At 44.5% G+C, this 47,373-nt stretch carries 35 protein-coding genes and 1 pseudogene; 21 read left to right on the forward strand and 15 right to left on the reverse strand.

Annotated features, from left to right (window positions below; all coding sequences use genetic code 11):
• The 4 genes and pseudogenes from DW033_RS25025 to DW033_RS18275 all read right to left on the reverse strand — a co-directional run.
• Window positions 1-104, reverse strand: a pseudogene (locus DW033_RS25025) (flavin reductase family protein); the annotation flags it as partial.
• 130 nt (window positions 105-234) lie between these two features.
• Window positions 235-2,562 carry a carboxypeptidase-like regulatory domain-containing protein gene (locus DW033_RS18265; RefSeq protein WP_005863908.1) on the reverse strand — a complete coding sequence of 776 codons (2,328 nt, stop codon included), beginning with the start codon at window positions 2,560-2,562 and terminating at the stop codon, window positions 235-237.
• 347 nt (window positions 2,563-2,909) lie between these two features.
• Entirely contained in the window at window positions 2,910-3,416 is a 507-nt protein-coding gene (locus tag DW033_RS18270) for a flavin reductase family protein (protein WP_008778658.1), read from the reverse strand.
• A gap of 39 nt (window positions 3,417-3,455) precedes the next feature.
• Window positions 3,456-5,783, reverse strand: coding sequence for a TonB-dependent receptor (locus DW033_RS18275; protein ID WP_122383017.1), 2,328 nt, complete (start codon window positions 5,781-5,783; stop codon window positions 3,456-3,458).
• 175 nt (window positions 5,784-5,958) lie between these two features.
• Here DW033_RS18275 and DW033_RS18280 point away from each other — a divergent pair, with 175 nt between their 5' ends.
• Both DW033_RS18280 and DW033_RS18285 read left to right on the forward strand, forming a co-directional pair.
• The gene (locus DW033_RS18280) at window positions 5,959-7,359 is read left to right on the forward strand and encodes a sodium:alanine symporter family protein (RefSeq protein WP_005863901.1); all 1,401 of its coding nucleotides are present in this window, start codon (window positions 5,959-5,961) and stop codon (window positions 7,357-7,359) included.
• Between the two features lie 20 nt (window positions 7,360-7,379).
• Window positions 7,380-8,591, forward strand: coding sequence for an acyloxyacyl hydrolase (locus DW033_RS18285; RefSeq protein WP_122383010.1), 1,212 nt, complete (start codon window positions 7,380-7,382; stop codon window positions 8,589-8,591).
• A 50-nt stretch (window positions 8,592-8,641) separates the two neighbouring features.
• Here the strand turns inward: DW033_RS18285 and DW033_RS18290 are convergent, their stop codons facing one another.
• The 6 genes from DW033_RS18290 to DW033_RS18310 form a co-directional block, all read right to left on the reverse strand.
• A complete protein-coding gene (locus tag DW033_RS18290) occupies window positions 8,642-9,124 on the reverse strand; it encodes a hypothetical protein (protein WP_034526594.1) in 483 nt (160 codons plus the stop codon).
• A 21-nt stretch (window positions 9,125-9,145) separates the two neighbouring features.
• Entirely contained in the window at window positions 9,146-11,350 is a 2,205-nt protein-coding gene (locus tag DW033_RS18295; protein WP_008778874.1) for a peptidase domain-containing ABC transporter, read from the reverse strand.
• A 12-nt stretch (window positions 11,351-11,362) separates the two neighbouring features.
• Window positions 11,363-13,687: an outer membrane beta-barrel family protein gene (locus DW033_RS18300; protein WP_158556954.1), complete on the reverse strand. Its 2,325-nt coding sequence runs from the start codon at window positions 13,685-13,687 to the stop codon at window positions 11,363-11,365.
• A gap of 29 nt (window positions 13,688-13,716) precedes the next feature.
• Window positions 13,717-15,039 (reverse strand): radical SAM/SPASM domain-containing protein, encoded by a 1,323-nt coding sequence (locus DW033_RS18305; RefSeq protein WP_122383011.1) that lies wholly within the window; start codon window positions 15,037-15,039, stop codon window positions 13,717-13,719.
• A gap of 110 nt (window positions 15,040-15,149) precedes the next feature.
• Complete coding sequence (locus tag DW033_RS24400; RefSeq protein WP_129984287.1) at window positions 15,150-15,329, reverse strand: hypothetical protein; 180 nt, start codon at window positions 15,327-15,329, stop codon at window positions 15,150-15,152.
• Window positions 15,330-15,429: 100 nt separating this feature from the next.
• Entirely contained in the window at window positions 15,430-15,591 is a 162-nt protein-coding gene (locus DW033_RS18310) for a bacteriocin (protein ID WP_008778879.1), read from the reverse strand.
• A gap of 237 nt (window positions 15,592-15,828) precedes the next feature.
• Here DW033_RS18310 and DW033_RS18315 point away from each other — a divergent pair, with 237 nt between their 5' ends.
• The 3 genes from DW033_RS18315 to DW033_RS18325 all read left to right on the forward strand — a co-directional run bounded on the left by DW033_RS18315 (window position 15,829) and on the right by DW033_RS18325 (window position 18,959).
• Window positions 15,829-17,088 (forward strand): sensor histidine kinase KdpD, encoded by a 1,260-nt coding sequence (locus tag DW033_RS18315; protein WP_229040573.1) that lies wholly within the window; start codon window positions 15,829-15,831, stop codon window positions 17,086-17,088.
• A gap of 20 nt (window positions 17,089-17,108) precedes the next feature.
• A complete protein-coding gene (locus DW033_RS18320) occupies window positions 17,109-17,795 on the forward strand; it encodes a response regulator transcription factor (protein WP_048926895.1) in 687 nt (228 codons plus the stop codon).
• A 186-nt stretch (window positions 17,796-17,981) separates the two neighbouring features.
• The gene (locus DW033_RS18325; RefSeq protein ID WP_121961345.1) at window positions 17,982-18,959 is read left to right on the forward strand and encodes an ATP-binding protein; all 978 of its coding nucleotides are present in this window, start codon (window positions 17,982-17,984) and stop codon (window positions 18,957-18,959) included.
• On the opposite strand, the gene DW033_RS18330 is transcribed toward DW033_RS18325, so the two are convergent.
• Window positions 18,956-20,176 carry a pitrilysin family protein gene (locus DW033_RS18330; RefSeq protein ID WP_048926896.1) on the reverse strand — a complete coding sequence of 407 codons (1,221 nt, stop codon included), beginning with the start codon at window positions 20,174-20,176 and terminating at the stop codon, window positions 18,956-18,958. The genes DW033_RS18325 and DW033_RS18330 overlap by 4 nt on opposite strands.
• Before the next feature lie 174 nt (window positions 20,177-20,350).
• Between DW033_RS18330 and DW033_RS18335 the strand changes: the two genes are divergently transcribed.
• The 9 genes from DW033_RS18335 (at window position 20,351) to DW033_RS18375 (ending at window position 32,290) form a co-directional block, all read left to right on the forward strand.
• Complete coding sequence (locus tag DW033_RS18335) at window positions 20,351-21,919, forward strand: ATP-binding protein (protein WP_122383012.1); 1,569 nt, start codon at window positions 20,351-20,353, stop codon at window positions 21,917-21,919.
• 4 nt (window positions 21,920-21,923) lie between these two features.
• Complete coding sequence (locus tag DW033_RS18340; protein ID WP_122383013.1) at window positions 21,924-23,570, forward strand: M20/M25/M40 family metallo-hydrolase; 1,647 nt, start codon at window positions 21,924-21,926, stop codon at window positions 23,568-23,570.
• Between the two features lie 94 nt (window positions 23,571-23,664).
• A complete protein-coding gene (locus DW033_RS18345) occupies window positions 23,665-24,276 on the forward strand; it encodes an SIS domain-containing protein (protein WP_005860581.1) in 612 nt (203 codons plus the stop codon).
• Window positions 24,277-24,293: 17 nt separating this feature from the next.
• Window positions 24,294-25,223 (forward strand): carbohydrate kinase, encoded by a 930-nt coding sequence (locus tag DW033_RS18350; protein ID WP_122383014.1) that lies wholly within the window; start codon window positions 24,294-24,296, stop codon window positions 25,221-25,223.
• 73 nt (window positions 25,224-25,296) lie between these two features.
• Window positions 25,297-26,352: a tyrosine-protein phosphatase gene (locus DW033_RS18355; RefSeq protein WP_008773268.1), complete on the forward strand. Its 1,056-nt coding sequence runs from the start codon at window positions 25,297-25,299 to the stop codon at window positions 26,350-26,352.
• Between the two features lie 123 nt (window positions 26,353-26,475).
• Entirely contained in the window at window positions 26,476-28,248 is a 1,773-nt protein-coding gene (locus tag DW033_RS18360) for a DEAD/DEAH box helicase (protein ID WP_122379030.1), read from the forward strand.
• A 120-nt stretch (window positions 28,249-28,368) separates the two neighbouring features.
• Window positions 28,369-29,409, forward strand: coding sequence for a S9 family peptidase (locus DW033_RS18365; RefSeq protein WP_122380861.1), 1,041 nt, complete (start codon window positions 28,369-28,371; stop codon window positions 29,407-29,409).
• A 27-nt stretch (window positions 29,410-29,436) separates the two neighbouring features.
• Complete coding sequence (locus DW033_RS18370; protein ID WP_008773265.1) at window positions 29,437-31,047, forward strand: dipeptidase; 1,611 nt, start codon at window positions 29,437-29,439, stop codon at window positions 31,045-31,047.
• 73 nt (window positions 31,048-31,120) lie between these two features.
• A complete protein-coding gene (locus DW033_RS18375) occupies window positions 31,121-32,290 on the forward strand; it encodes an aminopeptidase C (RefSeq protein WP_048926902.1) in 1,170 nt (389 codons plus the stop codon).
• Between the two features lie 139 nt (window positions 32,291-32,429).
• Here the strand turns inward: DW033_RS18375 and DW033_RS18380 are convergent, their stop codons facing one another.
• Together DW033_RS18380 and DW033_RS18385 are read right to left on the reverse strand one after the other, a co-directional pair.
• The gene (locus tag DW033_RS18380; RefSeq protein WP_349213355.1) at window positions 32,430-34,562 is read right to left on the reverse strand and encodes a S46 family peptidase; all 2,133 of its coding nucleotides are present in this window, start codon (window positions 34,560-34,562) and stop codon (window positions 32,430-32,432) included.
• A gap of 29 nt (window positions 34,563-34,591) precedes the next feature.
• Entirely contained in the window at window positions 34,592-35,950 is a 1,359-nt protein-coding gene (locus DW033_RS18385; RefSeq protein WP_048926904.1) for a TIGR00341 family protein, read from the reverse strand.
• Window positions 35,951-36,082: 132 nt separating this feature from the next.
• On the opposite strand from DW033_RS18385, the gene DW033_RS18390 reads away from it, so the two are divergent.
• Window positions 36,083-38,170 (forward strand): sensor histidine kinase KdpD, encoded by a 2,088-nt coding sequence (locus tag DW033_RS18390; protein WP_048926905.1) that lies wholly within the window; start codon window positions 36,083-36,085, stop codon window positions 38,168-38,170.
• Here the strand turns inward: DW033_RS18390 and DW033_RS18395 are convergent.
• Window positions 38,167-39,663 (reverse strand): lipopolysaccharide biosynthesis protein, encoded by a 1,497-nt coding sequence (locus DW033_RS18395; protein WP_008778664.1) that lies wholly within the window; start codon window positions 39,661-39,663, stop codon window positions 38,167-38,169. The two genes, DW033_RS18390 and DW033_RS18395, sit on opposite strands and share 4 nt — an antisense overlap.
• An 11-nt stretch (window positions 39,664-39,674) precedes the next feature.
• Window positions 39,675-40,700, reverse strand: coding sequence for a Holliday junction branch migration DNA helicase RuvB (gene ruvB / locus DW033_RS18400; RefSeq protein ID WP_008778665.1), 1,026 nt, complete (start codon window positions 40,698-40,700; stop codon window positions 39,675-39,677).
• 128 nt (window positions 40,701-40,828) lie between these two features.
• Between ruvB and DW033_RS18405 the strand changes: the two genes are divergently transcribed.
• The 6 genes from DW033_RS18405 to DW033_RS18430 form a co-directional block, all read left to right on the forward strand.
• The gene (locus tag DW033_RS18405; RefSeq protein WP_048926906.1) at window positions 40,829-42,004 is read left to right on the forward strand and encodes a 6-bladed beta-propeller; all 1,176 of its coding nucleotides are present in this window, start codon (window positions 40,829-40,831) and stop codon (window positions 42,002-42,004) included.
• A gap of 283 nt (window positions 42,005-42,287) precedes the next feature.
• Window positions 42,288-43,856 carry an ATP-binding protein gene (locus DW033_RS18410; protein ID WP_122383015.1) on the forward strand — a complete coding sequence of 523 codons (1,569 nt, stop codon included), beginning with the start codon at window positions 42,288-42,290 and terminating at the stop codon, window positions 43,854-43,856.
• 336 nt (window positions 43,857-44,192) lie between these two features.
• Window positions 44,193-45,155 (forward strand): lipopolysaccharide assembly protein LapB, encoded by a 963-nt coding sequence (locus DW033_RS18415; RefSeq protein WP_233554247.1) that lies wholly within the window; start codon window positions 44,193-44,195, stop codon window positions 45,153-45,155.
• Window positions 45,152-46,057 (forward strand): 6-bladed beta-propeller, encoded by a 906-nt coding sequence (locus DW033_RS18420; RefSeq protein ID WP_233554249.1) that lies wholly within the window; start codon window positions 45,152-45,154, stop codon window positions 46,055-46,057. The genes DW033_RS18415 and DW033_RS18420 overlap by 4 nt, the downstream gene beginning before the upstream one ends.
• A 1-nt stretch (window position 46,058) precedes the next feature.
• Window positions 46,059-47,204, forward strand: a complete 1,146-nt coding sequence (locus DW033_RS18425) for a 6-bladed beta-propeller (protein WP_122383016.1) — start codon at window positions 46,059-46,061, stop codon at window positions 47,202-47,204.
• A 29-nt stretch (window positions 47,205-47,233) separates the two neighbouring features.
• Window positions 47,234-47,373 (forward strand): cysteine peptidase family C39 domain-containing protein (locus tag DW033_RS18430; RefSeq protein ID WP_147378177.1); only part of this gene is annotated, 140 nt, incomplete at its 3' end.

The raw sequence follows: 47,373 nt of genomic DNA on the forward strand, positions 1-47,373 counted from the left end.
ATCATATTAAACTTCTCCTTATCACCGGCGCTTACCAGCATCCACTCCTTACCGATAAGCTCGATAACGTTATCCTTGATCTGATCAGGATTAATTGCTCTCATAATTTTCCTTTTTATAAGATAAAACTGCTACCCGGTCGATATGTTCCCGAAGCGCAGGCCTGTTCATATCTTTGTTTTACGCAAAGATAATGTTTACCAATCAGACTCACCGCAATTTTGCCGGACGAATTTACTTTCCGGTACTCATTACGCCGGAATCATTATCGGCGTTATTCACCTTCTTCTGGCCGGCGCTGAACTTACGGCCGAAGGAGAAATTATATGCTAGACGAATGACGAACAAGCGGGAGCTTTCTTTCAAGTACATGCTCCTTCGGAATGAGGCATATTGCGATCTGTTCTCGGAATCTTGCCTAAACGTATTTATAAACGGATTAAAGACTCCGGCTCCTACCATCAAATCCTTATACCTGTATCCCGCATATAGGATTTGCCCCTGTTCACCGCCCGTCATGGTCTCCCCGAAAAAGCGATCCCAATTGGCATACATCTCATATCCAGCCAACCACCGTTTCCATACGACGGAGACGGAAAGATTGCTATACCAATTCGTGTATACATGCGAATAGGATCGCCCACGGCTGATAAAATGGTTTACACCGCCTTCCAAACGTACCTGCAAGAGATCCTTGACCGGCCCGATCCGTAAAGAGGCATAACTTGAGAGGCGTTGCCAACTCCGCTGATTGTTCCAAGTCTGGATAATTCGATTACCTTCCCAGAACTTCTCGTCCATAATAGCATTCGGCGCATACTCATAGGCTCCACGCAGATTACCATAGAATAAGCCTTTGCCGTATTCGTAGGTAAGATCGGCCTTATACCTCAAGTAAGGTGTCAGATCCGGATTTCCCCGTTGGATTTGCAAAGAATCCACCGCCAAGTCGACCGCATTCAAGTTTGATAAAGATGGAGAGGTATTCTCAAGGCTTCCCCTTAAGCGAATGAAAGAGCGATCGGTCAACTTATAATGTAAATTCAGCCGGGGATTGAAGGCATAATACCGATAGCCCCCATCATTCACCTCCTGACGGAAGAAAGAACGGGTAACACCAAGACCCAACGTATAATCCAGCTTCTTGAACCGCCCCCTAAACTCAGCATAAAGATACGTTTCCGCTTGGCCCATACGGGTCTTCTCTTCCCGCCCACCCCTATACGTATTATCGGAAAAAGACTGGGTATGCCTCAGCCCTCCACCTATCCGGTTCTTCCCTATCTTCCTCTCATAGATTCCCTCGCCTATAATTGAATACTTATTGCCCTTTACCCCGTTATTCACGTCGGTAAGCAACAACTCATACCTTCTCTCTTGATAGATCCGATCCGAGTGAGTCTTGTTATAAGTCCCGACCAAGTTGAAAACCAATGTTTGGTCATTCGGAAGATTTCGTTGGTAGTATACATCCAAAGCCGGGCGATATAGTTTCTCCGCCGTTTTATCGATTACCGTTACCCTATCTTCCGGGACCTCCATATTGAATAGCGTTCCTTGGTAATCCAGATGAGGCTGGTTGCTGGTATAGAGCCGGAAAGTAGCGTTGAAAAGGTACTTTTCCGGTTCTTGATAACTAAAGTTCGTTTGGAGATTCTGCCAGAATAATTCCATTCGCCCGGGTTCGCCTTTCTCTTTTCTCCGCGATACGGAACCATCCATAAACAGGAACCGCTCTTCATTATCCCGCCACATCCCGTAATAATCCTGATGACTGACGAAATAATTCACCCCGAACTCCGACTTCTTATGATTAATCTTTCCCGATAACTGATTGTTCCTCCACGCCACATGCGGACTGTTCGATAATTCAAGTCCAATAGAGCCTCCGGTATCCGGACGGCGAACGATGTAATCCAGCACGACCTCGGCATTACCATAACGCAAGCCCGGATTATCATGATATTCTATGCGGATAATCTCCGTCGGCATCAAGGCTACGATCTCCTGCACCTCCGCTTTTACGCCATTGATACGATACTGTATCTCCCCATCCCCGGAGATCCGTACCTCATTAAACAACGGATTCACCCGCAAGCCCGGAAGCATCAGTTGTTGCAATAGATTTATGCCATTTGTAGAGGCTTCCAGTTGGCGATCCGAAGGATATACGATCTTCCTATCGGAATAGCTTCGCGCATTGGACGCATCGACCGTTATATTATCCAAAGGTACGACTGCCTCGTCCAAATCTATATTCCCCAGATCGACATCCCTTTCTAAACCATTGAGGGAGACATATCTTGTCTTGTATCCCAAGCTGGATACGACCAACAGATAGTCTCCCTTCAACTCTCCCTTTAAAACGAAATATCCTTTATTGTCCGTCGTAGTACCCATCACGAAAGTAGAATCTATCGTTTGCAGTACCACGTTGGCAAACTCCAAGGTGCCGTTGGTTCTCGCCTCCTTAACACCTCCATTTATCTCTATAACCTGAGCGAATGCCCCTTCTATCATACAGCAACAAAGCAGTATGAAGGCGATTCGTGTCTTATTCATAGCCGTACTGTTTTATTGAATATCTTACATCTATAAGACAAGGCTATGAATGAATCGGTTACAGAGATCACCAAATATTTCCTTACGCATACGGAGCAAATGATGAAGGAATTGCTTAGATAACTTCAACGAACTCGCCCTAGGCAAAAAACTTAATCATTCTTACATTCACGTTAGAGAATCATGAACTTCATTTCGTCATGCCATATTATATATATGTAAAAGAAAGACAAGAGCACATTCAAGGAGGAAACCTATTAATTTAAATGATAGATGACACTACGACAAAGAAAGTAAATGGGTCCTTTCCGCGTGAAATTATAATCGGATAAATGGCTTAGGAGATGTCATTTCTCCCAAGCGTTCACGATCTCGGCGATATATACGAGATGCGCGTTACCGTTCTTCTCATCGTACCAACGAGGGAAAACGGTCGGGTCCAAGAATTTAGCCTCCTCGATCTCAAACTTATAGACCACCTTGCACTCCAATGTTAGCCGGGCTTCCTCAAAAACCGGATTACCAGCCTCCGTAAAATATGGGGTCAAGCCTGTAGCCTCTACTTTATCAATCTCCCGGCCGGATTTAGAGCCACAAATGCTATGGGCTTTCCGGTGCTCCGGTCCTAGGAAAGTAATCGTGAACTCATTTTTAGCGTCGATAAACTCACGGGTATAACGCTCCGGACGAATAAAAGCAAACACCACCGGACGGTTCCATAACACTCCCACGCCGCCCCAACTGGCAGTCATCATATTAAACTTCTCCTTATCACCGGCGCTTACCAGCATCCACTCCTTACCAATCAACTCGATAAAGTTGTCTTTGATCTCATTCGGATTAATCGCTTTCATATCTCATTTTATTTTCCCTCAAAGATATAAAATATTCCCTTATTTACCGGTACTCATTACCCCCGAGTCATTATCGGCATTATTCACTTTCTTCTGACCGGCGCTAAATTTACGACCGAAAGAGAAGTTATAGGAAATCGTCGCCACAAACAAACGGGAACTTTCCTTGATGTAATTCGAACGGTGGAAAGAGGCGTATTGGTTCCAGTTCTCGGTCTCCTGCTTATAGTTATCCGTAAACGGATTAAAGACACGCAAGCCAATCATCAAGTCTTTATGCCTATAACCGAGCTGGATTCCTTGGATATTCTCACCCCCACTCATCGTCTCGCCCTTAAACCAGTTCCAATTCGTCATCAACATATACATGAGTGACCAATTCTTCCAAGTAACGGAAACATTCGCGTCGCACCACCAGTTCGTATATCGATGCGTGTAGGTATTACCGTTACTCATATAATGGTTCATACCACCATTGACTGAAAATTGCAAGATGTCCTTGATCGGACCGACCCGCAAATTGACGGAAGCGACAACCCGTTGCCAGTTTTTCTGATTATCCCAAGTCTGGATGATCTTATTCCCTTCCAGATATTTCTCGTCCATGATAGCGTCCGGCTGATACTCATAAGCGCCCAAGGCATTCACGTAAAACAGACCTTTGCGAAACTCGTAATTCAATTCCGTATAATAACTCATATAAGACTTCAAGTTAGGATTACCCCGCTGTATTTGCAAGGAATCGATCACTTGGTCGATAGCGCTCAGCTCACCCAAAGAAGGAGTCACATTCCCCATCGTTGATTTCAAACGGATGGAAGATTCCCCGGGCAAAGCATAAAACAAGGTCAACCGGGGACTCACCGTATAACGTTCATAATCCGCATCCTCACCCCGTTGGCTATAAGACGATCGATTCACGGTCAAACCCAATGAGTAATCCAGTTTTTTCACCTTTCCCTTGAATTCCGCATATACGGAACTCTCCATCTGTTCCATATGCGTCTTATAGTTATGCCCATTGATATAACTGTTATCCGAGAAAGATTGGTTATGGCGTAAACCGCCGCTCAACCGATTACCATTCGTTAATTTCTTCTCATAGATAGCCTCGCCGATAATCGAGTATTTATCACCATCCACCACATTATTTACATCAGTCAACAATTGTTCATGTTTACTCTCTTGATAGATACGGGTCGATTTCGTTTGGTTATAAGTCCCTACCACGTTAAACACCAAGGTCTGGTTATGCTTCAAATCCCGTTGGTAATACAAATCCAGCGCAGGAGCTTGATAGGCTGATCCCGATAGATCGATCATATCCACTTTATCCTCCGGATTCGCCTTATTCATCAAGACTCCTTGATAATCCCAATGCGGTTGATGATTATTCCGGTAGCGGAACGTGGCGTTAAACATATACTTATCCGGCTTTTGATAGCTATAGTTCACATTCAGGTTATGCATGAACAAACGAGCGCGCGAAGGTTCGCCTATTTCCACACGGTTCAAGGTCGTTCCATTCGCTAAATGGAACTCTTCCTCGTTATTCCGTTTCATTCCATAGAAATCACGAGGACCGATCCGATAAGAAGCGCCCCATTCCGAGTTCTTATGATTGATCTTTCCCCAAGCATTATGTTCACCCCACATGGAATTGATACCTTGCGCCATGTCCAGACCAAAACTACCTCCCATATCCGGCCGGCGAACAATATAATCCAGCACGATATCGGCATTGCCATAACGTAAGCCCGGGTTATCATGATATTCTATACGGATGATATCCGAGGGATTCAAGGCCTTGATCTCATCCTGCTCCACCTTCACACCATTGATACGCACTTGGACTACCCCATTTCCCGTGGCCTTGATCTCGTTGTTCAACAAATCCACCTGCACTCTCGGTAGCATCATCTGCTGCAACAAATCCATACCGTTTCCCGAAGCCTTCATCTGGCGATCCGATGGGAAGACCACTTTTTTATCGGCATGGCTCGTCTGGGCAGAGGCGCTAACCGTCACCCCGTCTAAGGATACCGCATCATCATTTAAGGATATTTCTCCCAAAGAAATATTCTTGGACAAGCTTTCCAAGGAAATATACTCCGTCTTAAAGCCTAGACTAGAGACAGATAGAATATAACTCCCTTTTTTAATCTTATTTAATAAAAAATGCCCCTTCATATCCGTAGTCGTACCCGCTACAAAAGAAGAGTCCATTGTTTGCAATACCACATTTGCAAATTCCAAGATTTCTTTGTTGCGAGCGTCCCGCACCATTCCCTTTATCTCCAAGTTCTGAGCAAAAGCTCCCTGTACCATACCGCCTAGCAGTATGATCCAAATCATCATCCGTTTCATTTTTATCGTATTTTTTCCGAATATAGCAGGGTGGCCTTTCCCGCTTATCATTTGTTTCTAATTATAAGACGACAGCCGTTTGGAAAACGTTACAAGAAAATGATAAAAAAATAATATTTCGATGAATTTGCTTCGTAGATACGTATCTTTGTAACCAAACAACAGATTATAAATCATGGAGCTATTGAATAATTGGATCAACGGAGTCAACGATATATTATGGTCATACATCCTTATTATCATGTTATTGGGATGCGCCGTATGGTTTACGATAAAAAGTAGGTTCGTGCAATTCCGCATGATTGGTGAGATGATCCGATTATTAGGCGATTCTGCCGGGAAAGGAGAAAAAGGGGAAAAGCATATCTCCTCTTTCCAAGCCTTCGCCGTATCTTTAGCCAGCCGTGTAGGGACCGGAAACCTAGCCGGTGTAGCGACAGCCGTAGCGATCGGCGGACCCGGATCCGTATTCTGGATGTGGCTGATCGCTTTATTGGGTTCTTCCAGCGCATTCGTGGAGTCTACGTTAGCTCAATTATATAAAGAAAAAGGGAAAGACTCGTTCATTGGCGGTCCCGCTTACTATATGCTACATGGTTTGGGGTTACGATGGATGGGGGTATTATTTGCCGTATTGATTTCGATAACCTTCGGTTTTGCCTTTAATTCCGTACAAAGCAATACCATCTGCGCAGCTTGGGAAGGCGCTTTTGGCATCGATCATGCTTGGATCGGGGCGATTCTTACGGTACTTACGTTAATCGTCATATTCGGAGGTATTCAGCGTATCGCGAGAGTAAGCAGTATTGTCGTACCGGTCATGGCATTAGGATATATAGCATTGGCGTTGGGAATCGTACTGTTTAATATTACCCGCCTACCCGCTGTTATAGAAACCATTCTGTCAAACGCTTTTGGTTGGGAACAGGCGATAGGCGGCAGTGTCGGAGCGGCGTTGATGCAAGGGATTAAACGAGGTCTATTCAGTAATGAGGCGGGTATGGGATCGGCACCGAACGTAGCGGCTACGGCGCATGTCTCCCATCCAGTCAAACAAGGATTGATCCAAGCATTAGGCGTATTTACCGACACGCTGATTATCTGTACCTGCACGGCGTTCATCATCTTGTTTAGCGGAGCGCCATTAGACGGCTCCATCAATGGAGTCCAGCTCACGCAACAAGCCTTGAGCAACGAGGTGGGTAGCATCGGTAGTACGTTTGTCGCTTTAGCGATCCTTTTATTCGCGTTCAGTAGTATTATCGGTAATTACTATTACGGAGAAGCGAATATTCGTTTTATCACGTCCAAGAGAAGTGTCTTATTTATTTATCGTATATTAGTCGGTGGAATGGTCATGTTCGGTGCGTTGGCTAGTTTAGACTTGGCTTGGAGCCTAGCGGACGTGACCATGGGACTGATGACGATCTGCAATTTGATCGCGATCTCATTGTTGAGCCGTCAAGCGTTCCTATTATTACAGGATTACGTAGCCCAAAAGAAAGCGGGTATTAAAAGCCCTGTATTCGATAAGAACAAGATACCCGAGTTGAAAGACAAAGCGCAGTGTTGGTGATCAGACAAACGTATTGAAGTATGATAAAAAGCAAGATGATAAGCTTTTACATAGCGGTCATGATGATATGGACCTGTACGGTAAAAGCTCAAGATGATAATAAATCCCTAATCCACAAAATTGGATTCGACGTACGTCCCTCGTATGTCGCCCCGACTAGCAAATTCCTGAAAGATGATGGCTATGGAAACGGGCTTACTTTACGTAAGGCGGCTTCATTCCATTTGAAATACGGGTTCCAACAGAATCCTAACTCTAAGGAGGGCCAGCTCTATCCGCACACTTACCAAGGAATAGGCATCTCTTATAATACCTTTGGCAATCGGCAGGAAGTAGGTAATCCTTGGGCGGCATATGTTTTCCAAAGCTCCCGCATCGCCAAGATCTCTTCCCGGTTATCCTTCGATTATGAATGGAATTTCGGAGCCTCATTCGGGTGGCATCCGTATGATGAAAACAATAATTACCGTAATAAGATCATCGGTTCTAAGATCAATGCCTATATCAATCTGGGATTTTTCCTCAACGCGAAACTATCCCGTTATTGCAACCTGCTCGTCGGGGCGGATTTAACGCACTACTCAAACGGAAATACTCATCTTCCGAATGCGGGATTGAATACGATTGGCGGCCGGATCGGACTCGTCTACACGCTCAATCCTATCGAGGAAAGCCATCATGAGATAGGTACCGCACGTTCCTTACCTGAAAATCAGTTGTACCTCTCTAGCTTTTGGCAACGTGTCAGTTACGATGTCATCCTATACGGCGCGACCCGTGCTAAGGGGGTTATGCTTGGCGACGAGGCTCATATCTTTCCCGGTCATTTCGGTATCCTCGGATTCAACCTCAACCCGATGTACAAATTCAACCGGTTCCTAAAAGCAGGTATCTCCCTAGACGGCCAATATGACGAAAGCGCGAATATTTATTCCGACGAGATCATCCAAGTCGGCGAAGAACCCCGATTCTACCGCCCGCCCCTACACGAGCAAATCGGTATCGGCCTCTCCGCCCGTGGCGAGTTCACGATGCCATTCTTCTCGATCAATATAGGAGTCGGACATAATTTATTTTACAACAAAGGCGACCTGAAAGGATTATACCAGATCCTAGCCCTCAAGGTATCGGTTACACGAAATTTATTCCTGCATGTCGGATACCAACTGCACAAGTTCCATAATCCGAATAACTTGATGTTGGGAGTTGGGTATAGGTTCCATAATAAATAAAAGATAATATCCCGCTTGCTAAGATTATAAAGTTCAATCGTTCATAAAATCTAAGAAAACATATCGATCAAACTTCTTTTTGAAAGTAAAATTGAAGCTGTGCCTTTCATCTTTACTTGTAAGTGGTATAGCTCTATATCCTTTTTTTCTATAATAAGCTTCGTAGAGAAGAAGTTGTCTCCCGATACCGTAACAATAGAATCTTCTAACCCTTCTATTTCCGCTTTCAATAATCCATACTCTGATGAGGCGTACCCTTCAAACTCAATATCGGCCGACATACCTTTATGAACTTTCGTGATAAACCGGTAAGGTACAAGTGCCGTCACTTCCACATACCGCTCATCTACCTGTGTAACAAAAACACTCACCGTCACATTCTCCGGATAAGGTATAAAGCATGCTACCAACGCTAAACAGACAAGCACTGTTGTCAACATCCCGATGCCGTCACGCACGATTCCACCTGGAGCCTTACCAATTATCTCCTGTACCTTCTCACTACGCAACTCTATATTATCATACTCTGCCATACGTATATACATTTCTCATTCTCAAGACCCTAATTCCAATTGATTCTCCACTAAATTATAATAAGCACCACGTTTTTCACACAATGATTTGTGATTCCCAACCTCAACGATTTTCCCGTTATCAATCACAATGATCTGATCCGCATTTTTCACGGTACTCAGCCGATGAGCGACAACAACTACGGTCTTACCTCTATAAAAATCATTCAAGTTCCCCACGATAACCCGCTCGTTCTCGGCATCCAACGCATTAGTGGCTTCATCCAAGAAAATATATTCCGGATTTTTATAAACAGCCCTAGCTATCAAGATACGTTGTTTCTGTCCTTGACTAAGCCCAACACCATCCGGACCGATTTGTGTATTGTATTTCAATGGCAGTCTCATAATAAAACTTTTTATATTCGATATGTCTACGGCCCGGAGTAACCGCCCCGCATCAATCTCTCCATCATCCACGGCAATATTTCGTGCGATCGATTCAGAAAAAACAACCCCATCCTGCATAACGACACCGCATTGACGCCGCCACCATTTCAGATTCAACTCACTAATTGGGGTATTCCCGATACAGATCTTCCCTCCTGATACCGGATAATAACCTAATAACAATTTAATCAACGTAGTTTTACCACTGCCACTGGTACCGACAATAGCGGTCACCTTCCCTCCGGGAATCGTAAAACTCACATCATCTATCGTCTTTCGGAGACTGTGCGGATCATACTTAAAATCGACATTCCGAAAAGACAAATCCCGGTTATCATCCGGATAAGTAGCCAAAGAGTCGGAATGGTCCTCCTCATTCATTTGCGCATGGATCTCATTGATACGATCCAAGCTGATCTTCACATCTTGAGACGCATAAATGAAGTTCATCAATTGTTCAACCGGCCTGTTCAACTGCCCAATAATATATTGTACCGCCAGCATCATACCCAAGGTCATCTGTCCCTCCAACACGGAGGTAGCTGCCAAAATCGTTATCAAGATATTCTTCACTTGGGTAATACATACTCCACCGGCCTCTTGTGCCTGTTTCAACTTCAAGCTACGCATTTGCAAATGAAATAATCCAGCCTGTACATCCTCCCACTCCCAACGGCGACGTTGCTCGCAATCCTGCAACTTGATCTCCTGCATAGTGGTGATGAACTGGTAAGTCTTATTATTATTCTCCGCCTGTTTCTCGAATAGTTCATAATCCAGCACCTTACGCTTACGCAAGAAAAATGCGATCCATACGCCGTACAACACGCTCCCCATCACGAAAATCAGAAATATCATCTTATCATATATCAATAGTACGATCCCGAAAACAACAAATGTCAAAAACGAGAACAAAACCGTCAATGACTGAGTTGTGAGAAATTGCTCCACCCGCTTATGATCACCCATCCGTTGTATCAAGTCTCCCATCAACTTTGTATCGAAAAAACCCATCGGGAGCTTTAGTAACTTAATAAAGAAATCCGAGATAAGGGATATATTGATGCGCATGCTGATATGGAGCAAGATCCATCGCTGGATAAAATCCAAGATCGTTTGGCTGAAAATAAGGGTAAGTTGTCCAAGCAAGATTAGCCAGATAAAGCTCAAATCCTTATGTGTGATACCCACATCAACAATCGCTTGTGTCAAGAAGGGAAAGATTAGCTGCAAAACGCAGCCTACAATCAACCCTAAGATAATCTGTCCGAAATAATATTTGAATTGCTTGAAATAACCAAGCAAAAAAGCGAAAGTACGTTTTCCCGCAGCCTGAGTAGATTCTTGTTGATAAAAAGCAGGCGTAGGCTGTATGATCATGGCAACTCCCTTATCCTCTCCTTTCGAGCGGACCGTTATCCAACGATCCACAAAATCCTTCTCCTGATATTGCATCAGACCATTTCCCGGGTCCGCCACGTAGTAAACACTTTTCCTCCCTTTTCTGGATTTGATCTTGTAAAGAACTACAAAATGATTCTGGTTCCAATGTAAGATCACAGGTAACTCAACTTTCGCTAACTGATCGATAGACATTTTTCCGCAAGTTGTTTTCAAGCCTAATTCACCTGCCGCCTCGCTAATGCCCAGTAAGGATACACCGTCCTTACTGGCAAAGCATATCTTAGAGAGAGAATCTATCGAATAATTCTTCCCCAAAAAGGCACAAATCATCCGTAAGCATGCGATACCACACTGCATCGCATCGTGTTGTCGATAGAAAGGGAAACTACGCATAAGAATATTTATTTACAATCTGTTTATAACGTCTTGTCCTGCTCCCGAACCTTTGTATTTATTTCGTCCCATATTAAATTTAAACCGAACTGTTAGCCTGACAGACTCACTATCCAATTTAGCTCTTTGATAGGCAGTATTGATACCACTATACAAATCTATATTCTGTCGGCTTAAATGCCCTACATCAAACCATTGGAGATTAAAGCTCAAACGATCCTGCAAAAATGATTTCCGTAAACTTAAATCAATTTCCCCTGTCTGATTTAATATATAATTTTGTGATGCACCTTTTGTCTGATAAGAGAAATCAGCACGCACCACAAAACCTTTTGGCAAACTAAACGCATTATTGAAGTTAAACATCAACATCGGCTTATTCATAGCTTTGAAACCGTCCATCCAAGGAGTATCGAACCATTGTTTCCTAAGCCCTATATATGCCATTGGCTCCCAAAGACCAATTTTAGGAGATAAAGAGAGGGATGCGTTCAAACAATCCAGCTGTCCTTCGTTACGATAGGTTACGAACACTATTCTTGGATCCTTATCATAAGGATCTGCCACATTCAATATTACATCGTTGAATCGTTGATAATCCAAAGATAGTTGAACCCACTGATAAGATAAATCCAATCTCAAACTATGAATAATCTCCGGCTGTAACTTTGGATTTCCACCTTTATAGGAAAAACGATTTATATATACAATATTATTACTTAAATCCCCATAGTCCGGACGATGGATTTTCTCTGAATAGCTCAACTGGCTTTGAACTCGTCCTATAGGATAAGACAAAGAAACAAAAGGAAACAAGTTATCATAAGTCCGCCTAAGATCTGAATCTCCGGAAAACTTATCTTGGAAAGAATAATTCACATGCTCATATCGAACTCCCGCAGAAACATCCAGATTTCCCCAAGAACGAGTATAATCCAAGAAAGCCGTTTCCGTCTTCTCCTTTGCCACATTACCCGTACTTGGTAATATAGCTTCCTCATTTTTATAATACTCGTTTTTTTTCATGCTTGCAAATTCACCTCCAAATGAGAAATCCCCCCCCCATAAAGGATGGGATAAGATTAGTTTAGCAGCAAATAAATGAACTGAATTATCTGAAAAAGAACAAATTGCACGATCATCAAAATGTAAGCTACTCTCCTCTGCATAATCCTCTGCATAATCTTTATTCCATAATAAATCTGCGTTAAAATCAATATTTAATTTCCCGATCATTCCTGTATAATAAGCATTTAATTGTTGTTTAGGACCTCTACGTTCATTTGTCCGACTGTTATTCTCCCAGTAGTCGTACTGACTCTCATTCGCATATACCTGACTCCTCACAAAAGACACTTTCGAGTTTTTAGGCATAGCATTGATTGAATAGCGGACTCCTGCCGAATGCCTTTCATTAAACTGATTGTTAATCCCAATATTCCCGTCATAAATATGCCGCTTATAATCCGTATCAAACGTATAATTTTGTCGCCACAACGTATCTAAGCATGTAATCTGCTCTAACGTACTTTCTTGATAAAAATTCCGCAATGTATAAGCGAATCCCCCAAATAGGTCTAATCCATTTTTGCTATATTTGAGATTAAATTGCTCCATGAGTCCGGACTTATGCGACTGTTCCACACGGGAACGTACATCCAGCCCCAACCCTTCACCAACCGGACGAGCCGTCCGAATTCGTATAACCGCTTTAACACTTGCATCATATTGGACTCCTGGATTATTCAACACTTCAACCCTAGCAATATTCTCCGATCCAAGCCTTTCCAGTTCTGACAAATCACGAACCAAGCGTCCATTCAAATAAATAGAAGGTGTACCTTTTCCAAACACGGAATAGGCACCATCTTTACCTTGTACACCGGGTATATGATTCAACACATCACTAGCTGTTCCTATTTTACTCAGCAAGGAATTTTGTACATTTGTAATTAACTTCCCATTTTTCAATTCATATACAGGACGATGAGCTATAACCACCGCTTCTCCCAACACCAATGATTGCTCTGGGATCACGATAACGCCTAGGGAACCAATCGTACAATTTCTAAAAACAGTTTGGAAACCAACAGATGATATCTTAAGTAAATAATTATCATCAGACGGAACCGGTATAAGAAAACCTCCATCCTTATCACTTACCCCTCCATCCACAAAAAAAGAATCTGTAGTCATAACAACCACATTCGCATAACTTAATGGGGCATTATTGTTATCTTTCAAAGTACCTGAGATTGCCTGAGCCCCTAAAGTGAACACAGTCATCCACCAACCTGCAAAAAATAGCAAAAACCATCTTTTTTCTTTCCCACCCATTTTCATATTGTATTATCTAATCATTATTATTAAATCTCTAAAGCGTTTCGCTTGCAATAAGAGACAGAGGAAGTAAATTTCTTGCCCTCAAAGACGGGCTTAAGTCTACAATTTTTCAATGCACATTGTTTTTTAAACTGACATTTTGGACAATCATCCAAATCATTCAGTCGAGTTATTCCTCTGAATCTATCCAATTTAGAAGATCTCCAAATATCATCTATACTTTCATGTAACAAATTTCCAATGACATATTCCTCATGATCAAAAGCATAAAAACATGGATATATATCAAGATTTTCATCCATAGCCAAAATACTATTCCCCGCTGAACAAGCGATAATATCACTCTTTTCTTTTTCTACCAAAGAAAGGTCGTCGGACAATTCAAGTCTACGACCATATTTCTTATGGGCTTCATTATACACTCTATATACTTCTTGACTCTCATCCTCACTCAAAAACAAATTTTTATTATCACCAGCTCTTCCTACGGGACGCAAACAATTCAAGAACAAGACCTCTGCTCTCAAGAAATCTAATGTAAAAGAAATCATATCCCGTATTTGATAAAAGTTTCTTTTATTAATAGAGCAAGTTATTCCAAATTTAACACCTGCATCTCTCAATCTCAATAGTTGCCGAGAAATTACATCAAAAGCTCCCTTTCCCCTAGTGAAATCATGAGTCTCACTATCCAATCCATCCAATGAAATCCCTAAATGGATATCACCCAACCGGAGGATTTCAATATCTCTATCCTTTATTAGCATACCATTAGTCAAAACAATTGTCTCAAAATGCCTTTTAGATAATTCAAGAAGAATCTGATCAAAATTAGGTACCGTGAAAGGTTCTCCTCCCGTTATTTTCAAAGTTTTCAAATTAATCCTATCAAATTCACTGAAAATGCGGGAAAATACATCTATACCATATTCTCGTATCCCAAATTTTGGAGAAGCTCCTTCAAAACAATGTTTGCAAGCTAAGTTGCAATGTTTAGTAATAACAAAATCTATTCGTCCTGGACTTATTTCTGTCAATAGTGACAAATTCTTCTTATCTTTATAAAAATCAGGTATACAAAATGATTCCTTTGTCGGAACTAATAAGTCTATGAACTCCGGATTTCTCAGAAAAACCAAAAAATCATCCATATTGATACCCATATTCTCGAATTTTTCTTTCACGTATCCCAAAGAAAGGGACGAATGTCTAAATAAATTTAGAATAAAGAATAGCTTGTATGAGAGTTCATAACGTTTTTGAATAGACTTATTATATAATGAATACTGATCATCAAGCCCTTTTCTTAGTACATAATTTTGATTTATAGTCAATTCATCTTTCATAATTTATTCTATATAAAATTCCATGGATTCAAAGCACGTTCCTCAACCCATGGAATTTAATTAATATTTACATGTATTATTTCCACATACGCCATAAAATGGATTACAAATTACGACTCCTTTTCGTCATCTTTTTTCCCATTACAACAGTTGCCGATGACAGACCCATCACCATCCTTCGCGACCTCAAACTCTGTTTTCAGAATTCTGGCCTTCCCGCCTTTAAGCAATTCTAAAGACTCATTGTCGATTGCTTCAAAAAGCCCTACAGTCATGTGTTTTGTTTCCATGTCTCTTCAAATTAGATTTTCGTCCTACTCATAAGCTTTTCGGAATTCGCTCCTATGTTATACAGATAGGTTCTGTTTCTATTTATAAATTACCGGTAAATCAAAAATCACCTAAATAATTTTGGCTCTTAATCGGATAGCCTATGTCATCAATAACATGATCTTCTATCCATATCCATTCTCCATCCACATTTACCCATTCCCCTCCACGAATCTGAGATAACTCAAATTCTGTAAGTTTTTTAAATTTCAAATTTTCCATATTCTCTGTTCTTTGTTCATAATGTAAAGGAAGAGGTTTTCAAACAAATCATTTATAACGAAAACATAATATTTATATCATTATTTTCAAACTCTTTGGTTATATTTGCGTAATCAAATCAATTATAAGATGAAAAAATTCTATTATATAACACTAATAGCCATGACTGCAATTACCTGTATACAAATAGGTTACACGAATAACCTATATAATAATTATAAGAAAAAAGAAATAATCATGATAAATAATCATTTACTGATCGCTATTGACGAGGAGCTTCATCTACGAAAATTAGTTCCTAAATCAACTGATAAACGTCTTATAACATATAAAAGATTAGAAGACATGACTCCCCAAGAAAGGGATAGCCTATTAAAGATAACCAAACCAGGGGATACGATCAATATAGATCAAGCCAGAACACAGAATATAGGCACAAGTGTTGGAGAAATGATAGGGCAGCTACGTCAAGATATGGCCTTTAGCGAAGGAAATCCTTTAAACTTAGATACCCTTAACCATATCTTCTCTGATTCTATCCCCCCAAATTTAGCCTATCGTATCGTACAATATGATAAGGATACGTTAGCCATCGATTCTGTCGGGTATAGCGGAAAGAAATCGTGGAATTATGTCTCAGAGCTATTTCCAATAGGAACCAAGGGACATGTATTCTTACAGGTTAAAGCGGCCATTCCCTGGTTTGAATTTGTCTGGCATCAATTATGGGATTTGATCACCTCTTTATGTATCATGTTGGTTACTTTCATATGTTTGGCCATCCAATTGATAGAGATTAAACGGCAGAATGAGCTATTACGTAAGCGAAAAGCCACAATAAACGGTACCATCCACGACTTAAAGTCCCCACTAAATAGCGTGGTCACGATGTTAAGCTGGTTCAAGGCCACCGAGAATGATCCGCAAAAGAGAAAAATGATAGAGACCGGGCTTTCCGGCGTAAAGCATCTGGTATATACGATCGAATCGCTGCTGGTAATCGCCCGGAAAGACGAGCACCGGATCGTTCTCAATAAAACGAGGGTGGATGTCCCGAAGCTAGTGGAGAAAAACAAACAGGAATTGGCATTTCTCTATCCGGAGAAATACGAACATATCCATATCATAAATCAATTGCCGGAGGGCTTCACCGTACCGGCCGACAAGATGTACATAGACAACGTCATACGGAACCTGCTGGAGAACGCCTTGAAATACTCGGACGAGGAGGTGGAAGTGACGGTGACAATGGAGACAAAGGAGCAGATACTCGCCGTTTCCGTGAAAGACAATGGCTGGGGAATCGCTCCTCAACACCAGAAAAAGTTGTTCACCCAATTCTACCAAGTTCCTCGCGACGAGGATAAACTCCGAAGAGGATATGGAATCGGCTTGGCGCAAGCCAAATATATTATAGAGGAGCATCAAGGGGAGATAAAGGTAAGCAGCGAGGAAAATAAAGGTAGCCTATTCACCTTTACGGTCCCACTTCAATAAATCAAGAAAAACAATCGATCATGGGAAAAATAAAAGTCTTATTCATCGATGATGATATAGCATTGGGAAATGTCGTTACGGTAGCATTGGATAGTCTTGGCTATGAGACTTATTACCAGACATCCCTTGTAGCCATCCGATCTGTCATTAAAGAATTATGTCCGGATATCCTCATACTGGATGTAGAGATCGGGCAAAAGAATGGTATCGAAGCTACACCCGAATTGAGGCTTATCTTACCGGATATACCCATCCTTTTCGTATCGTCGCATACCGAAAGCTCTTTTGTGACGCAGGCATTGGATGCCGGAGGGATCGCATATCTGAAGAAACCTTTCGAGATTGATGAGTTAGTGGCTTATATCAAGAGACATACAAATACCTCATCGCATGCTTCCTTCCTACAGATAGGACAGCTCACTCTCTATACGCAAGACTATATCCTGATGAAAGGAGAACAAATCGTAAAGAGGCTCACCCTATCCGAGGGTAAATTATTGACACTCCTCGCCAATCATCCGGATGAAACCATCAGCCGACAAGAAATGGAGCAGGAACTCTGGGAGGATGGCTATACGAACGAACAAAGCTTGAATAATTTCATGGCGAAACTCCGCAAGTACCTGTCCGAAGACGATACCCTGGAACTAACCACTATACCCAAGGTAGGCTACAGGCTGGCAACAAAACATAAGCCCGGGATTTGAGCATAAGTTCCATAATCCTCGCTAGCCACTCATCGGATAATCGGGAGAAAACGCATCATACATTTTGTATGATACATTTTGTATGATATTTTCGTTATCTTTGTAAGCAAACAAAAGCGTATAAGACATGGCAACTTCTAAAGTAAATCCATTTCCTACAACAGGTTATATGGGGAGAGAATATTTTTGCGACCGGGAAGAGGAACTTTCATCCTTGAGGAAATTCGTGGAAAACGGAATGATATCTATGCGAGTCAGTCCATAAAGGAATTTACGGAAAGTTTGTCACAAGCCATTTTGCAGCAAATCCCGGAGCAGAAAAGTATTGGGAAACGCTTTCTGGATCTACTGAAAGGTTTCCATCCGATCCTTTCTTACGATGCGCTAACAGGACAACCGGAAATCAGTTTTGAGTTTACCGAACAAAAAGGTGCCGAGAAAACCTTGGCGGCCATTTTCCAGTTTCTGGAAACCCAAGATCGAAGAATATTGATCGCTATCGACGAGTTTCAACAAATAGCCAACTACCCGGAAACCAATACGGAAGCATTATTACGCTCCTATATCCAGCAACTGAAGAATGTACGGTTTATTTTCAGCGGCAGCAACAAGCATATGATGAACGAACTGTTCAACAGTGCCAAACGCCCGTTCTTCTCCAGTACGCAAATGATGCCGCTAGCCGCCATTCCCAATAACTTTTACGCTACTTTCATCAAGAATAAATTTACAGAGTCAAATCGTGAGATTAGTGACGAAGCCATTCATTTTCTTCTCACGTGGACACGCACTCATACTTATTATACCCAAACATTATGTAATCATTTATATGCGTCTTCCTTAAAACGCATCCAAGAAGAAGATGTAAGAAACATTTGTAGCGACCTCTTGTCTTCCCAACAAGCTACCTATATCCAATACAGACGATTGCTAAGCCCGGTACAATGGCAATTGCTGATAGCCATCGCGAAAGAAGAGCGAGTGTTCCAGCCCCAGTCTAAAGCCTTTCTCGCCAAATACAAGATCGGCACACCCGCTAATTCCAAGCGGGCGCTAGAGGCTTTGTTGGACAAAGAGATGATCTTCAAGGAAGAGGATTTGCGAAATAGCTGGTATCAAGTGTATGACGTATTCTTGTCCCGATGGCTGCAACTGACGTTTTAATCATAGATTAAGCAAAACAACCGTTCCGGAGCGAACACCTCATTCGCCACGTCTAGGATTTGCTCGGCGGTCAGTTTCTCGATCTGGGCAAAAACCTCGGGGAGAGTATCGTAACGGTTGTAATGGAGGTAGCTTTTTCCTAAGCCAAGGAAAAGGCCCTCCCGGTTATCGCCCGACACACCCAGTTGACCGATTACCTGCTTCTTGGCGGCGGCTAATTGAGTGGCGGACAGTTTTACGTCACGTAAACGGGCTAATTCCTTATGCACCAAACGCATCGCTTTCTCACGGTTCTTCGGGTCTGTCCCGAAATAGATACTGGCTAGTCCGGTATCGGTATAAGAGGTTATATTGGATTCTACGTTATAGACCAAGCCATGCTTTTCCCGCAAGGAGACATTCAAGCGGTTATTCATGCCCGGACCACCCAAAATATTATTCAACAAAAATAAAGGAATGCGCTTTTTATCGTGCATACTGAAAGCCCGGCCACCGATCAGTACATGGGCTTGATGGGTATCTTTATGGATCTGGCGTACGCAAGCCTCGATGGGGTCCGGAGCTTTCCGGATCCGTTCAGCCATAGGGAAAGAGATATCGCTTAAAGCGGATTCCGCTGATTTCAAGATCTTCTTGAAGTCTTTTCGTCCCATCGAGAAGAACACCATATTCTCCGGGGCGTAGAAACGACGCATGAAAGAACGACCGGACTCGGAGTCAAAGCGAAGAAGAGATTCCTCATCCCCTAAGATATTATGCCCGAGGGCATGACCCTTATAAAGCAAGTTCTCAAACTCGTCGAATATAAGTTCCGAAGGACTATCCTCATACGAATTGATCTCATCCAAGATGACATCTACCTCCTTCTCGATCTCCTGTTTGGGGAATTGGGAATGGAAAACCAGATCGGTCAATAGCTCAAACGCCCGGCCGAAATCCTCCTCCATAAAAATGGAATAAACAAAGGTCTCTTCCTTCGTAGTATAGGCATTCAACTCCCCTCCTACGTTCTCCATACGGTTCAGGATATGCCACGCTTTCCGTTTCTCCGTACCTTTGAAGATCATGTGTTCAACGAAATGCGCCAAGCCAAACTCATCCTCGTTCTCATCCCGTGTACCGGCGTTCACGGCGAAACCGCAGTAAGAGACCGGGGAATTAACCGGGAGATGTACCATGCGAAGTCCATTCGGCAATGTATGAGCGATATAATCCATTTTCCTTCTTGTTTGTATCAGCCCGCAAAGGTACGAAAGACTTTCCGGAAAAACATGTACGTCTTTTTCAAAAAACATGTACGTGTTTCCGGAAAAAGACGTACGTGTTTTTTTCGATCTATTTGCCTCCTTGGAAAAAATACCTACATTTGTGTAAATTAAACAGATAAGGCTATGGGAAATATCGTCCGAAAATTACCGATAGGCATACAGAGTTTTGACAAACTACGTACAGAGAACTATTTGTATGTTGACAAGACCGAGTTCATTTATCAAATGGCATACCAAGGTGTCCCTTATTTCCTAAGCCGCCCCCGGCGATTCGGGAAAAGCTTGCTGCTATCGACATTCAAGGCTTATTTCGAGGGGAAGAAAGAATTGTTCCGGGGATTAGCCATAGAGAAACTAGAGACCGAGTGGAAAGAGCATCCGGTACTTCATTTCAGCCTCAACGCCGAGTTGTACGATAGCCGCAAGGCATTGGAGAATATGCTGGAACGCCAGTTGAGGGAATGGGAAAAAATATATGATACCGGAGGAGAGGGTATCACCTATTCCGGACGGTTCATGACCATCATACGAAGGGCGGCGGAGATAACCGGAAGGAAGGTGGTCGTACTGATCGACGAGTACGATAAGCCATTACTTAGGAACCTGCACAACGAAGAGCTACAGAACGAGTTCCGGGAATTATTGACCGCCTTCTATACGGTCCTCAAAGATGCCGATCCTTGGCTGCGCTTCGTATTCATAACCGGTGTCACCAAGTTCGCGCAAGTCGGTATTTTTAGCAACCTGAATCATTTGAACGACATCAGCCTAGCCCCGCAATACGCGGCCCTTTGTGGCATGACATTGCCCGAGATCGAGGCGACTTTCCAGCCGGAGCTTCATGCCTTGGCCGAGGCGAATAAGCTTTCATACGAAGGTATCATCGAGAAAATTACACGCCGGTACGACGGCTACCATTTTGATTTCCGCAGCGGTATCGCCCTTTATAACCCGTTTAGCGTATTGAACGTGTTGAGTAAACAGGTCTTTTACGACTATTGGTTTGCTTCCGGTACCCCGACATTCTTGGCGGAGATGTTACGGAAAACGAATTACGATATACGGGAGCTGGACGGGATCGAGGTGTCCGAGGTATCCCTTTCCGACGATCGGGCGAACATCAATAACCCGGTTCCCATGATTTATCAAAGTGGATATTTGACGATTAAAAGTTACGATGAACGTTTCCGGTTATATACGTTAGGATACCCGAATGAGGAAGTTAAATATGGATTTTTGAATTTTGTCGCCTCCATGTATGCGCATTTACCGGAAACCGAGACTCCTTTTTATATCGGGAAGTTCATCCAAGAGCTGGAGAACGGAAACGCCGAGGCTTTCCTCACCCGCCTAAAGGCTTTCTTCGCCGATATCCCTTACGAGTTGAACGACCGGACCGAACGTCATTACCAAGTGGTCTTCTACATCGTATTCAAGCTACTAGGGCAATTCACCGAGGCCGAGGTACGTTCGGCCCAAGGACGTGCCGATGCCATCGTAAAAACTCCTCGCTACATCTACGTATTCGAGTTCAAGCTGAAAGGAACAGCGGAAGAAGCGATCCGGCAAATCGACGATCGAGGCTATCTGATTCCTTATACGGCCGACGAACGGGAAGTAGTCAAAGTGGGGGTCGCTTTCGACGCAACCACTCGCAACTTAGGTGAATGGCTGATTGAAAAAACATTGTAATTCTATGAGAAACATGAAAATAGCAACCTGTTTACTAACTATCACTTCCTTGGTTCTTTCCGCCTGTGGAGGAGGAGGCAACGATATAGAGAAAGCGAAAAGCCTTGCGACCACGGAAGATCTAAAGCAATACACCGAGGCCATCTCGCATGACTCCTGCCAAGGCCGTAAACCATTCTCGGAAGGGGCCGACCGTGCGGTGAACTATATCGCCCGCCAAATGAAGGAAGTCGGCCTGAAACCCATCAACGGAGATTCTTATCTCCAACAGGTTAATATCATATCCTCACGTACGCAATGCCCGAAGCCGATGGTCTTGAGTACCCCGGAAGGAAAGATCTCATTGGATTGGCTAGAGGGCTATACCGCTTTCTCCGCACGGATCGAGCCGGAGATCGATATAGACAACGCGGAACTGGTATTCGCCGGCTATGGGATCGTAGCCCCCGAGTATGGGAAAAATGATTTCGAGGGAATCGAGAACCCGCAGGATAAAGTAGCGGTCGTTATCGTAAATGACCCGGGACTCGGAAGCGACAACACGGATTATTTTAACGGTGATATCATGACCTATTACGGCCGTTGGATGTATAAATTCGAGGAGGGCGCCCGACAGGGATTAAAAGGAGTCTTGATCATCCATGAAGACCGGGGAGCAGGCTACCCTTGGTCGGTCGTACGAGCTTCCGCCCAATCTAAGATGTATGTGGACAGCGATAGCGATGCCTATCATTGCCCGCTAAACGGCTGGATCCAATTCAATGCCGCCAAGCAATTGCTAGCCGATAATGGCTACGACATTGACCAACTAATCGAGCAATCTAAATCGCCGGACTTCAAGCCCATCTCCTTGAAATCTACGGTAACCGTCTCGATGAGGAACACCTTCGACCGCCAGCAAAGCCCCAACGTAATCGGTTATATTCCCGGTAGCGGGAACACGGATGAGAGTGTTATTTATCTAGGCCATTGGGACCATCTAGGCTATGGAGCACCGATCAACGGCGACAGTATCATCAACGGCGCTACCGATAACGCCGTAGCCATCGCATGGATGCTCGAGATGGCACGTTGTTTCAATGCCTTGAAAGAGAAACCCCGCCGGAATATCGTCTTCCTCTCCCCTACTTGCGAAGAGACCGGATTCCTCGGTACGAAATACTATGTGGAGCACCCGTTGTTCCCGATCGATAAGATAGCCGCCGTAATCAATCTGGATGTCTTCCCGCTATGGGGCGAGAACAACGATGTCACGATCACCGGATACGGCAACTCCGAGCTGGATGATACTCTAGCCGAGCTAGCGAAGAAATACAACCGTTACATCATGCCCGACCCCGACGCTTATAACGGGATGTTCTACCGCTCCGACCATTTCCCTTTCGTACAAAAAGGCATCCCGGCCATGTTCGCCAAAGGCTGGAACGACAACCGCAAACAGGGTAAGGAGTGGGCCAAAGAGCATATCGCACGCTATTGGGCGGAAACTTACCACAAACCGACCGACCAGACCCATCCCGACACGGATGATTACAGTGGTCTGTTACAAGAAGTACAATTATTCTTCGACCTCGGTTATAAACTGGCGCAAGATACCGGATACCCGAAATGGAAGCCGAAGTCCGAATTCGCAAACGTCTTAAAAAGATAAATTGTCTGAAATAGATGATGCCAATATCAGTAAATATAAATACTTTCGCGATCGTTATTCAGGCAGGAATGCCGTAAAACAATCAATCAACAATATGGTAAACGAAAATATCACCTCTTTATTGGAGCAGGAAGCGGAAGCGGTTCGCAACATACCCGTTACGCCCGGATATGAGGAAGCGGTATCGCTTATAGTGAAACATGTACACGACCTAGGTGGAAAACTGATCATGAGTGGAATGGGTAAAGCCGGGCAAATCGCCTTGAATATCGCTACCACCTTTAGCTCGACCGGTACACCTGCTTTTTTCTTACATCCCAGCGAGGCACAACACGGAGATCTGGGAATCGTATGCAAGAACGATATCATGTTATTGATCTCCAACTCAGGAAAGACACGTGAACTGGTGGAATTGGTAGATCTCACGAGGGGTTTGGTGCCAGACATGAAATTTATCGTTATCACCAGTAACCCGGATAGTCCTCTAGCCGCCGAGGCGAACGTATGCCTGTTGACCGGCGCTCCCAAGGAAGTTTGCCCGTTAGGCCTTACGCCGACTACCTCCACGACCGTCATGACGGTAATAGGCGATATCCTCGTGGTCGGAACCATGAAGCGTATCCATTTCACCAACAAGGATTACGCCAAGCGCCATCACGGGGGCTACTTAGGCTCCAAGAGCCGTGAGCTAAGCAAGAATGAATAACAAACCAGTATATAGTCATGAGAAAAGTCTTTGGTATAGGAGAAACCATCCTCGATATCATTTTTAGGAACGACCAGCCACAGAAGGCCGTTCCCGGTGGTTCCGTTTTCAACGGATTGATATCATTAGGTCGATTGAATGTCCCCGTATCCTTTATCAGCGAGCTGGGCAACGACCGGGTTGGCGACATGATTCGGGATTTCATGAAAGATAACCACATCACTACCGAGTTCGTAGACCGTTTCCCCGATGGGAAAAGTCCTATATCACTCGCTTTTCTGGACGACGATAAGAACGCTAATTATATCTTCTACAAGGATTACCCGGCGCAACGGCTGGAGGTGCCCCTGCCTAAGATCGAGAAAGACGATATTTTCGTGTTTGGCTCTTATTATTCCCTGAACCCGGTCTTGCGGACTCGTATGGTAGAATTTCTGCAATACGCCCAAGAACGGAAAGCGATCATCTATTACGATCCCAATTTCCGCAAGGCACACGCTCATGAGGCGATCCGCCTCATGCCTACCGTACTGGAAAATCTGGAATTCGCCGACATCGTCCGGGGCTCGGACGAGGACTTCCAGAACCTTTATGGCAAGAGCGACGCGCAGGAGGTTTACAAAGAGCATATTCAGTTTTATTGTGATTGTTTCTTAACAACTCACGGGGCAAACGGAGTCAATCTCCACACCCGTAATTTCACACGACATTTCGATTCCCCGCAAATCCAGCCGCTTAGTACCATCGGCGCCGGCGACAATTTTAACGCGGGTATTATCTACGGACTTCTAAAGTATGACGTACGCCATGCCGACCTTCCCTCTCTGGATCAGGATACTTGGGGAAAAATCATCCGCTGCGGAATGGACCTCGCCTCCGAGGTTTGCCAAAGCTATGATAATTATATATCCAAGGAGTTCGCAGCGAAGTATGTTAGTCAGTCTTAAATATCATTAATGAAGAAGCGGGAAAAACTTGTTTTACTATCTTTGTAAGGAAAGCTTATTATAATAGAAGACAATGTTAGGAAAGATTCTCTCTCTATTCGCCAGTGTGATCCTGTTAGTGGGTTGTTCCTCTAACGCGCCCGACATACGAGCGATTTGCCTACGTGATGACATCGGAAATTACGTGATAAAATGGGAAACCGATCCGGTAATGGAGGGGATTGTCAAGATGACCGTGTCCGACAACCCGGATCTTTTCACCAACGAGTCCCCGATCATTTACGCCAACATCAAGGATGGCGTGGCTACTTACATCACGAACGATAATATATCACGTAAGTATTTCCGCCTTTCTTTTAATGATAAATACGCACGGATCATCGGGGCACGCTCGGCGGTTATGGATAGTGTACAGAATTTCCGGGATCTAGGCGGTTATACCTCTACAAACGGGAAGACGGTGAAATGGGGCAAGGTATTTCGCTCCGGCGAGTTAAGCAGCTTGAGCGAATGGGACTCCATCCGATTGGATAATCTAGGGATCAAGACCATCATCGACCTCCGTACGAACCAAGAAACCCTCACCGCCCCTATCAAATATACGAAAGCAAATATCCTGCAAATCCCCATCTCGGTCGGCAAGATCGCCGATGCCCCCCAACGTGTTATCGAGGGACGAATGCGGAAAGGAGACGCCGGGGTATATATGGAAGACGAGTACCTGCAATTCGTGACAGATAATACCGATCAGTTCGCCAAGGTACTGGAACAGTTCCAGAACGAGGATAATTACCCCATTCTCATCAGTTGTTCCTACGGAAAGGATCGTACCGGGTTTCTCACCGCCATGTTACTCGCCGCCTTGGATATTCCCCGGGACGCCATCATGGAAGACTACTTGACATCCAATCAATATATCGATACGAGTCATTTAGCTGATATCGTGAAACATCTCTCCACAGACGCCCAAGAAAGCATTACGGTCTTCCTTACGGCCAACGAGGGACTCATGGACTTGGTTTTTAACAAAATCAAGAAAGAGTATGGCTCTACCGAAAAATATTTATCCAAAGGATTACGTCTTACTGATAAGAAACGTGAAAGGCTAAAAGATATATTACTTTATTGATATGAATCCGAATTATTTACGTACCTTTGCGGCCACTGAATATTATCATATATACACAATCGCATTTTGAAAACATTTGAAGAATTAGGAGTTGCCGCACCGATATTAAAGGCAATTCAAGAGATGGGCTATGAATCGCCCATGCCCGTACAGGAAGAAGTGATTCCTTTCTTACTGGGAGAAGATAACGACGTAATCGCATTGGCACAAACAGGAACCGGTAAGACAGCCGCTTACGGCCTGCCGATCCTGCAAAAGATCAATGTCTCTCAATATCAACCTCAAGCGCTTATCCTTTGTCCGACACGCGAGCTTTGCCTACAGATAGCGGACGATTTGAACGATTATTCTAAATACATCGATAACCTGAAGGTTCTCCCTGTATACGGAGGTTCCAGTATAGAGAGCCAGATCAAGGCACTGAAGAGAGGCGTACACGTGGTAGTGGCTACCCCGGGACGTTTGATCGACTTGATGAACCGCAAGACGGTTGATTTAAGCAACGTAAAGAACGTCATCCTCGACGAGGCGGACGAGATGTTGAACATGGGTTTCACCGACAGTATCAACGAGATCTTGGCGGCTATACCGGAAAACCGAAATATGCTGCTCTTCTCCGCTACCATGCCGAAAGAGATCGCTTCTATCACCAAGAAATACATGAAGGACCCGAAAGAGATCGTCATTGGCAGGAAGAACGAGGGAAACAAAAATATCCGCGATATCTATTACATGGTTCGTGCGCAGGATAAATATCTCGCGTTGAAACGTCTAGCCGATTATTACCCGAACATCTACGGTATCATCTTCTGCCGTACCCGTAAGGAGACACAGGAGATCGCCGATAAATTGATTCAAGACGGTTATAACGCCGACTCCTTGCACGGCGAGCTGAGCCAAGCGCAACGTGACTACGTGATGCAGAAGTTCCGTATCAAGAATATCCAGTTATTGGTCGCTACGGACGTAGCCGCACGTGGTTTGGACGTGGATGACTTAACCCATGTAATCAATTACGGTCTGCCGGATGAGGTAGAATCTTATACCCACCGCCGCGGACGTACGGGCCGTGCGGGAAAAACGGGTATCGCTATCTCTATCTGCCACGTAAGGGAAAAAGGCAAGATTCGCGAGATCGAACGGATCATCAACAAGAAATTCGACAGGGGCGAGATGCCTACCGGTGAGCAAATCTGTGAGAAGCAATTGTTCAACTTGGTAGACCAAATCGAGAAAGTGAAAGTGAACGAGGAGGAAATCGCCAGTTTGATGCCTTCTATCTACCGTAAATTGGAATGGCTGGATAAGGAAGATATCATCAAACGTGTCGTATCCTTGGAGTTCAACCGGATGATCGACTATTATAAAGATAACGATGATATCGAGGTTGTAGACGAGAACGCTCCCCGAGAGAGAGGTAAACGGGGTGGCAGAGGCGAAGCGGAAGAAGGTTACACCCGTTTCTTTATCAACTTCGGAAAGACAGACGAGCTTACGCCTCCTCAACTTATCGAGTTAGTCAACAAGTGCGTACCAGGCAAGGTTCGTATCGGTCGTATCGACTTACGTGATAATTTCTCATTCTTTGAGGTAGAAGAGGGAGAAGCCAACCGTGTCATGGACTCGATGAACGGCTTCGAGGTAGACGGACGACGTATCTCCGTAGAACCGGCGCAAGCGAAAGGCGAGGGAGGAAAAGGTGGACGTAGTCCTCGTGGAGGCAGTCGTGGAGGCAATGGCTTCCGAGACAGACGGGATAGCGGTAGAGGAGGCAGAGACAGCCGCCGGGAAAGTGACCGTGGAGACCGTGGCGGCAGACGTTCCAGCCGTAGTGACGACAAACCGAAGCGCAAATTCTATGAGGACACTCCTCGTAGCAGGAAGAAACGCAAGTAACATACAACTTATACATAATTTATCAAAGAAGCGTGGTTCGTTTATTACGGATCACGCTTCTTTTATTGTATATTTACAGCCGGAAAATCACAGTCAATCACAAATTCAAAGATAAGTCACATGAAGACACTGCTTAAACATCTTTCCTGCTTTTGCCTCTTCTTTATATTCGGAACAAACTATGCCATAGCGCAAAACTACCAACATGATTTCGACCAAGTCGTAAAGAAGGTGGACGACCTCCTGTGGTACGAGAAAGTGGGCGACATCGCCCATATCGACAAAGTCTACCTCTGCGGCCCCGCCCACTGGAAAGAAACGAATCCTACCGGGATGAGTGCCGGAAACGAACTGAAGTTCTGGACTTATATCTTCATCCCTAAAAGTGTGGATCCCGACAAGAAATATCCTTTGATCGTTCTCCCGCACAGTGGCGTACACGCGGATTTCAACACGTATTACGCCCATATCGTCCGGGAACTGATCGCCCAGGAATACATCGTGGTCTCCGCTGAATACCGGGGTAGCACGGGGTATGGCAAGGCTACTTACGATAATATCGATTACGGAGGATTGGAAAACGAGGATGTCTACGTTAGTCGTAATTATATGGTAGAGAATTTCGATATCGTAGATGCCAATCGTATCGGTATCATGGGATGGAGCCACGGGGGAATGATCACACTGATGAACCTCTTCACCTACCCCGGTAAATATAAATGCGGTTTCGCCGGAGTACCGGTAAGCGACGTGATCATGCGCATGGGATATTCCACCGATGATTATCGGAAAATCTTCTCCGACGAGGGCCATATCGGGAAGACTCCCCGGGAGGATATGGCGGAATACAAACGCCGCTCACCGGTCTGGCACGCGGAAAAACTACAAGATCCCCTGCTCATCCATACCAATACTAGCGATGATGACGTGAACGTAGTGGAAGTAGAGCATATGATACGTGCTCTCAAGGCCGAAGGAAAGAAGTTCGACTACAAAATATTCGACCGTGCTCCCGGTGCCCATAGCTTCGACCGGACCGACACGAAACAAGCTTCCGAGATACGACTCGGCATCTACCAGTTCCTCGCCAAGCATCTAAAACCCAATAAGCCATTCAAATCCGTAAAAGACGTACGAAAAGCTGCCTACAAATTTAATTGATACAAACATCTAAATAACACAAGAAATATGAAGAAACTTTTTACCTATGTTCTTATGCTTTGCGCCAGCCTATCTGTTTCGGTGGCGCAACAAATCCAGTATCCGGAGCCGATCTTGAACCCGGAGAGTTGTACGAGTATCATGGTCGGCAAAAAAGCCTCGGCGGATGGCTCCGTGATGACTAGCCACACCTGCGATAGCAATTACCGCACTTGGATGGATATCGTACCTTCCGCCTCGTACGATCACGATACGACAACCACGGTCTATACCGGACGTATGCATACCGAATATGCCGAGGGAACCCGGGGGATGATCGCGAAAGGAACACTGCCCGAAGCGCGGTCTACGTATCAATTCCTCAACACGGCCTATCCTTGCCTGAACGAGAAGCAACTAGGCATCGGGGAAACAACAATCACCGGCCGGAAAGCCCTTGTCAACAAGAAAGGAATGTTCATGATCGAGGAACTTCAGCGAATCGTCTTACAACGTTGCACGACCGCCCGTGATGCCATCCGTGTGATGGGCGAGTTGATCGAGAAATACGGATATGGCGACTGGGGCGAGTGCCTTACGATAGCGGATCCAAAAGAGGTATGGCATTTCGAGGTCTTCGGCGAGGGTCCGGATAAGATCGGTGGCGTATGGGCGGCGATCCGTATCCCCGACGATCATGTAGGCGTATCGGCGAATATCCCGCGTATCTCTAAGGTCGATCCGAAAGATACGGACAATTGCATGGCTTCCGCCAACGTATTCGAGGTAGCCAAGCGCATGGGCTTCTGGGACGGAAAGAAACCGTTCCGTTTCTGGGAAGCGTATGCCGGTGGGAACTATGCCGGTGAACTGAAATCATTCAGTATCCGTGAGTTCTTTATATTGAATAAATTAGCGCCTTCCTTACGTTTATCGTATGACGCGGAAGAACTTCCCATCAGCGTAAAACCGGACCGGCAAGTATCCGTAACGGATGTGATGGCTCTCCTCTCCGAAACGTACGAGGGTACGGAATACGATATGACCCAGAACTTGAAAGTAGCCGTAAAGAAAAAAGATAGTAACGAGACCGATACGGTTATCAGTCCGGTAGCCAATCCTTGGATGACTCGGGATATGGTGAACATGTTGAATGGGTTAAAACCGGACGCCGTAAAAAGCTACCGTTTGGTTGCCGTACCACAATGCTCCTACTCTACCGTGATCCAGTTACGTGACTGGTTACCCAATGCGGTAGGCGGCGTGGTTTGGATGGCCTATGATAATCCCGGACAAAGCCCCCGCATCCCCATCTTCTGTGGGACGAAAGATCTCCCGGCTTGCTTCAAGGTTTGCGGACAGCACCGTTACCGGGAAGATGCCGCCGTATGGGCTTTCCGTCGTGCCAATAAACTCGCTACCGTACGTTGGGGAGCGACTAAAGATCGTATGAAAGCATCTATCGCCCATTTTACGGAGAAAGGGCAGACAGAACTTCCTTTCGTAGAGAGCCGTTACAAAGAGATTCTTACCCAACAAGGTGAGGAGGCCGCAAAAGAATACCTAACCGGATATACCGCCGATTTCGCCGGAGCCACGATGCTACGCTGGAGAGAAATGGGAGACTCATTCTGGACCCAATTCGAAAGAGGCTTCTAATCACCACATCCGATAGTAGAGACGAGGCACACCCCGTCTCTACAATAATAATATAAACTTAAATTCATATACAATGAGAACATTCATTCTATCATGCGCCTTAGCGTTAGGTTCCTTGAGCACATTCGCTCAAGGCTACCAATTTACGGATGTAGTAAAGGTACCCGCCACGCCAGTCAAGAATCAAGCATCCACGGGAACCTGTTGGTGCTTCGCCACGACCTCTTTCATGGAGTCGGAATTACTCCGTATGGGAAAAGGGACGTACGATCTCTCCGAGATGTTTATCGTCCGCCAGAAATACATGAACCAGTTGCAGGATAATTATGTCCGCCAAGGTAGAGGTAATATCGGTCAAGGAAGTCTCTCCCACACCTTCATGAACGCTTTCAACCAAGTAGGTATCGTTCCGGAAGAGGTGTACTCGGGTATCAACTACGATTCCGACCGGCACAATCATGCCGAGATGGTAAAATACATCAAGGCGATCGCAACGACAGCTGTGGACATGAAGAAACGCAGCCCGGAATATTACAAACTAATCGATAACCTATTCGATACCTACCTAGGCAAGCTTCCGGAGAAATTCACTTATCAAGGCAAGGAATATACCCCGAAGACATTCGCCGCCTCCCTAGGGTTGAATATGGACGATTATATCGAGCTGACAAGCTTCACGCATCATCCGTATTACCAGAAATTCGAGGTAGAGGTTCCCGATAACTGGGAACATGCGCAAATGTATAACCTCCCGTTGGATGAGATGATGCAAGTCGCGGATTATGCTTTAAATAATGGTTACACGGTATGTTGGGATGGCGACGTGAGCGAGAAAGGTTTCTCTTTCAAGAACGGTGTAGCTATCAACCCGGAGGTGAAGAAAGTAGATGATTACTCTACTACCGACCGTGCCCGCTTTGAGAAAATGGACGAGAAGGAACGTCTGGAAGAAGTCTACAAATTCGAGAAACCTTTCCCGGAAGTAAACGTTACTCCGGAAGTCCGTCAAGAAGGCTTCGAGACATTCGTCACGACCGACGATCATTTGATGCACCTTACCGGCATCGCCAAGGATCAAAACGGTACGAAATATTATATCACGAAGAACTCTTGGGGAACCGAGCGTAATACTTTCGGAGGTTACTTGAACATGTCCGATAGTTTTGTCCGTGCCAAGACGATCTATATCATGGTACATAAGGATGCGATACCAAAGGCAATCAAGTCTAAATTAGGCATTTAGAACTTTCCTATCGTATAGGATATTACAATGCCCATCGTAAGGTTGTTAGAATAGGCATTCAAAGCACCTTACAATGGGCATTATTAGCTCCTTAGAATGGGCATCCGCGGAAATCATGGATGCCCATCTCTTTTTTCTCTCATCGAACCAGCTTCAACTCCTCAATCAACCTTGGGCATTTACCCCATTTATCGATCATGAAAAGGACATAGCGGATATCTACGCCGATGCAACGTTGCAAATCCGGTTCAAAAGCGATATCACCACTCATCGCCTCCCAGTTACCGTCGAAAGCAAGTCCGATCAAACGGGCGTTTTTATCGAATACCGGGCTACCGGAATTACCACCAGTGATATCATTGTTCGAGAGGAAGCACAGCTGCAATTCCCCTTTTTCATTTGCGTAAGGTCCGAAATCACGGCTACGAACCAGATCCAGTATCTCCGGTTGTACCCAGAACTCATCGCTCGTCGGGTCCTCTTTCTCTAGGATACCTTTATCCGTTGAGTAATAATTGTACCATGCGGCATCATAAGGACGATACCCTCCGATAGAACCATAGCTTAAACGCATCGTGAAATTAGCGTCGGAAGACAAAGCTTTCTCCGGATACATCTCCTTCAAGCCCGCGAAATACAAACGTTCTCCCTTAGCGATATCATACTCCGCATCACCCATCAACTGCTGTAACTGGAAGATAGACACCAATACGGACAAGCTCAGTTCCGCCGCCGGATCTTTTCTCAATTTCTCATATTGCTTCGGATTTCTCAACATCTCGGCGATCTTGTCGTACGACAATAAGGAAGTCTTCTTAAATACATCCGCCGCATATTTCTCATAATTTCCTTTATACTTCTTATCAACGCTCGTATAAATATCCGGCAAGAACTCCGAAGATACACGTTCTTTCGCGATCTTCATCATCGCGGCCAATACCTTCTGATCCAAAGACGGCTCGTAATCCTTGAAGAACGGTTGGATACGATCCTCTAAAAAGACAGTAATCTCTTCCGGAGTAGCTCCGTTTATATCCACCGATTGCACCATACGAGCCAAACGAATAATCTCCGCTCCACTGGAAAACGCCTCATTCAAATAGGTCAACGCCTCCCTATACTTATTGGTCGAGGTATATCCTTTTTCCAGCAAATTCAAGACCTCGCCATATTTAGCGCCCCGGGCCTGATCTTTCGCTACCCAATCAGCGAAGGCCGTCTCCTCCGCACGTTTACGTTCGATCACGTTTAGATTCGCCAATCCTTTATTCATACCGATCGAGTTCTTCCAATAATTGGAGCTTCCCGCATATTTGGAGGCATATTTGATACGTACGGCGTCGCTAGCCGACATAGCCTCTTTCCAGATGCCCTGCTTGATGCCACGCACCTCGATACGGGGCTTATTACTATTCTCGATACGCTGTTGCACGCCCCAAGAACACAAATAACGATCCGTGCTTCCCGGAAAACCGATTGTCATGGCATAATCCTTATCTTGATAACCTTGCATAGACACCTCCGCTACATATCTCGGGGTATAAGGCTTATTATCCGCGTTGTATTCCGCCGGTTTATTATCCGCGTTGGCGTACACACGGAACACGGAAAAATCACCGGTATGGCGGGGCCACATCCAGTTGTCCGTATCCCCACCGAACTTACCGATAGAGCTAGGCGGAGCGAACACCATGCGCACGTCACGAAATACGTCATATACGACCAAGAAATACTTGTTATTGTTATAGAAAGGAACCACGTCGGCTGCCTGGAACTCACTATTACCCACAGAGTCACAAATCACACGACCGATAGAATCGGCGGCGGATAAACGCTGGAACTCGTCCTCTATACCGGCGATCTGGCTGTTAATACGATCGCTCACGTCTACCGTCTCTTTCAAATAACGTACCGACAAACCCGGGACCGGCAACTCCTCTTGCTTGCTTTGGGATACAAAACCATCCTTCAAATAATCATGTTCCACGCTGCTCAATTGCTGGATAGAACCGAAACCACAATGGTGGTTCGTAAAGATCAAGCCCTCGTCCGAAACCGTAATACCCGTGCATCCGCCACCGAAGATTACCACGGCGTTCGCCACGCAAGGATCCGTCTCACTATACAACTGATCATAGGATGGGGTAAAACCCAACTCGGCCATTCTCGCCAAATTCTGCTTATTCAATTCCTTCAGCACCCACATGCCCTCATCGGCATATAACTGGCCGGAAGCGGCTAAAAGCAACAAAGCCGCCCACACTCTTTTCATCAACTTCATTCTTCTCTTATTAGTCTAAATTATTCGATTAGTAACTTAATGTTTTTTACCTCGACACGGGCCGACAACCATTCTGTAATCTTTTTACGCTCAACCTCTTTCACCTTCGTCTTACTCTTCAGATAAACCAGCATGACCGTATCCGGTTTCGCCGTCTCCGTATTCACGATATAGGTATGCGAGCAAGAAGCCTCTACCACAAAGGGGAACAACACTTTCATTTCCGGGATCAACTCGGATGTCAGGCGCCCATAACTCTGGTATTTGTCAACCTGCCGTTTTAAAGAATCGATCTGGATGGTTTGCACACGCAGCACCTCTTCGCTATTCTTATACAAATCCTGCATCAACAGGCTCTTCAGCTCGTTGATATCCGTCGCTTCCTGGCCAAAGCCCTGCTGTACGATCAAATGGACATTTTTCAATCCGTATTTTGGCATTTTGGCTTTTGCGTTCGCGATCATCTCGTCTGGTACGGTTTGTCCGATCAACACCACTTTTACCTCTTTCTTCTCGCTTGTATCCGTAATCACCTTACTCAATATTTGCGTATTCGGGAAACTCAGTTCTTCGGTGACAAACGTTCGTACCCTCTCATTAAAATAACTGCTACGGATTAAGTTATAACTCAAGAAAAGACTGGGTACGATCGTAAAGAATACGATAATACCGACATAGCGGGTCACGATCTTTTCCCGTTGTTTATCCAGGAATACTTTCTTCGGATACTTCAATAAACGTACCACCACATAAGTAGCCAAGCTAATAAATACCGTATTGATAAAATACAGATAGAAAGCGCCGAAAAAGTAATATAAATTACCACTCGCCAAACCGAATCCCGCCGTACAAAGCGGAGGCATCAACGCCGTAGCGATAGCCACACCCGGGATCACGTTTCCCTTGCTTTTCGTAGAGCTCGCCACGATTCCCGCCAGACCGCCAAAGAAAGCGATCAACACGTCGTATACCGTGGGCTGCGTACGGGCAAGCAACTCGCTTTGGGCCTCACTGATCGGTGATATGAGAAAATACAAGGTAGACGTTATTACGCTGAAGACCGTAGCCGTGGCAAAATTACGGAACGACCGCTTGATCAACTCGAAATCAGAGATACCCAATCCCAAGCCGAATCCCATGATCGGTCCCATCAGCGGCGAGATCAACATCGCGCCAATGATCACTGCCGTAGAGTTGGTATTTAACCCGAGAGAAGCGACAAACGTAGCGAAAATAAGTACCCATAAGTTCGTCCCCTTAAACTCTATCCCCTTTTTAATGGATTCTATCGTCTCCAGCTCATCTTCCTTTTCCTGCCTGACGTCGAAATTACGGACAAAAAAATCCATAATCTGTTTATGTAGCAATCCTTTTTCCATGCGGTATTAATCTTGTCCCATATTTATGCAAAGATATTTCAATTGTTTGTTTTTCTAACTATCTAATCGTTTTTTTATAGTGAGATTACGTATATTTGCACTTGTAACACAACAAAAAGAGATCCTATTTGTATGAAACGATATCTAATGCTTTTATGCTTATTGTTTATGTCCTTTGTCGTTTCATCTCAAACGACAACGCCAGACTCGCTTAAAAGCGCCTTGAAAAAAGCAACCTCCGAACGCTCTAGACTGGAAATCCTTACCAATTTAATGGATATCTCACGAAACGATGACATATTAGTAAACGCTAAACAACTCTATCAGGAGGCCTTAAAAGCGAATGACAATTACTATAAGGAAGCGGCGTTGACCGAGATTCTCCGACGTTATATCAACACGGACCAAACCGATAGCGCAAATATCTACATCGCCAAGGCCGAGCAGGAGCTAAAAGGAGAAGCCAGAGCCAGCCTCGTGTCGTTCATGAAAATGATACAAGATACGCGCGTCATATTCTACACATCCGGTGAACCGAGAAAGAAAGTCCTCATGAATTGCCTATTCAAGCTGGAAGAACCTGATAAATTGTCTCCCTACGAGAAAATAGCCTGCAATTATATACTTGGTATGGCTGTCAGCAACAGCATTATGGAAGAAAATATGCTTAAGGAGGACTTTAAGCAAGGAAGAGAATATTTCGACAATGTTCTGGCCGAGGCGGAAAAACTGCCCCTACGATATGCGTACAATTTCTTGCCTAACACCTATTTCATGCTATGCGCTTATGCGAGTAACCCTCAAGAACGAGGACAATATGCTACCCGTTACCTAAATACGATCTTAGGTTACTCTAACATCCCGGAGATGAGGAAACGTCCTTACGCAGTCAACAAACGTCAATTATTAAGCGCTTATTCAAACCTTGCCATTAGCGCCGAGGCTATTGGAAAGGATTTGGCGACCTCTTATTACCGTAAGTTCATGAATCTGCTGAAGGCTTATCCGGAATCAGCTAGCGCCGCCCCGGAGTATGAGCTCTACTACACCTCATCGAATTATTACCTAGGTATTAAGGACTATAAGAAATTCATTGAGTTCAGTGACTCTTTGATCAATTTCTCCAAACAGATACCGCTTTACAAGGAACATGTAATCGCTTATGTGTCCGCGAAAGCTGCTGCTTACGACAGCCTCCGGATGTACAAGGAAGCCTATGAGACATCCAAGGAATACGCTGTATTGCTAGACACCTTACGTATGCAAGAACTCAGGAAGAAAATGGAAAATCTGGAGATCGAGAAAGGGGCGAACGAGTTGGTGATCGAAAAGAGATCATTGGAATTGGAATTACAGAAAAGCAAGAAAGAGAATTACCTGTATATATCCTTATTGCTTCTAGCTTTATGCGCCGTGTTCTATATCTTTTTCCGATTAGGCAAGATGAGATCTCTTTATCGGGCATTGCAGAAGTCTAACGAGCAGGTCTTGATAGCGAACCAGAAGGCACAAGAGAGCGAGGAGATGAAGACCGCCTTCATCCGGAATATGTCGCATGAGATACGGACTCCCTTAAACGCGATCAACGGTTTCTCGGAACTCATCACCAACGGCGATATCTCCATGGACGAGAAACAGGCTTTCAGCCGTATTATCTATGAAAACTGTTACCACTTGACTTCCATGCTGAACAATCTCCTTGAGATCGCCCAGCTCGATAGCGGCAATGATTCCCTTCCTCTTGTTCCCACACGTATCCATGAGCTTTGTTTACATGAGATGCAACAGGTAAAGAAATATCAAGAGAAGCCGGAGATCAACTATGTGGTGGAAGGCGATAAGGAGAATGATATGATCTTGACCAATCGTGCTTATTTCAGTTTGATCATCTCGCATCTGCTGGCAAATGCGAATAAATTCACGGAGAAAGGAAGTATCACGCTTTCATACCATCTGGATAGCGGAGCCAATTTAGTGACCTTGTCGGTAACAGATACGGGTTGCGGCATCCCTCAAGACAAGCAGGAATGGATATTCGAGCGTTTCACGAAGACCAATGATTTCATTCCCGGCTCTGGCCTGGGGCTTTACCTATGTCGCTTGATCGTTAACCGGCTAAACGGTAAGATAAAGACAGATCCGTCTTATACGAAAGGCTCACGCTTCGTTATCACGATGCCAATCGCCACGCCGTCCAAGCCCTCCGAACCTACCGATTAACGGAAGAAACGTCCTACGTACGGGAGTTCTCGTAAAGGTAAATCCCTTTTAACCATAAATGCGATGAATACGCCTAATAAGATCGTGCGGTATCCCAACCGGAGCCATTCAGACTGTATCGGCAGTGCCATGCCTGCCACGTATAACACCGTCGCCACTCCGAAATAAAGAAACGCGGATTTCAAGTCGTACTCGATCGGGAATTTCTTTTGTCCTACAAAATAGGATAAAAGCATCATCAATAAATTACAAAAGAACGATGCCCACGCACAAGCCATATAACCGTACGAGGGACCGAACAGCAAGATGATAGAGACCGTGGCCACACATCCGATCGTGGAGAAATAGGCGCCCCATCGTGTCTGGTCGATCAGCTTATACCATAAGGAGAGGTTGAAATAAATACCGAAGAACAACTCGCCCAGCATCACGATCGGCACTACCCGTAATCCGGGATAATAGGCCGGCCCGACAAAGTACTTCAAGATATCGATATAGAACATTACCCCGAGGAAGATAAACAAGGCGAATATGATGAAATATTTCATCGCTTCCGAGTAGGCTTTCTTATTATCATCGCTCTTGTTTTTAGCGAAAATAAACGGCTCATAGGCATACCGGAAAGCCTGCGTGAACATCACCATCACCACGGCGATCTTGAAGCATGCGCCGTATATACCCAATTGCTCGTTCGCATACTCCTTATCATCAAACAAGAATGGAAACAGGATCTTATCTGCCGTCTGGTTAAAGATACCGGCAATACCTAGAATGAGGATCGGGAAGGAATAACGCAAGATTTGTTTCAATACCGTTCCGTCTACTTTCGCCCGTATGCCCGGCAAGATATCCGGGATCAAAAGCAATAAGGTTATCAGTGTCGTAAACACGTTCGCCACGAATACATAGCCTACCCCATAATCCGGACGATAGAACCAGCTTATCGCCTCCGGATAGTGCGTATGCAACCACGGACAAGTGATCAAGAAGAATATATTCAAGATAATATTCAAGAAAATACTCAGCAACTTAATCCCGGCGAAACGCCATGCTTTTCCCTTATACCGAAGATAAGCGAACGGAATGCAACAAAAAGCGTCTACCGCCACGATACCCGCCATCATCCCGATATACTCCGGATGGTCGCCATATCCCAAGCCGGCACTAATAGATGGTAACAAGGCGAAAACCGCTACGCTAAACAGCGCCGAACTTCCCAGCAGGCAATACAGCACGGAAGCGTACACCCGCATCGGCTCTTGCTCCTCTTTCTTATTGATGAAACGGAAGAACCCCGTCTCCATGCCATAAGTAAGCAAGACCAGCAACAGGGCTGTCCAACCATATAAATTCGTCACGATCCCATAATCCCCTGTTCCGGCCAACACACGTGTGTACATCGGCACCAACATCCAATTCAGGAAACGCCCCACTATACTACTCAATCCATAAACGGCTGTCTCTTTAGCGAGCCGCTTCATTCCTCCTGCCATATCGTATCTGTCTAATCAAATAAAGAACCTTGTTCCCCCACCCGGCTACGTCCCAGATGGGTATAAGCTAAATCGGTGACCTCACGGCCACGGGGCGTGCGTTTGATAAAGCCCTCTTTGATCAAGAAAGGCTCGTACACTTCTTCTAGCGTTCCGGGGTCCTCGCCCAAAGCCGTGGCGATCGTCGTTAATCCGACCGGGCCTCCCTGGAATTTATCAATGATCGTCGTCAGCAACTTATTATCGATCTGATCCAAGCCATACCGGTCTATATTCAACGCCTCCAGAGAGAAGCAAGCGATCGCCTTATCGATATCTCCGTTCCCCTTCACTTGAGCGAAATCACGCACACGGCGCAATAAAGCGTTGGCGATACGAGGCGTACCCCGGCTACGGGAAGCGATCTCCCTAGCGGCGTTCAACTCACATTTTACATTCAAGATATTAGCACTACGGAGCACGATCTTCGTCAGCGTCTCCATATCATAATACTCCAAGTGCATATTGATACCGAAACGGGCACGCAGCGGACTAGTTAGCAAGCCGCTACGGGTCGTAGCGCCAATCAATGTAAACGGAGCCAAATCGATCTGTATCGAGCGAGCGCTTGGTCCTTTATCGATCACGATATCGATCCGGTAATCCTCCATAGCGGAATATAGGTATTCCTCCACGATCGGGCTCAACCGGTGAATCTCATCGATAAAAAGCACGTCGTTCTTCTCCAGCGAGGTCAATACCCCGGCCAGATCTCCCGGCTTATCCAGCACAGGCCCCGACGTGACCTTGAAACCAACCCCCAACTCGTTCGCTATAATATTCGACAACGTCGTCTTTCCCAACCCGGGAGGTCCATGCAAAAGCACATGATCCAGCGCCTCCTTACGCATGCGGGCAGCCATGACGAACACCTTCAGGTTCTCCACCACCTTCGCCTGTCCGCTGAAGTCACGGAGCGAAAGCGGCCGAAGCACGTTCTCGTACTCTCGCTCGTTTTCCGGCATCCGGGCATCCCTTATATCAAAATCATCTTCCATATTCACGTTCATTGACTTGCAAAGATAATGTTAAACAACACATTCACGAAAATAGATGTATAAAATATTTTTCTGACAGTGAGAAAAGCATATGTTTGCTAAAGGGACACCTTTAAAAACATACTACCATGAAACTTATACTCACAATCTCTGCGATGATCCTGTTCCTGATAACGGGATGCGAAAGTGGCAAGCAACCGGCTAACGACTTTTTAACCGTGGATATCACGGCAAATTATCCGAAGAAGGAACTGATTCTTCAAGACTTTTTGGATGTGGAATACATCCCATTAGAAACGAATGAGGAATTCATAACCTCAGCCAGCATGCAAGCCATCGGCAAAAATCTCATAATCCTTAGAAACAAGAACGGACAAGACGGAGATATATTTATCTTCGACCGGACCGGAAAAGGCCAGAGAAAAATCAACCGCAGCGGCCAAGGTAGCCAAGAATACACGAATATCGGGTCTATTGCCCTCGATGAGGAGAAAGGTGAGCTGTTTATCAACAACTACTATTCGAGCCAGTTTATCGTATACGACCTGTCCGGAAACTTTAAGCGAACTTTAAAGTACGATAAAGATTTTAATTTCAATAGCGGGAAGATATACAATTTCGATCAAGACAACTTAATCTGCTACGATGAGATTGGCAATTATAAAAATCTGAGAAAAAGCGCATTTTGGCTCCTGTCCAAACAAGACGGGAGCATTGTCAAGGAAATCGAACTCCCTTATGAGCATAAGATATCACCGTTTTTATCAAAAGGAATTTGGTCCGCAGGACCTCGTAATACCGAATTAATTTCCCAAAATGGAAGTTGGGTCTTAATAGAGCCATCTACAGATACGATTTATAGTTATTCCCAAGATCACTCTATCAAACCCTTTATCGTAAGGACTCCACCTATCCGCTCTATGGCCCCGGAAGTATTTCTTTATCCAAGTATTCTTACCGACCGGTATTATTTCATGCAAACAACAAAGAAACAATGGGATTTTGAGAAAGAAACCGGATTCCCCAGAACCGACTTGGTATATGATAAACAAGAGGACGCTATCTTTGAGTGTGTCGTATATAATAACGATTTCGTAGATCAGACACCCGTTGATATGTGGTACGAACACGGAATACTAAAGATCATCAATAACGATGGGATCGCTTTCATAAAGAAACTAGAAGCCAATGAGTTGGTGGAAGCCTACAGGAAAGGTAAGCTGAAAGGCCGCTTGAATGAGATCGCAGCGGGATTGAATGAGGAATCCAACCCCGTGATTATGGTGGCTAAGTATAAGGAGTAAAAAACTTCTTACTTATTGTCTATTTTTCCAGACTTGTTTTTTATTCGTACATGTTTTTCGGAAAACACGTACGTGAATTTCCAAAAACACGTACGTGAATCCGTGAAAACATGTACGTGTTTTTACGGAAATCCGACAAGCATATTTATCTATCTTATTATCAGCTAGTTATGAATCGACTTCATAGTAAGATATTATTGTTGAAAATTTACTTCTAAAGATACGGTTCCTCTCCTATATTTTATGTAACTTTGCTTATAAGTCGCATAAAATATAGGACGATATGAACCAGACAATTTATCCCATCGGCATACAGAACTTCGAGAAAATTCGCAAGGACGGCTATCTCTATATTGACAAGACAGCCTTGGTCTATCAATTGGTTACTACCGGACAGTATTACTTCCTCAGCCGCCCCCGACGCTTCGGGAAAAGCCTGTTGCTGTCCACGCTGGAGGCCTACTTCCAAGGGAAAAAGGAGTTGTTCGAGGGACTGGCCATGGAGAAACTGGAAAAGGACTGGAAAGAATACCCGATCCTCCATTTTGACCTAAATATCTCCCAATACGACTCTCCGGATAGCTTATACAAGATATTAAACGACATCCTGTCCCGGTACGAAGACGAATATGGGACACGTCCCTCGGAAGTGACCCTGCCCCTCCGTTTCGCCGGAATCATCGACCGGGCCTACCGCAAAACCGGACAAAGGGCCGTGATCCTGATAGACGAGTACGACAAGCCCTTGCTACAGAACTTGCACGACAAGGAGATGCAAAACCGGCTCCGGAACATGCTCAAACCCTTCTACGGCGTATTGAAGACCATGGATAGGGCCATCCGTTTCGCCCTGCTCACAGGTGTGACCAAGTTCGGCAAGGTAAGCGTGTTCAGCGACCTCAACAACCTCATGGACCTGTCGATGGATAATCGGTACGTCGAGATATGCGGCATCACAGAGAAAGAGATACATGCCTATCTGGATGACGAAGTGAAGGAACTGGCTGATACCCAAATGACGACCTACGAGGAAACCTGCCTAAAACTCAAGCAACGCTATGACGGATACCATTTCACTGCCAAGTCCGAGGGTATATACAATCCATTCAGCCTATTGAATACCTTCGCTAAGATGGAATTCGGAGACTACTGGTTCGAGACCGGAACACCCTCCTACCTCGTGGAGCTGCTCAAGCACACCCATTACGACCTCTACGAGATGGCCAACACGGAGACTGACGCCGACGTGCTCAACAGCATCGACTCCGCCTCGAACAATCCCATACCCGTCATCTACCAAAGCGGATACCTGACCATCAAGGGCTATGATCCTGAGTTTGGCATTTATCGACTGGGGTTCCCGAACAAGGAGGTGGAAGAAGGTTTCGTCAAATACCTACTTCCTTTCTATACGAGCATACAAGCCTCTAAGACCCCCTTCGAGATCGGACAGTTCGTTCGGGAGATACGGTCTGGCAATTACGACGCCTTCTTCCACCGCCTCCAAAGCTTCTTCGCCGACACACCCTACGAGGTGATCGCCGGGCAAAAGCCGGAACGAGACACGGAGCTGCATTACCGGAACGTCCTCTTCATCGTCTTCAAGCTGGTCGGCCTATACACGCAAGTGGAGTACCGTACCTCGAACGGGCGTATCGACCTCGTATTGCAAACCGATCGCTATGTATATATCATGGAGTTCAAGCTCAACGGAACCGCCGAGGAGGCCCTGCGGCAAATCGGGGAGAAAGGCTACGCCCTACCCTTCGCCGGAGACAATCGGGAGGTCTTCAAGATCGGCGTGAACTTCTCCTCTGAAACCCGCAATATTGAGAAGTGGCTGGTAAGGTAAAAAGCCTGCTTTTATCCATATATACTTACTTTGCCGATGAAGTATATATCCTATGCCCGGAGAAGATATACTTCAAGTGGCATCGAAGTATATCTTCTCCCCCAAAAGGCTCCTCAAGTGAATAACTAATCACTTCCCAACTCGTAAGCTTACGGCTACCCCTACTCGTAAGTTATTCATTTGACAAGCCATAAACAAACAGTTTACATCTAGCGTAACAATCTGTTATTCAATGCATTTACAACAGAAATAAAAACCGTTCAAAAAAGTCGGACTTTCCAGCCGGAATATCCTCGCCTTTTTGTATTATCTTTATCGCCAACAAATAATACGCAGATGAAGAAAAACATTGTTTTCCTGTTAATTCTAATACCTATTATATGGATCTCTTGCGACGGAATGGGCCATCAAACCATAGACTTCCGAAAAATAGAGAACCTTATGCCCCAACATCCGGATAGCGCCTTAATGCTCCTTGAGCAAATAGAGAACAAAGAAAACCTATCCCGAAAAGATAAGGCACATTATTATTTATTGCTGACGGAAGCGCAAGACAAAACTTTTGTTAAGCATGAAACCGACTCGCTGATCACGATCGCAACGGATTATTATGAGGAAACAGACGATCTGGAACGAAAAGCGAAAGCTTGGTATTACAAAGGACTGATAAATAATGACCTCGATCAACCAATGAAAGCACAAGAATGTTTTTTAAAGGCTTTGCGAGATGAAAAGCAAGTGAAAGACTATGCATTGCTAGGACGAATCAATAATCAGATAGGGATGCTCTACACTTATCAACATGTATATGAAAGAGCAATTCCTTATTTGAAACAAGCCAATAATTGTTTCGAAATGATTCGTGATACGATAGGACAGGCCTACGTGTTAAGAGACCTAGGAAGAGCATATACCGTAACTCAACAACTCATCGATGCAATAGAGGTTTACCGTGAGGCATTACCTTATGCCCCTGCTATGGGTAACGGAACTATTCCCAATGAATTAGCCAATATTTATTTAGAAAAGGGAGAGTATGAGGTAGCCGCAAAATATATAGATCAGGCCTTACGGCTTTTTCGAACAGAGGAGTCACGTTTTCCGACCCATTTGGTGCTAGGCAAATACTATTTAGAGACAGCGCAAATCGATTCCTCGGAATATTATCTGCAAAAGGCATTAAGCAGCCCTTCTTTACAAACTCATGCGGGAGCATTGAAATATCTGTCATATGTAAAAGAAAAACAATCCGCATGGATAGAGAGTATCACTTTAATGAAAAAACCGGCAAAGCCTTGAAGAAGATTAACAGGAAAGGGCAAGGTGGCGAGGAATATGTAGGTATTACGGAGATTGTTCTGGATGAAGCAAACAAGGAAATATTTGTCATAGCCTATACCGGAAGTAAAATCTCAGTATATGATCTAGACGGAAATTTTAAAAGGAGTTTCAAAGCCGCAGGTACGGAATCTCATGTAAATACATTTAATTATGACCGGGAAAATTTGATCTCTTATGTACCGGATAATAGTCTGGAAAACCCGTCAAACGCCATACCTCCATATTATTTAATCTTTTCCAAACAGGATGGAAGTATCACCCGGAAAATATCAATTCCTTTTAAGGAAATTAAAAGCCCGGTCGCAAGAGATGGGGAAAACTGGGAGAACTGGGCCGCTCCAGTACCAACCGCCATGTATCAAATAGTTCCAGATCATACCAATTGGGTACTTATGGAGACATCATCCGATACCATATACCACTATTTGCCGGATGCTAATACGACAATCCCCCTTATCGTAAGAACCCCCTCCATACACTCCATGGATCCTCCTGAAGTATTTCTTATACCAACCGTTTTTACCGACCGTTATTATTTCATGAGCCTGTTGAAAGCGGAATTTAATTTTGAAACAGGGAGAGGGTTTCCAATTTCCGGATTGATGTACGATAGACTGGAAAATTCTTTATTCATACCTAAAATATACAATGGTGATTATACCAGCAAAAGAGAAGTGGATATGACGTTGAGACCTTTAGATGAGGAGTTCGTAATCGGACAGTCATTGCAAGCCCACGAACTTGTCGAGGCTTACGGGAAAGGACGATTGAAAGGCAAACTGAAAGAGATCGCAACTACATTGGATGAAGAGTCCAATCCGGTGATTATGCTGATAAAACATAAGAAAAATAAATACTAGCATGAAAGTAAATTTAATTTCAGCAGTCCTCCTCTTTGCCTTAGCGGGATGTGGAAAAGATAAGCAATCGACAGACGAGCTTGTCACGATCAATGTTAACAAAGATTACCCAGAAAAGGAGCTAATCCTTCAGGATATTATGGATGTGGAATATATTGCGCTGGAAACGACTGACGAATTTATCACACATGGTAATGTCATGGATATCGGCAAAAAATTTATAATAGTAAAAAACAACACAAACGACGGGAACATATTCATTTTTGACCGGAAAACGGGAAAAGCTATACGGAAAATAAATCGTTTAGGACAAGGTGTCGAGGAATATCCGGGGATTGCAGGAATTACACTAGATGAGGAAAACAATGAGCTATTTGTTACACATACAGGGAAAATATCAGTATATGATTTAAACGGGGACTTTAAAAGAAGCTTTAATTTCCTAGACCCCGAGAGTGACTACCTTAAGGTTTTTAATTATGACAAGGATAATCTGATCACTTATGATAACAAAGGCTATGGAATGGTGGCAGACCAACAGCCTTATCATTTGATTATCTCAAAGTATGACGGAAGTATTATCCAGAAAATTACAATTCCTTCTAAAGAACAGAAAACACTGGTTATATTCGGAGATAATGATCAAAAAGTAATTCCTACTTTTTTTGCTACAACCGCCACTTCCGATAATTGGATACTTATGAATCTCTCATCCGATACCCTATATTCCTATTCGCCAAACGGTCATATTAAGCCTTTTATCGTGAGGACACCCTCTATATATTCCATGGATACAGAAATATTTCTTTTTGTAGAGGGGGTGACAAGCCGTTATTATTTTATGAGAACCGTAGAAAAAAAACTCGATATTAAAACGAGAAAAATACCGGTGAGTAGGTTGGTATACGACAAACAGGAAGATTCTATATTCAAATATCAAATATATAATACTGATTTTTTATATCAAAGACCGATCTATTGGATTTCATCTATTAATCAAGATATTGCGAACTGGTATCCCTTTGATGCGCCTGAATTGATTGAGGCTTATAAAGAAGGGAAGCTCAAAGGCAGGCTAAACGAAATCGCGGCGAAATTGAATGAGGATTCTAATCCCGTCATAATGCTGATCAAGTATAAGAACTAAATCATGTCTATATCCTAATGTTTTAATTTATGCTAAGATCGTTTCCACATTATCAGCAATTGGATTCTATGGACTGTGGTCCTAGCTGCCTCCGTATGATCGCCAAGTTCTATGGCCGTGTGTACTCGATCCAGAACTTACGGGAGAAAGCCTTCATCACACGGGAAGG

Origin of the sequence: Parabacteroides sp. AF39-10AC, assembly GCF_003635405.1 — a bacterium.
GTDB lineage: Bacteria > Bacteroidota > Bacteroidia > Bacteroidales > Tannerellaceae > Parabacteroides > Parabacteroides distasonis.

Excerpts from the sequence above, each read along its gene's own strand:
- DW033_RS18265 (WP_005863908.1), bottom strand. The coding sequence starts at position 2,562 with ATGAATAAGACACGAATCGCCTTCATACTGCTTTGTTGCTGTATGATA.
- DW033_RS18270 (WP_008778658.1), bottom strand. The coding sequence starts at position 3,416 with ATGAAAGCGATTAATCCGAATGAGATCAAAGACAACTTTATCGAGTTG.
- DW033_RS18275 (WP_122383017.1), bottom strand. The coding sequence starts at position 5,783 with ATGAAACGGATGATGATTTGGATCATACTGCTAGGCGGTATGGTACAG.
- DW033_RS18280 (WP_005863901.1), top strand. The coding sequence starts at position 5,959 with ATGGAGCTATTGAATAATTGGATCAACGGAGTCAACGATATATTATGG.
- DW033_RS18285 (WP_122383010.1), top strand. The coding sequence starts at position 7,380 with ATGATAAAAAGCAAGATGATAAGCTTTTACATAGCGGTCATGATGATA.
- DW033_RS18290 (WP_034526594.1), bottom strand. The coding sequence starts at position 9,124 with ATGGCAGAGTATGATAATATAGAGTTGCGTAGTGAGAAGGTACAGGAG.
- DW033_RS18295 (WP_008778874.1), bottom strand. The coding sequence starts at position 11,350 with ATGCGTAGTTTCCCTTTCTATCGACAACACGATGCGATGCAGTGTGGT.
- DW033_RS18300 (WP_158556954.1), bottom strand. The coding sequence starts at position 13,687 with ATGGGTGGGAAAGAAAAAAGATGGTTTTTGCTATTTTTTGCAGGTTGG.
- DW033_RS18305 (WP_122383011.1), bottom strand. The coding sequence starts at position 15,039 with ATGAAAGATGAATTGACTATAAATCAAAATTATGTACTAAGAAAAGGG.
- DW033_RS24400 (WP_129984287.1), bottom strand. The coding sequence starts at position 15,329 with ATGGAAACAAAACACATGACTGTAGGGCTTTTTGAAGCAATCGACAAT.
- DW033_RS18310 (WP_008778879.1), bottom strand. The coding sequence starts at position 15,591 with ATGGAAAATTTGAAATTTAAAAAACTTACAGAATTTGAGTTATCTCAG.
- DW033_RS18315 (WP_229040573.1), top strand. The coding sequence starts at position 15,829 with ATGATAAATAATCATTTACTGATCGCTATTGACGAGGAGCTTCATCTA.
- DW033_RS18320 (WP_048926895.1), top strand. The coding sequence starts at position 17,109 with ATGGGAAAAATAAAAGTCTTATTCATCGATGATGATATAGCATTGGGA.
- DW033_RS18330 (WP_048926896.1), bottom strand. The coding sequence starts at position 20,176 with ATGGATTATATCGCTCATACATTGCCGAATGGACTTCGCATGGTACAT.
- DW033_RS18335 (WP_122383012.1), top strand. The coding sequence starts at position 20,351 with ATGGGAAATATCGTCCGAAAATTACCGATAGGCATACAGAGTTTTGAC.
- DW033_RS18340 (WP_122383013.1), top strand. The coding sequence starts at position 21,924 with ATGAGAAACATGAAAATAGCAACCTGTTTACTAACTATCACTTCCTTG.
- DW033_RS18345 (WP_005860581.1), top strand. The coding sequence starts at position 23,665 with ATGGTAAACGAAAATATCACCTCTTTATTGGAGCAGGAAGCGGAAGCG.
- DW033_RS18350 (WP_122383014.1), top strand. The coding sequence starts at position 24,294 with ATGAGAAAAGTCTTTGGTATAGGAGAAACCATCCTCGATATCATTTTT.
- DW033_RS18355 (WP_008773268.1), top strand. The coding sequence starts at position 25,297 with ATGTTAGGAAAGATTCTCTCTCTATTCGCCAGTGTGATCCTGTTAGTG.
- DW033_RS18360 (WP_122379030.1), top strand. The coding sequence starts at position 26,476 with ATGGGCTATGAATCGCCCATGCCCGTACAGGAAGAAGTGATTCCTTTC.
- DW033_RS18365 (WP_122380861.1), top strand. The coding sequence starts at position 28,369 with ATGAAGACACTGCTTAAACATCTTTCCTGCTTTTGCCTCTTCTTTATA.
- DW033_RS18370 (WP_008773265.1), top strand. The coding sequence starts at position 29,437 with ATGAAGAAACTTTTTACCTATGTTCTTATGCTTTGCGCCAGCCTATCT.
- DW033_RS18375 (WP_048926902.1), top strand. The coding sequence starts at position 31,121 with ATGAGAACATTCATTCTATCATGCGCCTTAGCGTTAGGTTCCTTGAGC.
- DW033_RS18380 (WP_349213355.1), bottom strand. The coding sequence starts at position 34,562 with ATGAAAAGAGTGTGGGCGGCTTTGTTGCTTTTAGCCGCTTCCGGCCAG.
- DW033_RS18385 (WP_048926904.1), bottom strand. The coding sequence starts at position 35,950 with ATGGAAAAAGGATTGCTACATAAACAGATTATGGATTTTTTTGTCCGT.
- DW033_RS18390 (WP_048926905.1), top strand. The coding sequence starts at position 36,083 with ATGAAACGATATCTAATGCTTTTATGCTTATTGTTTATGTCCTTTGTC.
- DW033_RS18395 (WP_008778664.1), bottom strand. The coding sequence starts at position 39,663 with ATGGCAGGAGGAATGAAGCGGCTCGCTAAAGAGACAGCCGTTTATGGA.
- ruvB (WP_008778665.1), bottom strand. The coding sequence starts at position 40,700 with ATGGAAGATGATTTTGATATAAGGGATGCCCGGATGCCGGAAAACGAG.
- DW033_RS18405 (WP_048926906.1), top strand. The coding sequence starts at position 40,829 with ATGAAACTTATACTCACAATCTCTGCGATGATCCTGTTCCTGATAACG.
- DW033_RS18410 (WP_122383015.1), top strand. The coding sequence starts at position 42,288 with ATGAACCAGACAATTTATCCCATCGGCATACAGAACTTCGAGAAAATT.
- DW033_RS18415 (WP_233554247.1), top strand. The coding sequence starts at position 44,193 with ATGAAGAAAAACATTGTTTTCCTGTTAATTCTAATACCTATTATATGG.
- DW033_RS18425 (WP_122383016.1), top strand. The coding sequence starts at position 46,059 with ATGAAAGTAAATTTAATTTCAGCAGTCCTCCTCTTTGCCTTAGCGGGA.